The organism is Rothia sp. BD8 (genome assembly GCF_044878465.1).
In the GTDB taxonomy this organism is placed as follows: domain Bacteria; phylum Actinomycetota; class Actinomycetes; order Actinomycetales; family Micrococcaceae; genus Rothia; species Rothia kristinae.
This window is the reverse complement of record NZ_JANJES010000008.1, coordinates 57,171-111,697: the sequence shown is the minus strand read 5'-3', so window position 1 is coordinate 111,697 and position 54,527 is coordinate 57,171. Positions and strand designations below refer to the sequence as shown.

The following is a 54,527-nucleotide window of genomic DNA, read 5'->3' as shown; positions in this document are numbered from 1 at the left end:
CCTGGTGGCGCGCGGGTGTTCCGGCTCGTCCCGCCTGGCTGATCGGTGTGCTTCTGCCGATCGCGGTGATCTTCGGTGGCCACTGGCTGCTGGGCGCGGTGCCCATGGCGTGGCTGGGGCTGGGGATCTTCGGGTCCTCGACGGCGCTGGCCCTGGCGTGGCTGGGCTTCGCCTGCGGCATCGCGGTGATCCTGTGGCAGCTGGTCGCTGGGCAGCTGGGCGACGCCTCAGCGCGGGGTTCCCGGGGTGCCACCGCGCGCTGGATCCTCGGATGCGCGCTGCTCGGTATCGGGGTCCTGCTGCCCGGGATCGGGTGAACCCTGCGGGTCGCGGGCTCAGGTCCGGCGGGTCCACTGCGCGAGCCCGCGCACGAACTCCCCCAGCAGGGCGGCCGCGTGCGGCAGGGCGGCCAGGAAGTCCTCCGGGGCGTCGGCGGTGTCCCGGTGCCAGGTCAGGCAGTACTCGATGGCCTCCGGGTGCGGGGTGTAGCTGATGCCGAAGCCCTCCGGGACGGTGGGCGCGAAGGCGTAGCGCACGATCTGCTCGGCCCCGCCGATCGAGGTCGTGGACAGGAAGTCGGTCGTCGCCGCGGCCACCCCCGGGTCCGCCAGGAACGCCCGCGCCGGGTCGTCGACGTCGGCGGCCCGGGCATCCTCGGACCCGTCCCCTCCGTCGTCGAGGTCGAGATTCTCCGCGGCGATGCGCCGCAGCCCCAGCAGGTGCCGGTCCACGCCCTCCCCGCGCTTGCAGGCCTTGACCCAGGAGCGATGAGCTTCCAGCGCCTCGGAGAACATGTCGAGTGTGGCATCTTCACTGATCAGAGCGCGGGCGAAGGCCACGGCCTCCGGCGTCACCGGCCGCAGGCACTCGGTGCGCCCGGCCCGATACTCTCGCATGTCCACGGCTTCATATACGGCGCGCGTGCGACCGTAGGCCAGCTGCTGGGCAACGGTGAGGATCAACTGGGAGACCGCATCGACGCTGAGCTTCAGCGGCAGTCCCTCCGCCGGCGGTCGCGGGACGCGAACGATGGCTGTCTTCAGCTCCCGCGCCCGTTCGCGCCCGCGGGCGAAGCCGTCCCGGATCGTCGCGCAGGCGGCGTCGGGCCAGTGCCACACCAGCTCCGCCGGCCCCTGGATCGAGCTCCGGCTCGCGGCCTCCTCCGGACGGTTCTCCCCAGCCGCGGCCCGCTCGACGCCCCGCCCCGCCTCGGTCGAGGTCGGGCCGGAGACCACCCGGGAGGACCCGTCGGCGTCCTCCGCGACCTCCTGCATCCGGCGGATCGCGGCGACCAGCGTGGCACCGTCCACGGTGGAATGCTCGGCGTGCAGGCACAGCCAGTCATCGCGCAGGCCGATCTCGTAGCTGATCGGGCGGAGCGCCCAAACCCGGGAGGGCTCGAAGGCCAGGCGCCGCAGGTGCTCCGCATCCTCCAGCACCTCGTCCGTGAGGGACACGGTGAACAGCAGATCCCGCAGGCGCGCGTACATCGCGGCGTTGCGCGGATCCTGCAGGGCGTCTTCCAGCAGCGGGGCCAGCTCGCGGCTGCCCAGGGCCGACGCCGCCGCGAACGGCAGCGCCCCGGGAGCGACGACGGAGGCCCGGCTTCCCGGGGTCCCCTGGTCCTGGTCGGGCCGCCCCGCCTCTCGCAGCACCGCCCGCAGCGACTCCGCGAGGGCGGATACCGGCAGGGGCGCGCCGTCGTCATCCGCGACGGGCACCGCGAACAACCGCCCCGCCCGGAACACCCCGATCTCCCGGTGTGCGGCCCCCGCCCGCGGCGGCTGGATCTCATCCGCTTCCGGGCGTGGGTGCCGCAGCCCGCCGGCCAGACATGCCCACTGGGACATATCCACCGGGGTGCCGCGGGGATCCGTCTCCTGCGGGGTCTGCCCGCGGACCTGCGCCAGGTGCACCGCCGCCGCCCGGTGGATGAACCGCGCCGCCCGCACGATGTCGGGCGCCCCGTCCGTCTGCTCCGGACCGGCATCCCCCGGCTCCGTATCCTCCGCGTCCGCGTGCGTCGAACCCAGGAAGCTCGGGTTGATCTGGAAGGCCACGTTGGTGCTCAGCGGCAGCGGCTCGCGCACCGCAAGATAGTCGCGCAGCCACCACGCGGACAGCCAGCTGCGACCGGCCGCATCCTCCCGGGCCGCGCGCCGCCGCAGCCGCTCCTGCAGGGCGGGGCCGGGACCCGCGAGGAAGGCCCGGGCCGCCGCCTCGGTGACGCGCAGGGCCGGGGCGTCGACGACGGCGCCCACCGCCCGCACCACCGCCTCCACCGTATGCTCCAGGGGCGGGACGGGCAGGGGCTTCGGCGCGGCGGTGCTCATGCCCCCATTTTCTCGCACCCGCGGCAGGACTCACCAGGTTTGGGAGGGGTTTCGACGTTCGGGAGTGTTCTCGGGGCTCCCAAACACCGAAACCCCTCCCACACCGTCCGGCTCCCCCTCAGTCCAGGGTCAGCTGCAGGAACGCCAGGTCCAGCCATCGGTCGAATTTGCGTCCGACCTGCGGCAGCAGACCCACCCGGGTGAACCCCAGCCGCTCGTGCATGCGGATGGAGCCGGTGTTCCCGGCGTCGATCCCTGCAACCATCACGTGCATGCCCCGCGCGCGGGCCGCGTCGATCAGCTCCTCCATCAGGGCCCGGCCGATGCCGCCGCCCCGGGCGTCCCGGTGCACGTACACCGAGTGCTCCACCGTGCGCGCGTACCCGTCGAAATCCCGCCACGGCCCGTAGGTCGCGTAGCCGAGGACGGCGTCGTCCTCATCCACGGCCACCAGCACCGGGTGCCCGGCCTCCCGGTGCCGGGTCAGCCACCTCAGCCGGTCGGCGTCGTCCACCGTCGCGTCGTTCCAGATGGCGGTGGTGTGCTGGACGGCGTCGTTGTAGATCCCGGTGATGGCGGGGACGTCGCGGTCTTCGGCGGCTCGGATGCGCATGGGCTCAGGGTAGCGGGCCGGGGAAGCGCGATCGCGAGACAGGTACTGACAGTCCCTGGCTGAGACTCGGGATCAGGGGTCAGGGTGGGGGCATGACCGAGAAGCTCACCGCAGACAGCACCTTCACCCTGAACAACGGCGTCGAGATGCCCGTGATCGGGCTGGGCGTGTACCAGTCCTCCCCGGAGGACACCGCCGACGCCGTGCGCATCGCCCTGGATACCGGCTACCGTCTGGTGGACACCGCGGCCGCCTACGGCAACGAGAAGCAGGTTGGCCAGGGCCTGCGCGCCTCCGGGATCTCCCGCGAGGAGGTGTTCCTGGAGACGAAGGTCTGGATCTCCGACTACGGCTGCGACCAGACCCGCCACGCCTTCGAGAAGGCCGTCGGCAAGCTCGGGGTGGATCAGCTGGACCTGCTGATCCTGCACCAGGCGCTGCCGTCGGACTTCGAGCGGACCCTGGACGCCTACCGCGCCCTGGAGTCCCTCCTGTCCGAGGGGAGGGTCCGGGCGATCGGCGTCTCCAACTTCATGGTTCCGCACCTGGAGCGCCTGCTGGCCGAGACCGACGTCGTGCCGGCCGTGAACCAGATCGAATCCCACCCGTACTTCCGCCAGGCGGACCTGCAGGCCTTCCACCGCGAGCACGGGATCCTCACCCAGGCGTGGTCGCCCATCGGCGGCATCACCAGCTACCGCGGCATCGACGGCAGGCAGACCTCCACCCTCACGGATCCGGTGATCACCGGCATCGCCGAGGAGCACGGCAAGTCCCCTGCGCAGGTCATGCTGCGCTGGCACCTGCAGCACGGGGTGCAGGTGATCCCCAAGTCCGTGCACGAGCACCGCATCCGGGAGAACCTGGACGTCTTCGACGTCGAGCTGTCCGAGGAGGAGATGGCCCGCATCGACGCCCTCGACGGCGGGGTGCGCGGCGGTCCCGAGCCGGAGGAGATCACCCTGGAGTCCTTCGGCATGGACATCCCGGAGGCGTAGGAAGGGCCTCCGCGGTGGCCGACCGCCCCCCTCCTCGGCCCCTTCCCCCGGTGTGGGAGCGGTTTCGGCGTTCGGGAGCCACGAGAACGCTCCAGAACGTCGAAACCGCTCCCAACACCGCGCTCGAGGGGGAGGGATGGCGGGGTGTTCCATGCGCGCATCGGCAGCACCTGCGCCTACCGACACCGACGGAGCGTGTCCGCCGCGACTGACGATGCCGCCCCCACGCGCCGTTAGCGCTCACACCAGACCATGCTGATAAATGGCATGAGCCACATATCCGGATGTAACACGGATTTCACAGATCTTCTTCCCCGATCGCGAAATAATGGCGGCAGGTCTCCCGTTGTTCCCCCGTGCCTGCCGGGGACGGACGGGCGCCTGCCCGCCGCGCAGCGCCGCACGGTGAGCTGTCTCGAGTCACTGCTGAAGGGAGGGATCATGTCGGAGAATCGACTGTTCACCATGCGTCACGCATCACCAAAAGTCGGGTTGGTCACATTCTGGCTGGCCATGGGGACGTTCGCGTTCGGGGCGGGGGAGTTCGCCTCGATGAGCCTGCTGCCGTCCATCGCCGCGGACCTGGGCACCCAGGAGTCCACCGCCGGCCACATCATCACCGCGTACGCGCTCGGCGTCGTCATCGGCGCGCCGATCATCTCGGTCTTCGGGGCCAAGTGGCCGCGCAAGCCGCTCATGCTGTCCCTCCTCGCCGCGCTGATCCTCGGCAACCTCTTCGCGGCCTCGGCCCCGACGATCGGCACCCTCGTGCTGGCCCGGTTCCTCTCCGGCATCCCGCACGGGGCGTTCATCGGGGTGGCCATGCTCTTCGCCTCCAGCCTGACCCTGCCCACCAAGCAGGCGCGGGCCGTGTCCAACGTGCAGCTGGGCATCACCGTCGCCACGATCGTGGGCGTCCCGGCCTTCACCCTGCTGGGGCACGTGGCCGGGTGGCGGCTGTGCTTCGTGCTGATGAGCGCGATCGCCGCCGCGGTCCTCGTGGCCCTGTGGCGCACCGCCCCCAACACCGCGGGCAACCGGATGACCAGCGCCAAGCTGGAGATGACCGCGCTGAAGAACCCCAAGGTGCTGCTGACCCTGGTCACCGGCGCCGTGGGCTTCGGCGGGATCTTCGCGATCTACTCCTACTTCACCTCCGCCTTCCAGGCCACCGGCGCCGGCCCGGGCTGGGCGCTGTCCCTGATCCTCATGCTCTACGGCGTGGGGTCCACGGCGGGCAGCTTCCTCGCCGGATTCATCAAGCACGAGACGCTGCTGTACTCCGCCCTGGGCTTCCAGGCGGTGCTCGGGCTGTCCTCCGCGCTGTACGCGGTGAGCGTGGGCAACGCGTGGCTGACCGGGGTGGCCATGGTGATGATCGGGGCCAGCGGCGGCCTGGTGGTGCCGCTGCAGACCCGCCTGATGATGGCCGCCGGGGACGCCCAGACCCTGGCTGCGGCCATGAACCACGTGGCCTTCAACCTCGCCAACGGCGTGGGTCCGCTGGTCGCGGGCACCGTGATGGGCATGGGCGGCGGCTGGGCTTCCACCGGCTGGGTCGCGGTCGCCTTCTCCATGGGCGGTCTGGCCCTGCTGGTCGTCAACGTGCTGGTGGACCGGCGCAGCCCGATCGACAGCCACGCCGTGCGCTTCGAGGTGCCGACGGCGACCGCGCCGATCACCGGGTTGGTGCCGATCCTGCACTGACCGCCTGGACGCGCCGGGCTGGGCCGCACCGGATGCGCCGGTGTGGGCCGCCGCTGGCTCGGCCCTTCCTCCGCGGGAGATGCCGCGCAGAACAGGAGAGGAGATCTCCCGGACTGCGCGGCATCTCCCGTTGTGCGTCCAGAGGCGACAGGCGCTGGGGATGCCTGCGGGATGCGGGGGCACCGGAGAAGCGCCGGCGCCCTCGGGTCCGGACAGGGCAGAATGGCCCGTGCCCGGCCATCCCCGGCGACCCGATGAGAAACGGAGCATCCGGCTCGTGAGCATCCGCGACATCCTGCAGGACCCCGCCGTCGACGGCGTCCTGCACCTGGCCATCGCCCTCGGCGTCGTCGTGTACTGCCTGGTGGGCTTCCGCCGGGCCGGGCACCGGCTGCGCTACGGCATCATCCTGCCCATCGGCGTCGTGCTGCTGATCGGAGCCGTCCTGCGTCTGGCTGGGTCGGCGCGGGTGCCGTGGGTGGACGTCGTCGGCGGCGTCATCGCCCTGCTGGTGTTCCTGGGTCTGTGCCTGGGGTACCTGGTGCTCACGGTGTTCCTGCTGGTCAACGGGGTCACCATCATGCGCAAGGAGGGGCGGCGCCCGGCCACCCTGCTCTCCTTCGCCGCCGGGGCGTGGATGGTGCTGCTGCCCGCGCTGCCCGTCGTGCTCGCGGCGACCGGGGCCCTGCGTCAGGACGCGGTGCTGGTGGTCTTCGCCGCGATCTACTCGGTGCTCTTCGCGGCCACCGCGTACGTCGCGTTCTTCTTCCTCGGGTTCCTGACCTCCGCCGTCGGGTACCGGAAGCTCGCCAGGCGCTTCGCCCCGGACGCGATCATCGTGCTCGGCGCCGGGCTGAAGGGGGAGGAGCCGACGCCGCTGCTGGCCGGGCGGCTGGATCGCGGCCTGGAGGTGTATCACCGGGAGACGGCGCGCGGGCGGGCCCCGGTGATGATCCCCAGCGGCGGCCAGGGCCCGGATGAGGTGATCCCCGAGGGGGAGGCGATGCGCCGCTACCTCGCGGACCGCGGCGTGCCCGCGGAGCACCTGCGCCCGGAGACCCGCTCCACCACCACCCTGGAGAACCTCCTGTTCTCCCGGGAGCTGCTGGAAGACCCCGACCGGCCCGTGGTGGTCGCCACGAGCGACTACCACGTGTACCGGGCCGCGATGCTCCTGCGGAAGGCCGGACTGCGGGGGCGCGCGGTGGGCTCGCGCACGGCCGGGTACTACGTCCCCTCGGCGTTCCTGCGGGAGTACGCGGCGGTGCTGGTGACCAACCGGTGGGCGCATCTCCTGGCGTTCGCCCCCATCGTCGCGATGATCCTCGCCTTCTACGGGGTGGTCCTCACGCAGGTCGTCTGAGCCGCCGTTCCCCGACGGCGCCCCTCGACGGCGTTCGCCGGGGGGCCTCCGAGAGGGGCCCTCGCGGTGCCTCCCCTGGGCGGGGACTGCCGCGCGGGGCGTCGTCGGGGTAGAACGGGAGGTGTGCAGACCGCCCGAGACCGGGCGGAGCGAACCGGCCGATGAGGTGATGGCGATGTCGGAGGAGCTGACCCGACGCGGCGATGAGGTCTTCGAGCGGCTCTTCGGGGCGGCCCCGGACCCGCAGGCCGGGGATGACCCGGAGTTCATGGCGATCCTGCGCCGGGTGATCTTCGGGCAGGTGTTCTCCGTGGGGGAGCTGGAGGACCGCACCCGCGAGCTCACCACGGTCACGATCCTCGCCGCGATGCAGTGCCCGGGCCAGCTCACCGCCCACACGCGGGCCGCCCTGCACGTCGGCGCCACCCCGGAGCAGATCCGCGAGGCGATCTACGGGCTGGCCCCGTTCCTCGGCTTCCCGCGCACCCTCAACGCGATCGCCGCGATGAACGAGGGACTGCGCGCCGCCGGCGTCCAGCTGCCCCTCGCCCCGCGCACCGCGACGCCGGAGGAGGAGCGCTTCGAACGCGGCACGGTCCTGCAGCAGCGGCTGTACGGGGATGAGATCCGCGAGGAGTTCGACGACGGCACCGCCGCGGGCGCGGCCCTGCCGCGGCTGCTCACCGAGTTCGCCTTCGGGGACTTCGAGTCCCGGGAGGGCCTGGAGACGGCCGAGCGGGAGCTGCTGATCCTGTGCGCCCTGGTGGCGATGGGGCTGGCCCCGCAGGTCGCCGCGCACGTGAAGGGGTGCCTGCGGGCGGGCCTGTCCCGGGAGACCGTGGCCGCCGCGATCCTGCACTGCGCCCCGTACACCGGGATGCCGGCGGCGCTGAACGCGTACCGGCAGCTGCGCGCCGCCGTCGACGACGCCTGATCCCCCGAGGGGCCTGCCCGCCCCCGCATCCCGGTGGGAGACTGGGGGCATGCGCTCCTCCTTCCTCCAGGATCTCCCCGAGCTCGGCATCGCGTGGCGCGCGCAGTCTGCACCGGCTCCGCGCAGCGTCCTCGTCAACGACGGGCTCGCGGCACAGCTCGGCCTGGACCCGCAGCGCCTGCGCACCCGCACCGGTGCCGCCTTGCTCACCGGCACCGACCTGCCCGCCGGCACCCGGCCCGCCGCCCTGGCCTACGCCGGGCACCAGTTCGGCGGCTGGTCCCCGCGCCTGGGCGACGGTCGGGCCCTGCTGCTCGGCGACCTCCCCGACGCCGCGGCGGGTTTCCCCGAGGCCGCTTCCCCCGAAGCCGTCGCATCCCCCGGCCCCGCCGCGCCGGGGGATCCCGCCGACGCCGACGTCGATGCCCCCGCCCGGGAAACCCCGGATCCGGCGTCCCTGCGGGAGCTGCACCTGAAGGGCATCGGACGCACCCCCTTCGCCCGGGGTGGCGCCGACGGCAACGCGGTGCTGGGGCCGATGCTGCGCGAGCACGTGGTCGGGGAGTTCCTGCACGCCGTCGGCATCCCGACCACCCGCTCCCTGGGTGTGGCCGCCACCGGGGCCCTCGTGCCCCGCCCGGACCGGGCGGACCCGCGGCGCACCGTCGAGCTGCCCGGGGCGGTGCTCGCCCGCGTCGCGCACAGCCACGTCCGGGTGGGCACCTTCCAGTACGCGCTGAGCACCGGGGGGCCGGAGCTGGTGCGCCGGCTCGCGCACTGGTGCATCACCCGCCACCACCCGGAGGCCGCCGACGCCGCGAACCCGCCGCTGGAGCTGTACCGGAGGGTCGTGTTCGCCCAGGCGCGGCTGGTGGCCGCGTGGGAGGCGGTGGGCTTCGTGCACGGGGTGATGAACACGGACAACATGGCCCTCTCCGGGCAGGGGATCGATTACGGCCCCTGCGCGTTCCTGGACGCCCACGATCCCGACGCCGTGTTCAGCTCGATCGACCGCACCGGGCGCTACCGGTACCGGAACCAGGCCGCGGCCGCGCAGTGGAACCTCGCCCGCTGCGCCGAGGCCCTGCTGCCGGTGCTCGACGCCGAGCCGGACCGGGCCGTGGACCTCGCCCAGGAGGCGCTCGCGGGATTCCCGCCCGTCTACGAGGCCGAGCGGCTCCGGCTCTTCGCCGCCAGGATCGGGCTGCGGGTGCAGGGGGAGGCCGCCGCGCCCTCGACCGCCGCTGCGGTGGAGGACCTGCTGGGGCTGATGGCCCAGCACGCCGCGGACCACACGGACACCTTCGGCGCCCTGATCCCTGTGGCCGAGTCGGGGGATCCCGCGCGGGCCGACGGGCATGGCTCCCGCGGCGCCCGGCCGCGGGCCGAACGCGCCGCGGAGGGCACGCGGGATGAGCCGGGAGCGGACCCCTCCCCGGACCCCGGCCTCGCGGCGGACCCGCGCTTCCGGGAGTGGCTCGCCCGCTGGCATCAGCTGGGGCCGGATCCCGCGCTGATGCGCCGAAGCGCCCCGCGGGTCGTGCCGCGCAACCACGCGCTGCAGGAGGCCCTGGACGCGGCGGAGGCGGGGGAGATCGGCCCGGTGCTGGAGATCCTCGACGCCGTCTCCCACCCCTTCGAGCACCGGCCCGGCAACACCCGGCTGGGCGCACCGTCGGGGGCGCAGACCCGCGGGTTCACCACCTACTGCGGCACCTGAGGATCACCCCTCACGCCGCCTCATCCGGACACGCGAGAGCCCGCGCAGCGCCTCCGGGAAAGGGTGCGCGCGCGGGCTCGGCGTCGGGGGAGGGGGCGGGCCTCAGCCCACCCACTGAACGGTGATCTGCGGGTCGAAGGCGGCGGTCTTCAGGATGTGGGAGTCCTTCAGATCCAGCCGACCCTCGTGGGAGGTGACCTCGAAGTGCTCGTGCTGATCCCCGCTGGTCAGATCCACGCTGTAGGTCCCGTCGGGGGCGGGCACCTCGCCGATCCCGTTCGGGGCGGGGGCCTTCAGCCAGTACACGGTGGGCTCGGTGGCCGAGCGCACGAGGGCCAGGTTCGCGAAGGACTCGGGGCTCTGCGAGGCGGCGGCCTGCTGAGCCGTGGTCTGCTGCGTGGAGGTCGCGGTGCCGGTCGGCGTCGACGCGGCGTCCTCGGCCTGCGCGGGACCGGCCACCAGGATGCCGGCGCCCAGGGCGAGGGCGGCTCCGGCGGCGGAGACGGCGGCGATGCGGTGCTGAGGATGGCGGGTCATGATCCGAATGCTCCTTTGCGTGTCGCTGCCCGCGGAAGGGGTCTCCTCCCGGGGGACACCCTCACCGTAGGCCCGCCGCGCCGGGGCTTCACCGGGCCGTGATCCGCGGTCCGAGAAGGTCACGGGACGGTCACCCCGGGTGCGGCGCCCCGTCGCGGCCGGCGACGGCGGGGCGCACCGCTGCCGGGACCGGGTTTCGAGCCTCGCCGTCGGGGCGCTCGGGTGCCGCCGCGTGATCCGAGCGTGACCGGATCCCCAGGAGACTCCCAGCTGCCCGCGCCCGGGCGGGCGGGACGGGTGCGGGTCTAGGGTGTGGAGTCATGGAGACCCCCGCGGCCGAGCCGGCCGAGACCACCCCCGCCGCGTCGCCGGCCGCCCCCGTGCGGGGCCTGTGGCGCGACGCCTACGGGCGGGCCGCGATCCGGTGCCTGCAGACCCTGCTGATCGCGGGCGTCGTCGGCCTGGGGGTGTGGCTGGCGGCGACGCTGAAGCTGGTGACCCTGCCGCTGCTGATCGCCCTGATCATCGCCGCCGCGATGAACCCCATCATCCGGGCCCTGCGCACCCGCGCCCGCTTCTCCCGGGTGGGCGCGGCGGTCACCGCGCTGCTGGCGATCCTGCTGGTGCTGGCCGGCATCATCTCCGGGATCGTGATGACGGTGATCGACGAATGGCCGGACCTCTCCGCCCAGGCGCAGCAGGGAGCCAACCGGCTCGCCGAGATCCTCACCGGCTGGGGGGTGCCCCTGGATGAGACGCACCTGAACGAGTACCTGCTCAAGGCCGGGGAGTACCTGCGCACCAGCGACGCCGGCTCCAGCGCGGTGGAGGGCGTCTCGGTGGTGACCGAGCTGCTGGCCGGATCCCTCCTGATGGTGGTGATGCTGTTCTTCTTCCTCCTGGACGGCCCCCGCATGTGGGCCTTCCTGGTGGGGTGGCTGCCGCAGCGGCTGACCGAGCGGGCCAACGAGGCCGGGCGGGCCAGCGTGCACGTGCTGGGCCGCTACATCCGCGGGACCGTGATCATCGCGGCCTTCGCGGCGATCGTGGATCTCACGGCGATGCTCGTGATGCACGTGCCCCTGGCCTTCCCGCTGGCCGCGCTGATCTTCCTCGGCGCGTTCATCCCGATCGTCGGGGCCCTGGTCACCGGCTTCGCCGCGGCCCTGGTGGCCCTGGTCGCGGCGGGCCCGGCGGCCGCGGTGGTTCTGACGATCGTGGTGATCATCGTGAACCAGGTGGAGCACCACGTGCTGCAGCCCAAGGTCATGGGCTCGGCCCTGAGCCTGCACGGGGTGGTCATCATCTCGGTGCTGGCGATCGGGGCCCACGAGGGCGGGGTGGCCGGGGCGCTGCTGGCGGTCCCGCTCACCGCGGTGGTGTGGGCCAGCGTCCGGGTGTTCCGGGACATGCGCGGGCGCGTCGCGCACCGACTGCCCGCCCCGGACCCGCAGGAGCAGGCCGCTACCGCTCGGTGAGCGGCAGCCCGTCCACCAGGGCCTCCATGGCCAGCACGGAGCGGGGGATGAACTCGGCGATGCTCAGCCCCACGACGTCGGCGGCCTCGTCCAGGTCCGCGATGATGCGGCGCACCTGCGCCCGAGTCAGCCCGCCGGGCACCAGGCCGAGACCGAGCGCGGCCTCGTCGCTGTCCACGACGTCCACATCCAGGTGCACCGCGACCTTGCCCGCCCCGGTCCCGGCCAGCCAGTCCAGCAGCGGGCGGGTGCTCTCACGCAGATCCGCCGGGGAGAAGGAGCTCAGACCCCACTCGTCGAGGTGGGCGAGGGCGTCCTGCTCGCCGTCGTGCAGCCCGGCCAGGGCCACCCGCGCGGGATCCACCGCCGCCGGCAGCCTGTCCAGGATCTCCGGGTCTCCCTGCCCGACGATCGCGGAGACGGCCATCGCGTGGTAGCCGTCGTAGCCGGTCTCCGGGGTGTCGACGTCCGGGTGGGCGTCGATCCACACCACCGCGAGGTCCTCCCCGTGGCGGCGGGCCAGCTCGGTGAAGGGGACGACGCTCACCGAGCACTCCCCGCCGAGGGTGAGGATGCGCGGCGCGTCCCCGTGCCGGGACAGGATCTCCTGGGCGGCGTCGAGGGAGGCGAGGATCTGCTCGCGGGACTCGATGCCGCCCGTGGAGCCCGACTCCTCCTGCGGGACCGGGACCACCTCGGTGGGTCCGTCGTGCTCGGGCAGCATGGCCTCGAGGAAGCGGGCGCCCAGGGCGTAGCCGCGGCGGGCCCGATCCAGGGGCGCTTCGGGCAGCAGCTGGGCGACCATCTCCTGCCCGGCTCCCTGCCACTGCGGCCAGATCAGGCGCAGGGTGCGGCCCTGCTCCCGGGGGGCGTCGGCTGGGGATGCGCTTCCGGTGCTCATGGGTTCTCCTCCGTGTGCTCGGGTGCTTCCCCCGGCACAACCGGGCCGCCGCTGCGGATGTTCCGCGCCGCACCGCCGGCGGGGCAGCGGATCCCCGGAATGCCGGCGGGAATAACCGTCATCCCGGGGCGGTTTGCTTGAACATGAAAGCATTTGGATTCCTGAGCTTCGGTCATTACGGCACCGGCCCCGCGGGCAACGGGGTGGATGCCCGGCAGATGCTGCACGACGCCGTGGAGATCGCCGTCGGCGCGGAGGAGCTGGGGGTGAACGGCGCGTACTTCCGGGTTCACCACTTCGCCCCGCAGGCGGCCGCACCCATGCCGCTGCTGTCCGCGATCGCCGCGCGCACCTCCCGCATCGAGGTGGGCAACGGCGTCATCGACATGCGCTAGAGCATGTCGCGGTTGTGACACTCGTTCCGTAAGCTTGGTTGCATGGTCGAACTGGTAGCGCTGAGGAAGACGAACGAGGTGGCCGCGTACGTCCGCGCCTCCATGGACCGCAAGGGCGACCGCTGGACGGTCGATACGCAGCTGAGGAAGATCAGGGCGCTGGCCGAGGCCAAGGACTGGAACGTCGTCGAGGTCTACGAGGACAACGCCGTGTCGGCGACGAAGAAGCGCCGCGCTGGCACCCGCTGGGCCGAGATGCTGGACGACGCCCGCGCGGGCCGCTTCTCGATGGTGGTCGCCGTGGACATGGACCGGCTGCTGCGCAGCACGAAGGACCTCAACACCTTGATTGACCTGGGGCTGCGGGTCGTCACCGTGGACGGCGAGATCGACCTCTCGACGGCCGACGGTGAGTTCCGAGCGACGATGCTCGCGGCACTGGCCCGGTTCGAGGCCAGGCGTAAGGCGGAGCGTCAGATCAGGTCGAACGAGCGCCGACGCTTCGAGGGCATCCCGACGAGCGCCTGGAAGGCGTTCGGGTGGACGCGAGAGGGCGAGCTGATCCCGGAGGAGGCCGACGCCGTCCGGCGGGCCTTCGCCGCGTTCCTCGGCGAGCCGTCGCTGTCGATCCGGCGAATCCGCGAGGATCTGAACGGTGCCGGTCATCTCACCGCCCGCGGGTCGGAGTTCTCCGTCGATGCCGTGCGCTACCTCCTGGCGAACCCGCTCTACGCTGGCTACATCAAGCACTACGCGTCGGGCGAGCTGTACCCGGTGCAGGGCGACGCGTTCCCGCCCATCGTCGGCGAGCAAACGTGGCGGGCCGCGGTGGCGAAGTTGGAGGACAACGTGCGAAGGTCGGCGAGGCAGGGTAACCAGCCGAAGTACCTTCTGTCCACGATCGGGCTGTGCGGGAAGTGCGGCGCGACGCTCGTCTCCGGGACGAACAGTCGCAAGCAGCCGACGTACCGCTGCGGCGAGCAGTTCCATCTCACCCGCCAGCGCGAGCCCGTCGATGCGATGGTGACCGAGGCGGTGCTCACCCGCTTGTCCTCGGTGGATGTGCACAACCTCGTGATGCCGCAGGAGGACGATGGGCCAGATCACGAGGAGTTGCTGACGGAGCGGAACGCCCTGGTCGAGCGGGTGAAGGAGCTGAGCCCGCTGCTGCGTGACATCCATCAGCCGGTCCTGGAGATCACGGCGGCGATCAACGACGTGAAGGCCCGCATCGATGAGATCGACGCGGAGCTGCTCGACCGTTCGGTGTCGGTGGCGGCGAAGTTGCTCGCGGACGTGGACGAGCCGGTCGGCACCGCGGAGCGCCGCGAGGTGGTCGAGGCGAAGTGGAAGACGTTGGACGTGGACCGCCGCCGGATGCTCGTGGACGAGCTGGTGACGGTGACCATCGAGCCCATCGCGCCCGGTCATGTGAAGTTCGACCCCGACCTCATTCGTATAGAGCCGCGTCGCGACTGACACGCGAGTCGACTCGTCAGTGGACTGGTGAGTCGACTCGTGGGAGTCTGGTTGCAGACAAGAAGATCCCACCGGGGGCCAGACTTTGAAGCTGGCGGTACTACTCCCGGATGAGTAGCCGGTCAAACAGCCCAATTACCGTGGCGGGGAACCGGAAGCACACTCATGTTTGAGGACTTCCGATGTCTGTCGTTATCGACGCTCCCCGCGCATCTGCGCTGGACTGCCCTGGGCTCGACCAGGATTCGACCCCCGATCCGCAGGCTGATGGGCTCGATCCCGTCATCGCTGCCGCCCTCGCCGCCGGTCGCCGAGCTGGTGAGCGCCTGGCCCGCATGCCGCTGACTCCGCGCCAGCGGGCCGCGGTCGCCGCCGTGATGGGTGGTGATCGCTGATGAGCGCCAACTCCGCCGCCTTCGCCCACGTGAACGGCTTCCGCTGGCGTGTGGGCGACCCCACCCTCGCCGACAGCGAAGCGCACCTCTACGACCTCGGCGTGCTCCGCTCCGTGCTGGAGGAGGCCGTCGAGATGGCCGTCGCCGATGCCCGCGCCGACGGGGTGACCTGGGCCAAGATCGGCGACGCCCTCGGCGTCACGCATCAGGCCGTCATCAAGCGTTACCACAAGGGTAGTGCCCGATGAACGCCGCCGAACGCACCAGCGCCACCGCTCCCGCTGACCTGACCAGCCCGACCGATGGGCCTGGCCTGGCATCCGCCGGAGGCGGGCTGCCCGTCGTCGTGATGCCCGTCCTCATCCGTGCTCCGCACTCCAAGAGTTCTGGAAGCCTCATCCGTTCCTACGGGCGCGGCAAGGGCTTGTCGATTGCCGCGCCATGCAACAACATGCCTGGTCAGCTGCCGGTTTCGCCTTCGCTCCACCGCGTGACCCCGCAGGATCATTTGGAGGTCAATAGGGGGTCATTTAAGGCGCCGTACGCTCCTTCCGACGTCCTGGGCGGTGGTCGCCGTGGCTAAGCAGGAGAACAACCCGACGAGCATCGGGCTCACGCAGTACCTCGATCCGTCGTACTGGACCTGGGCCGCCGAGGACGCGAACGGGGCCGCGCTGCTCCAGCAGGGAGCCGGGGCGATCCTCGCCTACGTGGTGCAGCGGCTCGAGGCGATCGGCTGTGAGGTCGTCGAGGCCTACGGCATCGTGCACGACAAGGACGAGCGCGAGGTCTGGAGCGACACCGAGAAGACCCTCGTGGTCGAGCCGAAGCCGGATCACCTGCACGCGGTGATCAAGTTCGCCAGCCGCGCGAAGAGCGCGCCTCTGGATCGGCTCGCGTTTGGCATCGGCGTCGAACCGCAGTACGTCGAGAAGCCCGGTCGCGGGCGGTACGCCTTCGACAACATGCTCTCGTACCTGACGCACGTGAAGTACGCGGACAAGCACCAGTACGCGCCTTCGGAGGTCGCCACGGTGCGCGGGCCGGACTACCTCGGCATCGACGCCCAGCGCCGGGAGACGTGGCTCAAGGGTCGCGCCCACGTGAAGAAGAAGGTCGTCGCCGAGAACTTCGAGGACATGCGCGAGCGCGTGCTCCAGGGCGAGATCACGCGCGATCAGATCATGCTTACCGATGAACTGTTCGACATCTACTCGCGGCATCAGCGGGAGATCGACGATGCCCTGTCCGCCTACGGTCAACGCCGCGCGTACCGGGCGGCGGCGAAGCTCCGCGCCGGTGAGTTCTCGACGCACGTGGTATTCGTGCACGGGGATGCCGGTATCGGCAAGACCCGGTTCGCCACGGACTTCATCACCGAGGCGATCAACGCGGCGAACGCCCACGGCGAGCGGTGGCAGGTCTACCGGGCCGCCACGGGGAACCCCCTCGATGACTGGCGCGGGGAGGAATTGCTGCTGCTCGACGATCTGCGCGCCTCGGCGATGGACGCGAACGACTGGCTGCTGCTGCTCGATCCGTACAACGCCTCCCCGGCGAAGGCGCGCTATAAGAACAAGGGCGAGGTGGCCCCGCGTCTCATCGTCATCACGGCGACGATCGAGCCCGTCGAGTTCTTCTACTACGCCCGTCAGAAGGGCAACGTGGACGAGGCGCTGGACCAGTTCATCCGCCGCCTGGCCTCGGTCGTGAAGGTCTACCGTGCCGACGAGATCAACCGCTACCTCGTGCAGCACATCGGAAGGATCGAGCCCTACGAGTGGCATCAGTGCAGCGTTCCGGCCGCCGCGCACACGCCCGGCATGTACGGGAACGCGTACCACCGGAACGCCGGGTCGCGGGAACTGACCTACGGTCCGGAGACCTCGGCCGACCACGACGCGGACGGCGCGGTCGCGGAGCTGCTGAGCGGGCTCGCCGTGCGGAGTCCGGACGTGCCGCTGGCACTGATCGGAGGTGCCGCATGAGCACCGAACTGGACGCGCTCTTCCAGGGGGTCGAGGGGGCCGGAGGCCCCTCGCAAGCAGACATGGAGGACACGAGCGTCAGCGATGTGTCCGACATGCCTACTGCTTGCCACTCTGGCGTACAGGTGGAGCAGCAGACCGACTCCCAGGTGAACACGGCTCGGGCTGGCTCCGAGCACGTGGGTGCGGGCCGTCGTGCGCGATGCCCTCCACGCCTCTCGGAGCGAGGAGCTGGACGCCGCCGTGGCCGCGCACCTGCTCGGCGTCGAGGCGCGCGCGCAGGTGTCGGCGGACGCGCGCGAGCTGGCCGCGCAGATCCGCCCGCTGGCGATCAACGTCAACGACCTGGACCACCGAGCACGTGCCGGTGAGGCGGTGGCGCTGTCGTCGGAGGTGCCCGAGCTGATCGAGCTGCTGCGCGAGGTCCGCGCCCTGCTCGGTGATCGGACGGCGTCATGAGCACGACGCACTACAGCCCGAGCGCCAGCGCCGCCGACACGGAGCGCTATATCCGGGGCAAGGAGGACGAGCGGGGCGTCGCGATCACGTGCGATGTGCCGGGAGGCCCCGGCGCGTTCTCGGCGCGCGCTCGGGCGCTCACGCAGAACACGACGCGCGAGGTCGAGACGCTGCACTACCGCCAGTCGTTCAGCGACGAGGAGTTCGACCCGAAGAACCCCGAACACGTGCAGCGGGTGAACGACCTGGGCTACCAGCTCGCCAAGAAGATGCACCCGGATTCCGACTGCCTCGTCGTCAGTCATGTGGATGGGCGGGGAAAGAAGCCGCACAACCATATTTTGGTTCTCAATCACAACAACCGCACGGGAAAGGCGCTCTCGGACTATCGCACGTTCCACGACCGCAAGGCCGGGAATCAGAAGGGCGTGCAGTCGGCGAACGACGAGCTGATGCGCGAGCACGGGCTCTCGGTCGTGAAGCGGCTGGAGCACGCGCCGAAGGACTGGGAGCTGCGCCGCGAAGACTTCGCCGAGGGGTCGCTCGACCGCGAGATGGGCGACCGGATGAGTGCGGCGCTGGCCGATCCCCGCGCGGTGGACAAGGCCGGTCTGGTCTCGGTGATCGAGGAGCAGAACCAGCAGCTCGGTGATGACGGGGATCGGGTGCCACGGATGCGGCTGCACAGCCCCGTCAGCAAGAAGGGCAAACGCGCCGGGCAGGAGACCTGGACGCTCTACATCGAGGACCGCCGCGGCGAGTCCGGGCGTGCCGAGCGCCGCAAGCGCACGAGCGCACTCTCGGCGGACTTCACCCCGGAGGGCGCGCAGGCGTTCTTCGACTACCACCAGCAGCAGAAGGAGCAGGAACATGAGCGCAGCACTCGACAGGCTGAAGCAGCAGAACGGGCCCGTGCAGTCGCCGCAACCGCTCGGCAGTCCGGAGACGATGGAGCTGTTGACCTCGATCCTCGCCGCCGTCGAGGCGCAGAATACGAGGATCGCCACGCTGACCGAGCAGCAGAAGAAGCTCGCGGGGTTCGTGAAGGTGGACAGCGAGGAGCAGGAGAAGCAGCTCTCCGCGATCTCGCATCAGCTGACCTCAACGTCGCCGCCGCCGGAGTCGAACGAGAACAGCGAACTGCTCGCCGGAATCGCGTCCACTCTCGCGGGTATGAGCGTGAACCTCAACGGGGAGAGTCTGAAGGGCTCAGCCTCTAAGTCCGAGGCTGCCGCCAAGCATCTCGATGAGAGCCGGGCTAAGTTCGAGCGGGCCGCGAACGGTGCGCAGAAGGCCTGGCGGGAGTCGATCACCCAAGCCAGCGCCGAGGCGACGAGTGCGATCAGCACGGCCCGGGATCAGGCTGTGCAGTCGATCGAGAGGGCCGCTGCCGTCGCCGGGGCCGTGGCAACAGCCAAGATTGACGCCGCGAACGAGCGGGCCGAAAAGATCATCGCCACAACGGCGAAGCTGGAGGCCCGTCAGCTTTGGTCTGTCGCCGCGTCGATGTGCCTCGCGCTGCTGCCGGTCGCAGTGATCGTCGCGGGTGTTTGGATGGCCGTCGCCGGGCTTATCACGGGCGCTCAGTGGGCCCTCGACGTGGACGGGAGCGTGTGGCTCGGGATCGGTCGCTGGCTCGTGGTCTCCATGGGCCTCGCCGGGGCTGGCTACGGACTCTTCGCGTCCGTCCGCTGGGTCGCCGGTCTCGTGGAGACCTGGAAGGGCCGCGGGATGCCGAGGTGGCCCCGTTGGCGGTGATGGCTGGATCCGATCGAGCTACCGGTTCCGATCAGCAGTCGAAGGATTTTCGCAGCAGCCAGTCCTGCGGCCTCGGTGCCGCCGCCGTAGCCTGACGAGCATCCCGGCCGTGACGGCCATCGCGACGGCGATCCCGGCACCGATGATCCAGGGATTGCCGAGGAGCCCTCCGACGCCTGCGAGTGCTCCGCCCGCCGCGATGAGCGGCAGGCCGCAGGAGAGCAGCAACGGAAGCGCGCAGCATGCCAGTAGGAGCAGCCCGGTCCCTGCGGCGACGATGGGACCGGCGCGCCGTTCGTCGCGGTCGTGATCGGCGCTCATCGTCTGCACCTCTTCCGGATGAGATCTCCCCGATTGCATGCGTTGCCGTTCATGCGCAGCACGAGAGCAGTGACGGGTCGGTGGTGAAGGACTTCGCGGCGATCCGGATGCCTTCGGTCATGGTCAGGTAGGGGGCCCAGGCGTCGGCGACTTCGGCGATGGTCTTGCCGAGCACGTGGACGCCTGCGGCGGCGAGTTCCCCGGCGTCCTTGGCGACGGCGGTGAGGCCGAGGATCTCGCTCGTATCGGCGTTCACGACGATCTTGATGAACCCGCGGGTGTCGTGGTTGATCACCGTCCGGGGCACATACTCCAGGGGCAGCACGCGGCAGTCGCAGCGGATACCCGCGGCGACGACCTCCTTCTCGGTCATCCCGACCGCGCCGATCGCCGGTCCGGTGAACGTCACCCGCGGCAGATGGGAGTAGTCGACGGACCGGTCGGCGTCGGCGAACGCGTTCTCGGCAACGAGGGTGCCGTGGTGGGCCGCGACGTAGACGAACTCCGGGTGCCCGGTCACGTCGCCCGCGGCCCAGATCCGCGGGTTCGACGACTGCAGATGGTCGGAGACGACCACCTCGCCGGAGTCCCCGGTCTTCACCCCGACCGCATCGAGGTTCAAGCCGTCGGTGACGGGACGGCGTCCGAGGGCGACGAGCACCTGGTCGGCGCGGAACTCCTGCGAGCCGCCGGACACGTCCGCGGTAACCACGACCTGCCCGGTCGCCGCGTCCCGGGACACCCGGGTCGGCACCGCGCGGCGGACCACCCGGATGCCCTCGTCGGCGAACACCTCCTGCAGTGTCCGGGACACCTCCGGCTCCTCCTTCGACGCGAGCCGGGACCGCACCAGCACGGTGACCTGGGAGCCGAGGCGGGCGAACAGCTGCGCCTGCTCCAGGGCAACGTAGCCGCCGCCGAGCACCAGCATCGACTCGGGGACCTCGGTCAGGTCCATCGCCGTGGTCGAGGTCAGGTACCCGGCCTCGTCCAGGCCGTCGATCGGCGGAGCCCACGGCCGCGCACCGGTGGCGACCAGGTAGTGCTCGGCCTCGATCGTCTCGACCGCTCCGTCTGCGGCGGTGACCTCCAACACCGGCGCGTCCGGGGTGCCCGCGAACCCGGCGTCTCCCCGCCGGACGTGCCACCCGTATGAATCGGCGACGTCGGCGTACTTCTCGCCCCGCATCGTCTCGACCAACGCCTGCTTCCCGGCGATCAGCGCGGGCATGTCCACTGGGCCTGCCGTCGTCGCGATCCCCGGGAACCGGTCGGCGGCGTCGGCGGCGACGTGCCGTGCATCGGCGGCGGCGATGAGGGCCTTCGACGGCACGCAGCCCGTGTTCACGCAGGTGCCGCCGAGCGTGCCACGCTCGATCATCACCACCGACTTCCCGAGCATGGTCGCGCGAATCGCGGCGGCGAACGCTCCGCCGCCCGATCCGATGATGGCGAGATCGTACTTCGTAGGCATCGCTGCTCCCGTCAAGGCTTGGACTTCTGTTCCGTTTCAGCCATACTGGACCTTCCAGTGCAGGGGAAGGCCAAGCGTGGCCCCTGCCGAATGATCGGAGGCCGCAATGCGCATCGGAGAACTCGCCGAACGCGCGGGCACCACCTCGAAGACGCTCCGGTTCTACGAAGAGCAGGGACTGCTGCCCCCGGCCGACCGGACGCCATCCGGGTACCGCGACTACGCGCCCGACGCCGTCGCCCGGATCGACTTCGTTCACCGTGGCCAGGCCGCAGGCCTCACCCTCGCCCAGATCCACCAAATCCTCGACATCCGCGACAGCGGCCACGCGCCCTGCGAGCACGTGCGAGACCTCCTCGACGCGCGCCTGGCCGAGATCGAGCAGCAGATCGCCCAGCTCACCGCCCTGCACGGCACCATCGCCGACCTCCGGCACGACGCCGCGCACCCGGACCCCGACACATGCAGCCCAGACCAGGTCTGCCGGTACCTGTAGAGGGACGCGGACCGAGAAAACGAGAGCCATAAAACGAACATGCGCTACGAGCACTTAGCTTCATGACGCTCGTGTCGTCGAAGTGGCACAGCAGCCGCTGACACGCCACGCCAGGCGTGGCCGGGAGACCTCCCGAGGAGTAGGTGATCAGCCTGCTCACGGACGAGGAGGACCCCATGACGACCAGCGCCCGCATCATCCGCCACACCGAGCCCCGCGCGTGGCTTGGCTGTCTCACGTGTTATTCAGAAGCCGATCTCGTCGGCAGGTGGTACGACGCCGAGGACTGCGACGAGGTCACCCCTGCCCAGCTGCACGGTCACGCGACCGACCACGAAGAACTCTGGGTGATGGACCACGAGGGCATCCCTGTCACCGGCGAGATGGACCCCATGACCGCGGCCCAGTGGGGTCGCGTCCTCACCTCGGTGCCGGAGCACCAGCAGGAAGCCCTCTTCGCCTGGGTCCGGTCCGGCAGCTATGTCGCCGAGGGTGAGGGCGACTTCCCGTCGCTCGAGGCGTTCGAGGACGTGTACAAGGGCGAGTGGTGCTCATGACGCGAGTACGCCGACCACATGCTCGAGGAGGGCGGCCTCCTTGAGGGTGTCTCCGATGAGGCCCGCCGCTACATCGACTACGACCAGTGGGCACGTGACCTGCTCATGGACTACACGGTCGAGGACGCCGAGGACGGCGGCGTCATCGTCTTCCGCAACCTCTGATCTATAGGCGCGTTTACTGCACTGTCACGTAAACGCGCCTATAGCATGTCTGACAGATCCCTGCCTCCCATAGGAGCCCCACCATGCGACGCCACCTGATCACCGCCACCACGCTCGCCATCGCCGCCACCGCCCTGCTCGCCGGCTGCAGCGGCAACAACCTCGAGGGCACCTACCTCGACGCCAAGGAGGGGCGCTACATGCTGATCCTCGGCGAGGACGGCACCTGCGGCCACCAGGAGCAGACCAACCCGCATGCCGAGATCGACGACGACTGCTCCTGGAGCCGCAACGGCGACGAGCTGACCTTCGTCGGCCTGATGAGCTACAACGTCTACGGCACGGTCAACGACGACGGCTCGATCACCATCCCGCACCAGAACCACGTCGCCTCGAAGCTGCTGCAGAAGCAGGAGAGCTGAGCGCGATCACGAGACCCCCGGGGAGCATCCGCTCCTCGGGGGTCTTTTTCTTGATCTCCGTGAATGCAGGGGTCAAGGGATAATGAAGCATGCGCATTAGTGATTTCTTCCAGGAGCCAGCAGGGACTGGCAACCCCTGGGATTCATCGAAGCCGGTTCTCAACGCCGACCTGATCACCCAGCTCGCACAGGGCACCGCCCACGACCCGAACCCACTGGAGACAGCGCTCGAGCTCACCAGGCTCGTCCGAGCAGAGTACGAGTCCTACGGCACCGAGAAGTCGCACCTGCGGACCGACGAGGACGAGGCGAGGGCCGCGCTCAGGGCGCTCCGCATGCTCCTCAAGCGAAGAGGCATCGTCTTCGACCCTCCGTGGCGCGACTTCTCGTCCTTCCACAGTCACTGGATCGCTGAAGGTGCCTATGGGGATTGGCAAGCTCGGCGCGACATCATCGAGAAGGTGTTCCGGCCGATCCAAGATCAGCTCGAGGAGGCAGAGGAACAGCAGTTCATGGGCGAACTGACCGAAGGCACCTCGCCGCACGGCGATCTCGGCTGGACTGACGTCTACGATCACATCTCACAGCTGCGGCATCGCTTCAGGTCAGCCTCCACGCCTGTCGACTACAAGGACGTGGGCAACCGCTGCGTCGGCGTCCTCGAGGCGCTCAGCGCCCATGTCTACGACCCTGAGGTGCACTGCCCACCGGGACTCTCAGAGCCTCCGGTGGACAAGACCGACATCCGCATCGGCGCGTACATCGACCACCGTTTGCCCGGCAAGTCCAATGAGGAGCTGCGGGGGCTGACCAAGAAGGCATCGGCTCTCGCCCACAAGATGAAGCACTCACCGAAGGCCGACCGGACCACGACCGGCATCACCGCGGATGCCGTGATTCTGTTGGCGAACATCTTGCGTCGACTCGAGGACGGCTGAGGCCCCGCACGCAGAACAGGGCGCCCGTCGATCCTCCTTCGTCGGATCACCGGGCATCGGGAGGTGTGGTTGTGGCTTCGTTCGCTTGGTGGCGGGGTTTTTGCAGCGCTCTGTGGCGGTCTTGTTGCCGCGATCACGCAGGACTGGCTGCAGGTAGGTGTCGCGGTCTGGACCGAGAGGGGTGCGCCCGGTCGGGGCCGTTTGGATCGCTGCCGCTACGTCAGAGTCCGAAGGCTCCGCCGCTGACAAGGATCACGATGCCGAGGCCGATGAGAACGATGGGGAAGAGGATGTGCTCCCAGCGTTCGAGAACTTCGGCGATCGGGCGGCGGGTGGCGACGAACTTTGCCAGGGCCACCAGGACCGCGACGAGCGCGAGGAAGACGATGCAGTAGGCGACTACTGCGAGAGGTTCCACGCTGAGGAAGACAGGGGTGTAGACGCCGATGTTGTCGCCGCCGTTGGCAAGGGTGACGCCTGCGACTGTCCACACGCCGACCTTCTTGCCGGCAACCTTGGCCTCGTCGTCATCGTCGTCATCGTCTCCGCGCCAGGCCTGCCATGCGGCCCAGAGGCCGAGGCCCAGAGGGATGAGACCGAAGTACGGGATGACTGCCGAGGGCAGGAATGCTCCGGCGCCGGTGGTCACCAGGACCGCGGCACCGAGGATGCCGGCGAATCCGAGGTACTGGCCGGCCAGAATGCGGGCGGTAGTGCCGCGCTGGCTTGCCCCTCGTGCGAAGAAGAGGGAGAGCACGATGATGTCGTCGATGTTGGTCGCTGCGAACAGGCCCATCGCCTGCAAGACCGAGGTGAGGATCATGCGCCCTCCCCAGCTGCGTCGCATCCGGGAAGCGAGCAGGCGGGATCGATGCACGGGGCGTCTTCGTCCACTGCCAGGGTGGCATCGACCAGTGCCGTCAGCGCCTGCGCCAGGTGCGAATCGGCGATCTCATATCGTGTCCGACGACCCTCGGGCTCGGAGACGACGATCCCGCAATCGCGCAGGCATGCCAGGTGGTTGGACACGTTCGGGCGTGTCAGGTCCAGATCTCGGGCCAGTTCCGCCGGGTAAGCGGGATGGTCGAGCAGGGTCAAGATGATCCGGGATCGAGTGGGGTCGGCCAGTGCACGACCCAGGCGGTTCATCACGTCGAGACGCGAAGCAATAGTCAGCATGCAGTGAACTATACAGCGCGAACTGAACACTCGGTCACAGGCGTCAAGGGCAAACTCAAAGGCAAGAAGCCCAAGCTCTCGCCCTCTCAGCGCAAGCACCTGCTGACGTTGCACACGGCCGGCGAACACACCCAAGCCGAGCTCGCCGAGCTGTTCAGCGTCTCCCGCACCACCATCTACCGCGAGCTGCGCCGCACCACGGCCGACACCTGACCGCGCCTGCACCGCCACTGAGCAATCACAGAAACCCGCCACCAAGCCATCACATCCACAGTGTGGTCACCTACCAGCTGAGCACCTGTCCAGCGAGGTGTACCCGTTGAACACGGGGCGAGTCCCTGACTACGATCTGTTCACCAGGGTCGCATTTTGATAGGATGGACACATCTGCACAGGGGGTCTAGACGATATGAACACCACAGGTAAGCTCGTCGGCTACGCGCGGGTCAGCTCGGCCGACCAGCACCTCGACCGGCAGCTCGAGGTGCTCAGCCGGGCCGACAAGATCTTCACGGAGAAGATCTCCGGCAGCAGTCGGGAGCGCCCCGAGCTGACCCGGATGATCGAGTACGTCCGCGAGGGCGACACCGTGCTCGTCAAGAGCCCCGACCGCCTCGCCCGGTCGACCACCGACCTGCTCGCCCTCGTCGAGCAGCTGCGCGCCAAGGACGTCCAGATCGAGTTCATCGACAATCCTGCGCTGAACACCGATACGCCGCAGGGAGAGTTCATGCTCACCGTGCTGGCAGCGATGGCACAGCTCGAGCGGGCGACCATCCGGGAGCGCCAGGCCGAGGGCATCGCCATCGCCAAGAAGAAGGGCGTGTACGCCCGCACCAAGCGCCTGACCCCCGAGCAGATCACCGAGGCCCGTGAGCGGGTCGAGACGGGCGTCGCCCATGCTCGGGTGGCCAGGGAGCTGGGCGTGTCCCGCACGACCCTCTACGCCGCCCTGAGCGGCTCCGGGGCCTACGCGACCACCTGAGCCCCCACGACACACAGAAGCGCCCCGGACATCTCGTCCGGGGCGCTTACCGTGTGGGAGGTAACGGGGTGCGGGTCTCACGCAGACTGCCTCCAGTCGTTGTCGTCCTCAGGGACCTCAGGGATGAACCCGGCCTCGTCGGCCGGCGAGGGCTTCACGCCCTCGCCCCGGCGCACATGCTCGACATCGCGGTCGCTCTTGTCCTTCGTGACCTTCACGCCCGTCTTGGAGCCGACCCCCTTGATGAGGTTGCTGATGAGCGTCGGGGCGACGATCACCGAGGCGACGAGCGCCGAGATGCCGCCTGCGATCCAGACGTTCTGGAAGATCCCCATCGCCTGCGTCAGCAGCAGCCGCACGACCATGAAGCCGACCGTGTACAGCACGGCCATGAGCGCGAGCCGCCAGATGGGCGAGCGGGCCTGGAACGCCTGGAACTCCCGCCATGCCGTGCGCAGGGCACCCTTCGTCTCGCGGAAATCGGGGCCGTCGTCCTCCGGCAGCACCAGCAGCCCCGCCTTGAGCATGAGCCCGACGAACTGGAACCCTCGCGGGAGCATCGTGGCACCGCTACGCCGCCCTGCGCCGCTGAACCCCGAATCTCCTCAGCAGGAGCACGCGGGAGTGTTAGTGCTCAGTGTCTGCGGGTCGAGCGCGGCCGAGAGCATCCCCAGGATCTCGGGAACGACCGCGTAGTAGGCCCACTTGCCGCGCTGCTCACGCGTGACCAGGCCGGCGTCGACGAGCTGCTTCATGTGATGCGAGACCGTGGGCTGGGAGAGGCCGACAGGCTCGGTCAGATCGCACACGCACGCCTCCCCTCCGGACTGCGCAGCGATCATCGACAACAGCCGCACACGGGTCGGATCACCGAGCGCCTTGAACATCCGCGCCAACTGCTGCGCATCCTCGACCGCGAGCACCCCGCCGGTCACCGGGGCGCAGCACCCTCCGGCATCGGTCGCAATCAGCGGCAGTGAGGTTGTCATGCTCCCGATCCTACGCCACGCATTGACAACTGTCGATGCATCGAAGAGTATCAATGCGTAGAGGTTTACGATCCCGAGGAGCAGATGATGAGCGAGAACACCGAGCTGCGCGAACAGGTCCGCGCCCGCTACGCCCAGGCCGCGACCGCGGTCAGCACCGGCACCCGCAACGCCGACCTCCTGGTCGAAGAGACGCCTGCCTCCTCGTGTTGTTCCAGCACCCCTGCTACAGAGGGATCGAATGAGGCGGCGGACGAGTCGTGCTGCGCTCCTACCGAGCGTAGCTTCGGCGCGGGTCTCTACGACGACGCCACCGCCGCCGGGCTCCCACTCGATGCTGTTGAGGCGAGCCTGGGCTGCGGTAACCCCACGGCGGTCGCCGAGCTCCACGAGGGTGAGCGCGTGCTCGATCTCGGTTCCGGCGGCGGTATTGACGTGCTGCTGTCCGCCCGTCGGGTCGGGCCGACCGGGTTCGCGTACGGGGTGGACATGACCGACGAGATGCTCGCCCTGGCCGAGAAGAACAAGGCCGAAGCCGGTGCGGAGAACGTCGAGTTCCTCAAGGGCACGATCGAGGACGTGCCGTTGCCGGACGGGGCGGTGGATGTGGTGATCTCCAACTGCGTCATCAACCTCTCCACCCACAAGCCCGCCGTGCTCGCCGAAATGTTCCGCGTCCTCACCCCCGGCGGGCGGATCGGGGTCTCCGATGTCGTCGCCGAAGACCGCCTCACCCCCGAACAGCGGGCCGAGCGCGGCTCCTACGTCGGCTGTATCGCCGGAGCCCTCTCGAAGACCGAGTACCTCGACGGCCTCGCCAAGGCGGGGTTCACGGGTGCGAGCGTGGAGTTCACGCACGAGGCCGCGGACGGGATGCACGCCGCGATCATCCGCGCCACTAAGCCTACGAACTAACCGCATACCCCGAGCTGACGAGGAGGCTGAGCAGCACGATGCCCGCACCCCCGAACACCACGAGCACGAACACCCCAGCGCCTGCGGCTGCGGCGAGGCGGCAGTTGTCGACGCTGGATAAGTGGCTGCCGGTCTGGATCGGGCTGGCGATGATCGCCGGCCTCCTCCTCGGCCGCTTCATCCCCGCCCTGGCCGACGTGCTCACGAAGATGGAGATTGCGGGCATCTCGGTGCCGATCGGCCTGGGCCTGCTGGTGATGATGTATCCGGTGCTGGCGAAAGTCCGCTACGACAAGATCGCCGCCGTCACCGGAGACAAGAAACTCCTCGTCTCGTCGCTGGTGCTGAACTGGCTGGTCGGCCCCGCGGTCATGTTCGCCCTCGCGTGGCTGTTCCTGCCCGATCTGCCCGAGTACCGCACCGGCCTCATCATCGTCGGCCTGGCCCGCTGCATCGCGATGGTCGTGATCTGGAACGACCTCGCCTGCGGTGACCGCGAAGCCACCGCCGTGCTGGTGGCGATCAACTCGATCTTCCAGGTCATCGCGTTCTCGTTCCTCGGCTGGTTCTACCTCACGACTCTCCCCGGCTGGCTCGGCCTCGACACCCAGGGTCTGCACGTCTCGGTCGGGCAGATCGCCCTCAACGTGCTCGTCTTCCTCGGCGTACCGCTGTTCGCGGGGTTCGCGACCCGCTGGATCGGTGAGAAACGCAAGGGCCGCGCCTGGTACGAGGAGAAGTTCATCCCGCGCGTCGGGCCGTGGGCGCTCTACGGGCTGCTGTTCACGATCGTGCTGCTCTTCGCCCTCCAAGGCGAAGCCATCACGCAGAATCCCCTCGATGTCGCCCGGATCGCGTTGCCGCTGCTGGTCTACTTCGCGCTCATGTGGTCCGCGGGCCTCTTACTCGGCAAGGGCATCGGCCTCGGTTACGCCCGATCGACCACGCTGGCGTTCACCGCGGCGGGCAACAACTTCGAGCTCGCCATCGCCGTCGCCATCGGCACCTTCGGCGCAACCAGTGGGCAGGCGCTGGCCGGGGTGGTCGGCCCGTTGATCGAGGTGCCTGTCCTCGTCGCTCTCGTCTACGTCTCCCTGTGGGCTGCACGCCGCTGGTTCCGCACCGACCCCTACCAGAACGAAACGAGCCCCCGATGACCACCGATACCACTCCGACGGTGTTGTTCGTCTGCGTCCACAACGCCGGGCGCTCCCAGATGGCCGCCGCCTTCCTAACCCACCACGCCGCGGGCCGCATCGCGGTCCGCTCCGCTGGGTCGGAGCCCGCCCACCAGCTCAACCCGGCCGTGGTCGAGGCCATGCGCGAGGTCGGCATCGACATCACGGCCGAGCGTCCGAAGCTGCTGACCCCCGACGCGGTGCAGACCGCTCATGTGGTCATCACGATGGGGTGCGGCGATACCTGCCCGTTTCTCCCCGGCAAGCGCTACGAGGACTGGCAGCTCGACGACCCCGCAGGGCTTGGGCTCGAGGCCGTGCGCACTATCCGGAACGAGATCGAGACCCGCGTCCGCATCCTCATCGCCGAACTGCTCGGTCCTCAGGAGACCGATGAGTGAGCATGCCGACGTCGTTGTGATCGGCGGTGGCCAAGCGGGCCTGGCCGCCGGCTACTATCTGCGCCGGGCGGGGCTGAACTTCGTGATCCTCGACCGGCAGGACCGTGCAGGCGGGGCCTGGCGTCACGGCTGGGACTCGCTGCGACTGTTCTCCCCGGCCGAGTACAGCCCGCTGCCGGGCTGGCCGATGCCGCGCCAGCGGGGCGAGAGGTTCCCCACCGCCGGTCACGTCGTCGAGTACCTGCACGACTACGAACAGCGCTACGAGCTGCCGGTGCACCGGCCCGTCCAGGTCAGCGACGTCCGCGCCCACAGCCGCGGGCTCAGCGTTGAGACCGACCGGGACACCTGGCACGCCGCGTTTGTCATCAGTGCTACCGGCACCTGGGAAACCCCCTTCATGCCCGCCTATCCGGGCATGGCCGAGTTCGCGGGCGAGCAGCTACACACGGTCGACTACTCCGTCCCGGAGCGATTCCGCGGCCAGCGGGTGCTGGTCGTCGGTGCCGGCAATACCGCCGCGCAGATCGTCGCCGAGGTCTCCACCATCGCGGAGACGACCTGGGCGACCCGACACCCGCCCCGATTCATGCCCGATGATGTCGATGGCCGCGTGCTCTTCGACACCGCCACCCGAGAAGAAGCCGCCCGGAAGGCGGGAACACATGCCGATGGCGTCTCCGGTCTGGGCGACATTGTCATGGTCCCCAGTGTCCGTGCTGCCCGCGACCGCGGCGTGCTGCGTCCCCGCCCCCTGTTCGACCGGCTCACCGCCGAGGGAGCGGCCTGGAGCGACGGCACCATGGATCCCTACGACGCGATCATCTGGTGCACGGGTTTCCGTCCCGCCCTGAACCATCTCGCCTCCCTGGGCCTGAGGCGCGAGAACGGCGTGCCCAAGACCATCGGCACACGCTCCGCCGACGAGCCCCGCCTGCACCTGCTCGGGTACGGGGACTGGACCGGCTTCGCCTCAGCCACCCTGATCGGGACGGGCAGGACGGCCAAGGACGCAGTCCATGACATCACCAGCCATCTCCCCGCGGCGTCACCCCCACAATAGATAAGCCGTCGCTTGTGTCATAAGCAGTCGCTTGTTGGCGTGGGGGCATGTCTTCACCGATACAAATTCCGGCCGTGGCCTCGGACCTCTCGGCCAAAGAACGCGCCGCCTACCTGGCCCCCACCCTCTCGGCTCTGGCCGACGAGAACCGTCTGACAATCGTGCTGTGCCTCGCCGATGGCGCCAAGACGAACAAGCAGCTGCAGGAGGCCACCGGCCTCAGCCAGGCACTGGTCAGCCACCACGTCTCCGCCCTGCTCAAAGCGGAACTGATCGAAGTGGCCCCGCAGGGCCGGTCGAACCTCATCTCGATCTGCTGCGAACAGTTGGCCGCCCCAGTCCAACGGCTGGCCCACCTTGCAACCCTGACTCCCGCCGGACAGCGAGCCTGCTGCACCGAGGCCGAGATCCCGGCACGCAGTGTGGTGACCGATGCTGACTGACACGCTCGGCACCTTCGCACTGCTGCTGGGCGAGCTGCTGGCCCTCTTCCTCGTCGTCTCGACCGTCGTCGCGCTGATCAACCGGCGATTCGGCCCGGAGAAGATGCGCGACTGGATGAGCAGCGGGAAAGTCCCCGGACCCATCAAGGGACTACTTTTGGGGGCGGTGACTCCATTCTGCTCCTGCTCGACACTGCCGATGCTGGTCGGAATGCTCAACGCCGGGGTCGCCTTCCAGACAGCGATGACCTACCTCATCGCCTCACCGCTGCTCAACCCGATCATCGTCGGCGGCATCGGAATCATCTTCGGGTGGACGACCGCCATCGTCTACACGCTCTTCACCCTGGCCGTCTCACTGCTCGCCCCGTGGGTATGGCGCGGCCTGGGCCTGGAGAAGGCGCTCAAGCGCGTGCGCGTACAGGGCGAGAAGACGCCCGAGCCGTGGAAAGGAATGCGCGACGAGATGCCCGGAGCGCTCCGCCAAGCCTGGACCGATCTGCGCCCCCTGCTTGTGCCCATGCTCATCGGCGTGGCGATCGGAGCCGCGATCTACGAGTTCGTCCCCGAGGATCAGCTGACCGCCTTCGCCGGAGCCAACATCTGGTGGGCGGTGCCCCTCGCGGCGATCATCGGCATCCCACTTTACATCCGCTTGGAGACCATGCTCCCGATCGGGCTGGCCCTCCAGTCCGCCGGTGTGGCCCTCGGCCCGATCTTCGCCCTGATGATCGGCGGGGCCGGGGCCTCCCCGCCAGAGGTCTCGATGCTCACGGCGGTCTTCAAGCCACGGCTTCTCGTGACATTCGTCGTTACCATCCTGGCCGTCGCGATCGCCGGCGGCTACATCCTCACGATCACAGCCTGATCCCGACAACTGTCCCCGTAAACCCACCACAGGAAAAGAACCACCATGGGACTGAAGGACCTGTTCACCGGACGCTCGAAGAACGAGCAGTCGGACTGCTGCAACGTCGAGATCGTCCCGGCCGACGAAGACGATAAGCAGCAGAACACCAACACTGAAGCACCTCGGCAGGCAGACATGAGCTGCTGCCAGGACGCCAAGACAGAAGGCTGATCCTTCCCACGGAACTTCGATGCTGTGTCATAGGAACAGCCACGAGGGCCTCGCCACTGGCGAGGCCCTCGCCGTGTGCGCAATCCAACCCTTCGACCATGCCACGCTGCTCGCCACCGATACCGCACAGACCTCGGCTGCAGTGAGCACGACGAGATGTGGCGACACCTGCCCGATCTTCCCCGGCAAACGCTACGAGGACTGGCAGTTGAACAACCCCGCAGGACTTGAGCTCGACGCGGTGCACCCCATCCATAACGAGATCGGATCCCGCATCCGCGACCTCATCACCGAACTCACCTGACCCAAGATCACGACCGGCCCAGCGCACCTGCCGAGCATGGACCTCTCCCTCTTCACCGATAGCCCCGGCCGGCCCTGGCCGGGGCTATTCCGTCATCTCCATCATCGGACCCTGCCGGTGATCCTGCGCGCCTCGTCCTCATGACGAAGCGCCTCGTTCTCGAGCTGCTTGCCCAGCGCCCGCAGCATGTCGACCCGCTCCATCCGCTCGTCGTACGAGAACCCGCTGCACCTGGCGGAGGAGGCCGCGGCCCTGGACCTGCTCTCCGACGGCCGGGTGGCCCTGGGGGTGTCCCGGGGATCCCCCGAGCCGGCCCTGCGCGGCTGGGAGACCTTCGGATACACGGGGTCGAAGGATCCCCGCGGGGCGGACCTGGCCCGGGCGAAGTTCGACCTCTTCCTGCGCGCGGTGCGCGGGGAGGCCCTGGCCACGGCGGACCCGGAGCAGTACGGGCCCGGTCGGAAGCTGGCGGTGGAGCCGCATTCCCCGGGGCTGGATCGGCGCATCTGGTGGGGCGCAGGCTCCCGGGACACCGCCGAGCAGGCCGGGCGCATGGGGGTCAACCTGATGAGCTCGACCCTGCTCACCGAGGCCACCGGCGACGCCTTCGGGGACCTGCAGGCCGAGCAGATCCAGCGCTACCGGGCCGCCTGGAAGGAGGCCGGACACGAGGGCAGCCCCCGGGTGTCCGTCTCCCGGTCGGTGTTCCCGGTGGTGGATCAGCGGGACCGGATGCTGTTCGGCGCCGGGGGCACGGACGGGGACCAGATCGGCATCATCGACGGGTACCGCGCAACCTTCGGCCGCACCTACGCGGGCGCGCCGGATGAGCTGGTCGCGCAGCTGAAGAACGACGCCGCCGTGCAGGCCGCGGACACCCTGATGCTCACGATCCCCTCGCAGATCGGGGTGGACCTGAACGTGCACATCCTGCGGAACTTCGCCGAGCACGTGGCCCCCGCCCTGGGCTGGCAGCCCAACACCGAGGGCCCGGTGCAGGGGGAGCCGCTGGCGTAGGGGCTCCTCTCAGGGGCTCTTCCGTTTCGGGAGCCGTCCGGTGTTTCGGGAGCACTCGCAGTGCTCCCGAGACACCGCACGGCTCCCATATCGCCGGAGCGTCGCCGGAGGGTCGCCCAGCGATCGCCGGAGGGCTCGGCGGGCGGGGCGTGAAAGGATCGGAGCCATGCGCTTGATCCTCGTCCGCCACGGGCAGACCCCCTCCAACATCCACGGTCTTCTGGACACCGACGCCCCCGGTCCCGGTCTCACCGAGCTGGGTCTCGCGCAGGCCGAGGCCGTCCCCGACGCGCTCGCACAGCAGCCGGTGGACCGGATCTTCGTCTCCACCCTGGTGCGCACCCACCTCACGGCCGCTCCGCTGGTGCGCGTGCGCGGCATCGACCCCGTGGAGCTGGACGGCTTCCGGGAGGTGCAGGCCGGGGACCTGGAGGGGACGAACACCCCGCAGAACCAGCGCACCTACATCGGCACCGCCTTCGCCTGGGCCCGCGGGGACCGAGAGCTGGCGATACCGGGCGGGCCCACGGGCGCGCAGTTCTTCGCCCGGTACGACGACGCCGCGGCCCGCGCCGCGCACGCCGTCGGCCCCGAGGGCACGGCAGCGGTGTTCTCCCACGGCGCGGCGATCCGCTGCTGGTCCTCCGCCCGGATCCGCGGTCTGGACGTGGCGCAGATGGAGGACACCCCGCTGGCCAACACCGGGTACGTGATCGCCGAGGGGGACCCGCGGGGCGGCTGGGATCTCGTGGAATTCCACAACGCCCCGGCCGGCGGTGAGGCCCTGGCGGTTGCCACCCCCGCGGGGGACCCCACCGGCGCCCAGGGCTGACCCCGCCCACCCGCAGCCCCGCCCGCGCACCCTAGCCCGGCTTCGGGAGGGGTTTCGGTGTCTGGGAGCGTCCTCGAGGCTCCCAGACGTCGAAACCCCTCCCACACCAGGCAGGACGGGGTCAGGGGGGGGCGGCCGGGCGGCGGGAGTCAGGACAGCGGGAGGGTCTCCAGGCGCACACAGACCACCGCGGTGTCGTCGTCGACGGCGGGGGCCTGCCGGCCGCGGGCGGTGAAGGGACCGGTGAACTCGGGCGAGGTCCAGAATCGCTCGTGGGCGGTGCGCCAGTCGGCGAGATCCCGGAAGCCCTCTCCCTCCCCGAGCGCGTGCTCCAGCGGCACCCGCGCCAGGGGAAGCACCCGGACCCCGGTGATCCGGGTCAGGCACACCGGGGCGCCGGAGGAGTCCACCACCCGCTCCAGGTCTCCGATGCGGGGCAGCGGCTCATCCTCCAGCTCGTACTCCGCGAGCAGCGAGGTGGTCGTCGTCTTCTCCCCGGAGAGGATCGCGGCCACCAGCCGATCCCTCAGGGGGCCGGGGAAGCCGTAGTCGGCGTCGGGGATCGCTGGAGTGTCCATGCGGTGAGCCTACCCACCGTCCGTCACCCGGCTTCGGGAGGGGTTCGGTGTCTGGGAGCGTCCTCGAGGCTCCCAGACGTCGAAACCCCTCCCCAACGCGCTTGGCCGCCGGCGGTAGGGGGCGGCGCACAGGAGCGCCACAGGTGCGGCCGGTGCGGCGCACACGCCCGGGCGCCACCGTGGAGGAAGTTCCCGCTTCCGAAACCCCGTGCAAGGAGACCCTCGTGGCCACCCAGTCCTTCCCGGAGCGTCCCGCCCGATCCTCCCGGATCGCGCGCTCGCGCCGCCTCCGATACGACGCCGCGCCGGGCGGTGCCCGCTCCACCGGGCCGCACCCCACCACCGATCGCCCCGACCAGGCCCACCCCGTCCAGACCCGCTTCGCCGGTTCCACCTCCTCCGGTCGGTTCCGCTCCGGGTCCCGTCGTCGGCGCCACGACGACGTCGTCGAACCTCCCACCGCCACCACCGCGCGGGTCCGCTGGTCCTGGCCCGCCTGGCTGCTGCTGGCGCTCACGGCCGCCGCCTACCTGTGGAACCTGGGCGCCAACGGGTGGGGCAACGGCTTCTACGCCGCGGCCGCGCAGGCGGGGGCGGACAACTGGGAGGCCTTCCTGTTCGGATCCTCGGACATCGGCAACTCCATCACCGTGGACAAGCCGCCGGCCTCCCTGTGGCCGATGGCGCTGTCGGTGAAGCTGTTCGGTCTGTCCACCTGGTCCCTGATGGTCCCCGAGGTGCTCATGGGGGTCGCCTCGGTGGCGCTGGTGTACGCCTCGGTGGCGCGCGCCGTCGGGCGCGGACCGGGGCTGCTGGCCGGATACGCGCTGGCGGCCACCCCGGTGGCGGCCCTGATGTTCCGCTACGACAACCCGGAGGCCCTGCTCCTGCTGCTGATGTCGCTGGCGGCCTACGCGACCGTCCGGGCCATCGACTCGGGGCGGATCCGCTGGATGGCGCTGTGCGGCGCGGCCCTGGGCTTCGCGTTCCTCACCAAGCAGCTGCAGGGTCTGCTGGTGGTCCCGGGCTTCGGCCTGGCGTACCTGGTGCTGGCCCGCGGCACGGTGCGACGCCGGCTGGCAGGGCTCGGGGCGGCGCTCGCGGCCCTGGTGGTCGCGGCGGGCTGGTGGGTCGCGCTGGTGATGCTCACCCCGGCGTCGGACCGGCCGTACATCGGTGGGTCGCAGACCAACAGCTTCTGGGACCTGACCTTCGGGTACAACGGCCTGGGGCGGATCTCCGGGGAGGAGACCGGGTCGGTCGGCGGGGGCGCTACCGCCAGCCCCACGATGTTCCGGATGTTCGACTCCTCCTTCGGCGGGCAGATCTCCTGGCTGATGCCGGCCGCGATCATCCTCACCGCGGCGGCCCTGTGGATCACCCGGCGGGCCGCCCGCACCGACCGACGCCGCGCGACGCTGGTGGTGTGGGGCTCGTGGTTCCTCACCACCTGGGTGGTGTTCTCGATCATGCAGGGCGTCCAGCACGCCTACTACTCGGTGGCCCTGGCCCCGGCGATCGCCGCGATGATCGGCACGGGTGCCGCGATCGTGTGGGATGCCGCGCGGGCCGAGCGGTGGTTCGCCCGCGACGTCGCCGACACCTCGGCAGGGATGAGCGTGACGGGTGTCCCGGAGGAGGAGATCGCGGTGGATCCGCAGACGGCCCCGCTGCACCGGGCCGACGTCGGGCAGGCCCCGCGGCGGGAGGCGCCCGAGCGGGTCGGCAGCTGGCGGGAGGCCCTGGCCGGGGGCACGTGGCAGTTCGCGGTGCTGGGGTTCTGCACGGCGATCACGGGGGTCTGGGCCTTCGTGCTGCTGGGCCGGGACGGGTACCTGCCGCTGCTGCGCTGGATGATCCTGTTCCTCGCCCTGATCAGCGGGGCGGCCCTGGCCTTCGGGGCGCAGCTGCACCGGCAGCTGCTGGGTCTGGCGGTGGCCGGGGCGGTGCTGGCCTCCCTGGCCGGGCCCACGGCGTATACGGCCGCCACGCTGAGCACCGGACACACCGGGTCCATCATCACTGCCGGGCCTGGTGGCGGCGGGATGGGCGCCCCCGGCGGTGGCGGCGGTGGCGGTGCCGCGGCGGGCGGTGGCCCCGGGGGATCCGGCGGCGGCAGCGGCGCCGGGGGAACCGGTGGAGCCGGTGGCAATGGCGGCGGCAGCGCCGGTGCGGCGGGATCCGGGCAGACGAGCGCGGGCGCGTCGGGTGCGGGCCAGGGCGCAGCCTCCACCGCGGAGGACGCGACCCAACCGGGCGCCGCGGGCGGTGCCGGCGGCGGGATGGGCGGCGTCGGGCTGATGCTGAACACCTCCGAGCCCAGCGACGAGCTGATCAGCTACCTCTCCCAGGACGCGGACCGCTACCAGTGGATGCTGGCGGTGGTCGGCTCCAACAACGCCGCCGGGTACCAGCTGGCCTCGGGGGAGTCCGTGATGCCGGTCGGCGGGTACAACGGGACGGACCCCGCCCCCACCCTGGAGGAGTTCCAGAAGCTCGTGGCCCAGGGGAAGATCCACTACTACATCGCCGGGACCATCAGCTCCGGGATGGGCGGATCCTCCAGCGGGTCGGACGCGGCCGAGCAGATCGACGAGTGGGTGCAGGCCCATTTCACCTCGACGACGGTGGACGGCACCACGGTCTACGACCTCACCGACGCCACGCAGGCCGGGTCATGACCCCCTGACCCCGTCCGCGACGCGGGTTGGGGAGCGGTTTCGGTGTCTGGGAGCGCTGAGAACACTCCCAGACACCGAAACCGCTCCCATAGAGGCACTGGGCAACGGTTTGGGGGCCGGATCAGCTTCTGACGGCTCGGGTGTTGTGAGTGGTCAGGTCGTACTCCAGGGACCAGCCCTTGGAGAAGTCCTGCCGCATGGTGTTGCCGCTGCGGTATTCGTCGCTCACGGGCCAGCCGTACTTCCCGGTCTCACGGCCGCCGGCGGCCCAGGAGGCCCCGATGGCGCCGTACTGCTTGATGGCGTGCGCCCCGCGCTGCGGGGTCCACATGACCAGGGTGGACTTCCACTGGCCGTCGAGGGATCGGTAGAACTGGTAGGCCCCGGTATCTCCGATCCGCTTCTCCTGTGAGACGGGCATTCCCAGGCCGCTCTGGGCGCCGTGGGAGGTCCAGTACTTCCCGATGTTGTAACGGCGCTCCACCGTGAAGGTCCCCGTGCCGGACTTCCAGAAGGCGATGGGCTTCTTCCCGTCATCGAACCACTTGTCGAAGGACTGGTACCGCGCTCCGGCACCGGCGCTTGCTTCCTCGGAGTCGGGATACCCCCACCCGTTCTCCCATCCCGCCGCGGCGAAGGCATTGGGGATGGCGCTGCCCCATCTGAGGCTGTGCGCTCCGGTGCGCTGCGTCCAGTAGATGCCATACCCGTTGGCGTAGTTCTGGGTGCGGCCCCCGTTGGTGACGCTGAGCTCGTTCATGGTCGGAGCCCCGAAGCGGGCGGCTCCTCCGTTCGCGTCGTAGAAGCGCTTGATGTTGCCCTCAAGGCGATACTGCGGGGTGACGGCGGCGACGGCCGCCCGGGCATCCACCGTGCGGTACCCGGCGTTGTAGGTGCCCGTGGAGTACAGGATGCTGCGGATCTGCTCGACGCTCAGGCTCGGATTGCGCTCCTTCATCAGGGCGATCACCCCGGTGATGTGGGGCGCGGCCATCGAGGTCCCGTTCATGTAGCGGTAGGAGGCGGCGCCGGGCTGAGACCACCCGTTGTTCCAGGTGGAGAAGACCTGTCCTGCTCCCACGGCCCCGCCGGGAGCCATGATGTCCAGCATGGAACCCCAGTTCGAGTAGCCGGTGATGATGTCGTTCGTGGTCGTCGCGCCGACGACGATCGCGCCGAGGCAGTTGGACGGGGTGGCGTAGTCGGCGTTGGTCCCGGTGTTGCCGGCCGCGACGACCACGGGCACATTGCGCGCGTGGGCGGAGTCGATCGCGTTCTTCATGATCTGCGGGCAGGTGCCTGAGGGCCAGGAGATGGAGGCGTTGATGACGCCCGACGGGTTGGGGTTCCGGGGCACCCCGGGGACGGTGCCTCCGGAGAGCCAGACGATGGAGTCGGCGATGTCCGACTGGTAGCCGCTGGCCCCGGTCCCGAGAGAACGTGCCATGGAGATCCTGGCGTCGGGGGCGACCCCGGCGATCCCCAGGCCGTTGTTGGTCTTGGCCGCAGCGATGCCGGCGACGTGGGTGCCGTGCCAGTTCTCGCTGCTGTTGAGAACACCGGGATCGGTGGGGTCCCCATCCCGCCCGCCGGTGCCGTCCCGGTCGTAGTCTCCGCTGACGAAGTCGTAGCCGGTGCCCGTCTTGCCGCTGAATTCCGGGTGGGAGGTGATGCCGGTGTCCGTGATCCCGATGGTCACGTTCTTCCCTGTCGCCAGCTTCCAGGCCGCGGGGACATCGATATCCCGGAGGTTCCACTGGGAGGAGAAGTAGGAGTCCGACGGGTTGTCCTGCCAGGCGGCGGTGGCGCGGTGCACGATGGTGTCCGGTTCGGCGGAGACGACGGCGGGATCAGCCTGCAGGTCTCGCACCACGCTCTTCTGCTCGGTGGGGGTCAGCTTCTCCGCCGAGGCGACGACGGTCTGTCCGGTGGCGGTCTCCTTGATCTCCTTGGCGTCCCGCAGCGGCTGGGATTCGGCGTCGGTCTCGGCGATGACGCGCTGCTTCGTCGCATCATCCACCCCATCGGCGAAGTCCACGAGGATCCGGTCCGTATCCGGTTCAGTGCTGGCCTGCTCGGCTTTGCCCGTACCTTCGGCGGTGCGGGCCAGTGTGGGCCCCGACGTGTCGGACTGGGCGGTCTGCGCCGAGGGGATCGGCCCGCTCGGCGGGGCCGCATCGGCTGCTGGCGCGCCCGCACCGAGCAGCAGGGCGGCGCTGATGGTCAGGGCGAGCCAGGGACGTGATGGGGTGCAAGATCTCAAGGTGCGGTTCCTCGGCGGGGTGATCGACGATTCTGTGGGAGTGGTTTCGGTGTTTGGGAGCGTTCTCGAGGCTCCCAAACGCCGAAACCCCTCCCCAACGCGGCGGGAGCGGCCGCGGGGAAGGGGAGGGGCCAGTCAGCTGACGCGGAAGGGGTCCAGGTAGGACGGAGCGGCCTCGCGCGGGGATCCCGACGAGCGGCGGGACTCGGCGTCCGGCCCCGGCTCTGCGGCAGAAGGGCCCGACCCGCGATCGGCGTCACCGGCCGGCGTCGTCGGTGCGGCGGGGGCGGGCAGGTCGAAGGGGGAGCCGGTCTGATCCGCGGGGCGCCGGGTGCGGCCGGTGGCCTGCGGCGGCAGGAAGCCGACCGGGATCTGCAGGTACTCCTCGTCGTCGTGGAAGGGGAGGTAGGTGTCCGGGCCGGTCTGGATGACCCGCGGGGTGATCTTCTGGATGCACGCGACCGAGCCGCCCGCCAGGATCCAGTCACCCACCTGCAGCTGCTCGCCGCGCACCGACTGGGCCCCGGCCTCGCGCAGGGCATGGCGGAGGTCCTGGACAGGAGTGGGATTCATGCGCCCATCCTTTCACACCCGCCCGACGTCGAACACCGGATTCGGCCCCGCCGCTCAGTCCAGCGGGCCCCGCCCGTCGGGCCGGTGCGGATCCCCGGAGCGGACCCCGCGCGTGCCCCCGGCCGGACCCGGGCGCAGACCCTCCCGGTCGGTAACCGCCCGACGACGATCGGCCGGATCCGAGCCCTCCTCGGGGGAGGCGTCCCCGGCGTCGTCCCCGGCCTGCTGGACCACCACCCGCGGGATCGCCCCGGTGGGGATGTAGGTGGCCGCCCCAGCGGCCGCCGTGGCCACGGTCGTCTCGCCCTCCGGGACCACCTCGGCCGAGGCGGAGCGGGGCATGTGGGTGTTGGCCCACATCCCGAACAGCAGCACGGCCACCGCACACGCCATCGAGATCCACAGCCACGGGGTGAACTGGCCGCGGTAGTACAGGGAGAAGAACGCCCCGCCCATGAACCCGCCGGACAGGCAGGCGAACACGGGCACCCAGGCGTAGTACCAGCGGGAGGAGCCCTTCCCGTGGATGGGCAGGATCGCGTGCATGATCCGCGGGCCGAGATCGCGCGCCGGGTTCAGCGCGTACCCGGTCTGCCCGCCCAGCCCGACGACCAGCACCGCGACCATGAACCCGTAGGCCAGGGGCTTGAGGACGTCGTTGAGGTTCAGGGTCAGCGCGGAGCCCTCCAGACCCGGGGTGAAGTTTACGCCGGTGTACAGAGCGGAGAACACCAGCATGAAGGTGCCAATCATCTCCGACAGGGAGTTGGTGAAGTAGTTGTGGATCGCCGGGACCGTGGCGAACACGCCGAGCTTGATCTTGGGGTCCGCGGTGGCCTTCCAGTGCGGCAGGTAGTTCAGGAAGACGAAGCCGGCCCCGACCATGGCCCCGCCGAGCTGGGCGAGCATGTACCCGGGCACGCGGGCCCACGGGAACTCGCCGTAGGCGGCCAGGCCCAGGGTCACGGCGGGGTTCAGGTGCCCGCCGGAGTAGTGGTGGGAGGCGTACACGCCGAAGGCGACGGCGAAGCCCCAGCCGAAGGCGATGGTGAAGAAGTTGTCCCCGTGCCCCTTGGAGCGGCGCAGCTCCACGGTGGCGATGGCGCCGCAGCCGATGATGCACATGATCATCGTGCCGAGGAACTCGGCGGCGTAGGGATTGATCTCGTACATCGCGGACCTCCGGAACCCCCACGTGTGGGGTCATGTGGCTTCGAGTGGGAATGATTGCCTATATCCAATCACCGCCGCCCAGGCCGCTCAACACGCCACGCGATTGTGACCCCGGATCTCGCTCACTTCCGCCGGGCGCGCTCCAGCACGGCCAGCAGGTAGTCCTGGCAGGCCTCGATCTGCTCCAAGGCCACCCACTCGTTCGCGGTGTGCGCCTGGGTGATCGAGCCTGGCCCGCACACGATCGCGGGGATCCCGGCCTCGAAGTACTGCCCGGCCTCCGTGCCGTAGGAGACGTACGGGACCTCCCCGCCGCCGTCGAGCACCGCGCCCAGCTCCCGGGCCAGCTCCACCACGGGCGCCTCGGGGGACTCGTTCAGGGCGGGCACGTTCGCCAGCACCTCGTGCTCGGTGCCCACCCGGGCCAGGGCCTGCTCATCGGCCCCGCCCAGCTCCCGCACCCGGTGCGCCTCCTCGGCCAGGGCCGGCTCGATCTGCTCGTCCAGGAAGGTCTGGATGCGGGCGCGCAGATCCTCCGGATCGGTAGCGGGCACGATGCGCAGGTCGTACTCCAGCGTCACCTCCTCGGCGACGATGTTGTGGGCTGCGCCGCCGCGGATCACGTTGACCCCGCCGGTGGTCCAGGGGATGTTGAAGCCCTCGGCCTGGGGGCCGTCGGTGCGCTCGCGCTCCACGAGGTCGTCGAAGAACGCGATGAACCGGGCGGCGGCGGAGACCGCGTTGATGCCGTACGGGGCCAGGGAGGAGTGCTTGGGCACCCCGTGGAAGGTCACCTTCCCGCGGAAGGGCGCCTTGTGGGCGACGACGATGTTCATCAGCGTCGGCTCCCCGACCAGGGCGAAGTCCGGGCGGATGCCGCGCTCGGCCAGGTCCGCGATCAGCCGCGGGGCCCCGAGGCAGCCGGGCTCCTCGTCGTAGGTGAAGGCGAAGTGCAGCGGCTCGGCCAGCTCGGCCTCGGCCGCCTGACCGAGCAGCCACAGCATCACCCCGACGTAGCTCTTCATGTCCGCGGCACCCCGGGCGTACAGCCGCCCGTCGCGGATCACCGGCTCGAAGGGATCGGTGTCCCACGGCTGACCCTGCACCGGCACGACGTCGGTGTGCCCGGACAGCAGCACGCCCCCGGAGGTGGCGCCGTCCGCGGCGGACACGGTGATGAGCAGGTTGGCGCGGTTGTGCTCGTCGGCCCAGGTCAGGTGCGCGGTGAGCCCGAGGCGCTCGGCTTCGGCGCGGATGAGTTCCAGCAGGGCCTCGTCGGACTCGTAGGAGACGGTGGGGATGCGCAGCAGGCGCTCGATCCAGGGCCAGGCGGCCGGCAGTCCGGTCTTCTCGGTGCCGGCGGTCTCGGGGGCGGAGTTCTCAGGAGTGGGGTTCTCGGGGGTGGGTGTGGTGGCGGAGGTGTCCTGGGTCATGCGCCCACTCTAAGGTCCCGCACCGCCGGGCGCCCAGGATCGGACCGCTCGGGCGAGACGCGGGGTCATCCGACGGGAACGGGCTGCCGCGTCCTTCCGCGTTCCTCTTGGGGGGGGTGGAACGGTCCCGGGGAGCGGCACGATGCTCGACGCCGTCGACATTGGGGGGACACGACGGCGGAGCGCACGCGTCCTGGGGGAAGGACACGGCAACCCTGTGTATGAAGACTACCTCATATACACAGGTCAACACCGGATGTGACACACAGATGTCGCGGTGTTGAGCGGAGATCGGGGGGATCGCCCCGGAATCCCCGGTGGGCACCGCCGCCGCAGCGGACCCCCCCAACCGGCGCACCGGCGAGACGGGGTGCGCGCCCGGCCCGCGAGAGTTAGACAATCGAAGGCGATGAACACCACCATAGAACAGCCCCTGTACATCGTCGTGATGGGCGTGTCCGGCACCGGGAAGACCTCCGTGGCCCAGCAGCTGGCCGAGCGCCTGGGGGTCGGCTTCGTCGAAGGCGACGACCTGCACCCCGAGGCCAACCGGGCCAAGATGGCCGCCGGCCACCCGCTGACCGACGAGGACCGCTGGCCCTGGCTGGCCCGGATCGTGGAGCGGATGCAGGAATCCGCCGCCACCGGCCGCGGCCTGGTCATCACCTGCTCCGCGCTGAAGCGCGCCTACCGGGACATCCTCGCGGACAACGGCGCAGTGACGGTCTTCGCGCACCTGCAGGGCCCGCACGACGTCGTGGCCCAGCGCCTGGCCGAGCGCTCCGGGCACTTCTTCCCCACCTCCCTGCTGGACTCGCAGTTCCAGACCCTGCAGCCGCTGCAGGAGGATGAGCCCGGGTTCACCGTGGACATCCGGGAGACCGTGGAGCAGGAGGTCCAGGACATCCTGGACACCCTCCCCGATTTCCTGCTGCGCCTGGCCGAGCGCCGCGCCTAGCCCGCACCCTGGGGCGCCGCGCCGCGCCCGCCCCTGAAGCTGCCGACGTCGATCCCTGGGGCCCGACGCCGGGACCGCGCGCCAAGCGCACCCTCCCCATCCCCTCTCACCGAAGCAGGTACCCCATGGAGATCGAAGGCTGGAGCCAGACGCTCACCGCCGGCCCCCTCCTGGCCATCGCCGCGGGCGCCATCGTGGTGCTCCTCGTGCTGATCGTCAGATTCAAGATGCACGCCTTCCCGGCCCTGATCCTGGTGAGCCTGCTGACCGCCGTCGCCACGGGGATCCCGCTGGGGCAGGTCGTGAAGGTCATGACCAACGGCTTCGGCACCACCCTGGGCAGCGTGGCCCTGCTGGTGGGCCTGGGTGCGATGCTCGGGGCCCTGCTGGAGGTCTCCGGCGGCGCCCAGGTGCTGGCGCACAAGATGATCAGCGTATTCGGGGAGGACCGGGCGCCCCTGGCCCTGGGCGTGGCCTCCCTGCTGTTCGGCTTCCCCATCTTCTTCGACGCCGGCCTGGTGGTCGTGCTGCCGGTGGTCTTCTCCGTGGCCCGCTGGGTGGGCGGATCGATGCTGTTCTACGGCCTGCCCGCCGTCGGCGCGTTCTCGGTGATGCACGTGTTCGTGCCGCCGCACCCGGGCCCGGTCACCGCGGCCACCCTGTTCAGCGCGAACGTGGGCACGGTGCTGCTGGTGGGTCTGGTCGTCGCGATCCCCACCTGGTACCTGGCCGTGTACCTGTTCTCCAAGGTCATCGGGCGGCGGATCGACCTGCCGGTGCCCAGCGTCTTCGGGGACCAGGAGGTCCACGACCCCCAGAATCCGCCGAAGTGGCAGACCGTGGTGGCGCTGCTGCTGCTGCCGATGCTGCTGATCTTCCTCAACACCGGACTGACCACCCTGGCCAAGTCCGGGGTGATCGATGAGGCCACGAGCGGCACCGAGCGGTTCCAGGGCCTGGTGCTGCTGGGGGAGACGCCGGTGGCGCTGCTGATCACGCTGATCGTCGCGGCCTTCGTGCTGGGGCGGCGCCTGGGCACCGAGCACGGCGGGGTGCAGTCCATCATGGAGGGCGCCCTGCCCCCGGTGTGCTCGGTCATCCTCATCACCGGGGCCGGCGGGATGTTCGGCGGGGTGCTGCGCACCTCCGGGATCGGCGCCTCCCTGACCGAGGTGCTGGGCGGGTGGGGCATCCCGCTGATCTTCGCCGGGTTCCTCATCTCCGCGATCCTGCGGGTGGCCCAGGGTTCGGCCACCGTGGCCCTGACCACCACGGCCGGGCTGATCTCCGACGGCGTGGCCTCCGCCGGGTACAACGACGTGCAGCTGGCGACCCTGGTGGTCGCGGTGGCCGCCGGGTCCGTGGTGCTCTCCCACTTCAACGACTCCGGGTTCTGGCTGGTGGGCCGGTTCTTCCAGATGGACGTGAAGACCACCTTCAAGACGTGGACGGTGCTGGAGACGCTGATCGGCGTCATCGGCTTCGCGGTGGCCGCGGTGATCTTCTACGCCGGGGCGCTGCTGTAGCCCCTTCCCCGGCGCACAACGGGAGATGCGTGACATTCCTGGGCATGACACGTCCCGGAATGCAGCGCATCTCCCGTTCTGCGATGGGGCCGGTCTGGGAGGATGGAGCCCATGGGTGACGAGCAGGTGGACGGTCTCAGCGAGGCCGCGCAGAACTCCCTGAAGACCATCTGGTCCCTGGGTGAGTGGAGCGAGGAGCCGGTGACCGCCGCGGCCCTGGCCGAGGCCCTCGGGTTGCGCCGCTCCACCGTCTCCGACGGGCTCAAGAGGCTGCGCGGGCAGGGCCTGGTGGAGCACGCCCCCTACGGGACGGTGCGCCTGACCGAGACCGGGCGGGCCACCGCGCTGGTGATGGTGCGCCGGCACCGGCTCATCGAGACCTTCCTGGTGCGCACCCTGGGCTACCGCTGGGACCAGGTCCACGACGAGGCCGAGGCGCTGGAGCACGCCGTCTCGGACTTCATGGTGGAGCGGATGGCGGCCGTGCTGGGCCACCCGGAGCGGGACCCGCACGGGGACCCCATCCCCGCCGCCGACGGCACCGTCACCCGCCCCGACGCCCGGCCCCTGCCCGAGCTGCTGGCCGATCCCTCGGCGCGGCGTCGCCGGGAGGCCGCGGACGGGCTGAGCGTGACCGTCGCGCGCATCTCCGACGCCGACCCGGCCGTGCTGCGGGACCTGGCCGCAGCGGGCATCGGGGTGGGCACCCGGATGCGCGTGCCGAGCGCACCGGAGGCGGGCGGCGTCGATGATGCCGACGCCGCGGGCCGGCACGCGGATGACCGCCCGGGCGCCGTCGCCGTCCGGTTGGCGGCCGACGCCGGGCGGCACCGCACGCTCGCGCGGGAGGCCGCGGCCGCCCTCTACGTCTCGCTGAGCTGATCCGACACGCGCCCGACGCCCCAGCGCCGGTGTCTCACCCCCGCCGGGGGCGGTTCGGGAGTCTTCCGGTGTTCCGGGAGCACGCGGAGCGCTCCCGAACCCCCGCGAGGCTCCAGAAACGGACCGTGACGCCGGGGCCCACCCCGGCAGCGGTCACTGCGCCGACGCCGGGCGGGAGTGCCGCAGGGTGCGCACCCGGGTGAGCGCGTAGACCACCGCGAACCAGATGCCCTGGCACAGCACCACGCACCCGCCGGAGGAGGCGTCCAGGGCCACCGAGAGGTACAGGCCGGTCACCGTGCACACCAGGGAGGAGGCCACGGCGATCCCCAGCATCCGGGGGAAGCGGCGGGTCCGCAGCTGCGCGGTGGCCCCGGGGATCACCAGCATCGCCACCACCAGCACCACCCCGACGGTCTGCATCGCCACCACGCAGGTCAGCGCCAGGCAGCCCAGCAGGATCCCGGCCAGCACCCGCGGATTCAGCCCCACCACCCGGGCGTGCCGGGGGTCGAAGGCCCACAGGGTGAGGTCCCGGCGGCGGATCAGCAGCACCGTCAGACACGCCGCCGCCAGCACCAGCACCTGCGCCAGGTCCGTGCGGGAGACCCCCAGCAGGTTCGCGAAGACGATGTGGTGCAGGTCCACCTGCGACGGGGTCACGGAGACCAGCACCAGCCCCAGGGCGAACAGCGTGGTGAACACGATGCCGATGCTCGCGTCCTCCTTGACCCGGCTGATCCGCCGCAGCCCGCCGATCAGCCACACCGCGAGCAGCCCGAAGACCGTGGCGCCGAGCGCGAAGGGCAGCCCGAGGATGTAGGAGAGCACCACCCCGGGCAGCACCGCGTGGGAGACGGCATCGCCCAGCAGGGACCACCCGGTGAGCACCAGCCAGCAGGAGAGCACCGCGCACACCACGGCGGCGGCCAGGGCGGCCGCGAAGGCCCGGCGCAGGAAGGGGTAGGTCAGCGTGTCGGCGAGCAGCTGGCCGACGGCGTTCAGCGCGTCCACGGAGCGGCCTCGTCGTCGGGGGAGCCGAAGGCCAGGGCGAGGTGCTCCGGGCGCAGCACCTCGGCGGTGGGCCCGGTGAGCAGGATGCGCCGGCGCAGCAGCACCGCGTCATCGGCCACGGCCTCCAGGCCCTCGATGCTGTGCACGGAGAACAGCACGGCGGCCCCGGCGTCGGCTGCTTCGCGCAGGATCCGCCCGATCGCGGCGCCGGAGACCCGATCCACCCCGGCCAGCGGCTCGTCCAGCAGCAGCAGGTCAGCACCCTGGGCCAGGGCGCGGGCGAGGAAGGCGCGGCGCCGCTGCCCGCCGGAGAGCTGCCCGATCTGCCGGTGCGCCAGCGCCGTCAGCCCCACCCGCGCCAGGGCCTCGGCCGCGGCCTGCCGATCCTGCGGGCGGGGTCGGCGGGTGAGCCCCTGGAAGCCGACCCGCCCCTGCATGGTCAGATCCGCCACGCTCAGCGGAAAGTCCCAGTCCACGCCCTCGCTCTGCGGCATGTAGGCCAGCAGGCTGCGGCGCCGGGCGGTCTCGGCCGGCATCCCGCGGATGCGCACGACGCCGCGTCGGGCCGGAGCGAAGCCGGCGACGGCGTCCATCAGGGTGGACTTGCCGGAGCCGTTGACCCCGAGCAGCGCGGTCACGGTCCCGGGTCGGAGGGTGAGGGTGGCGTCCTCCACCGCGAGCACGCTCTCGCGGGTGACGGTCAGGTCCCGGATCTCCAGGGCCGGGGGCTGATCCCGCGGCGCGGCGTCGGGGTTCCGGTCGGCGGTGAGCTCGGCGGTGAGCCCGGCGTCGGGAAGCTCGGCGCCGGGGCCGTGGTCGGCGGGCGGCCGGGGTGTCGCCGCGTGGGCCGCCTCGATGCGACGGGTGCGGCGTGAGGCGCGGGCGTGCGGGAAGGGCATCAGGAGCCCTCCCCGCCCTGATCGCCGCTCAGCCCGGCTGTGATGGTGCGGGCGTCGTGACGCAGCAGGTCCAGGAAGGTGGGCGCGGGGCCGCCCTCCTCGGAGAGGGAGTCCACGTAGAGGGTGCCGCCGTAGCGGGCCTCGGTGGCGTCCACCACCTGGCGCATGGTGGCGTCGGAGACGGTGGATTCGCAGAACACCGCCGGGACGCCGCGCTGACGCACCGTGTCGATGGCGGAGCGGATCTGCTGGGCGGTGCCCTGGTCATCGGAGTTCACCGGCCACAGGTAGTGCTCGGTCAGGCCGGTGTCCCGGGCGAGGTAGCTGAAGGCGCCTTCGCAGGTGAGCAGGACCCGGTGATCCGCGGGCAGGGCTGCCACGATGTCCCGGACCTCGGTCTGCACCTGCTCCAGCTGCTCCTGGTATCTCCGGGCGTTCTCGCGGAACTCCTCGGCGTGCTCGGGGGTCAGCTCGGCCAGGGCCTCGGCGATGCTGTCCGTGTACCGCTGGGCGGCGCGCGGGCTCATCCAGGCGTGCGGGTTGGGCTTGCCCTCGGAGGCTCCGGCGGCGCAGCCGGTGAGCAGCAGGAGGGCGACGCCGAGCAGGGCGGGCAGCCGCAGGACATGGCGGCGGGGGCGGCGGGCAGCGCGCATGGCGGACGCCTTTCGGGGACGACGATGTCGGGGGCGCCGGGCGGGGTGGGGCTCAGCGGCTTCTGCTGGATCGGATCCGCACCACCGCCGCCCGACCCTCCCACCATAAGTTCGAGGGGTCGAACTCTGCAAGAATCGTTCGCATCAGAAACCGCCCCACCCACACCACCCCCACGCAGAACGGGAGATGCCGCCCATCTCGGGACGTGTGGCGTCCCGTTTCAGGCGGCATCTCCCGTTCTGCGGAGGGCCAGAGGATGTTCAGCGGGGGAGGTCTGCCGCCGCGGATTCTCCGGCGATGCGTCCCGAGTTGAAGGCGAACAGCAGCGTCAGCCCATCGATCTGCGGGTAGCGTCCGCCCCAGAACCCCGAGGCCTCGTTGCCCACCGCATACAGTCCCGGCACCGGCTTCCCGGCGGCGTCCAGCACCCGGGCGGACTCGTCGATGCGCACCCCACCCAGGGTCCCGCGCACGGTGCTCACCACCTGCACCGCGTACAGCGGACCCTGCTGGACCGGGTGGCGCAGGATCGCTGCCGGGCTGCCGGCCTGCTCGTCCCGGCCGGCCTGCACCGCGGCGTTGTAGCGCTCCAGGGTCTCGGCGAACCGCTCCGGGTGGAACCCGGCCGCCCCCGCCAGATCATCCGGGGCCGCACCAAGGACGGCGGCACCCTGCTCCACCGCCTCCTCGAGGGCCTCCACCAGCTGCGGCTGGGCCGGGGTGCCCTCCGTGCCCGGGGGCAGCGGCGCGCCGTGGTCCTCAGCCGGAGGCAGTTCCAGCCCCTGGTCGGTCAGGCGCTGCACGGTCGCGGAGTCCAGGATCATCCAGAATCGGCCTCCGCGCTCCAGGCCGGCCCGGCCCCGGTCCCCGAAGCGGTAGGTCGAGGCCTCGTCCGCGAAGCGCCGGCCGTCGTCGTCCACCCACAGCAGCGGCAGGTTCGCCAGCAGCGCCAGCGCCTTGGAGGAATAGCGCCCGGGCACGCTGAAGGCCGGGGCGTCCAGGGCCGCCGGCTCCGCGCCCGCACCGCCCAGGGCCTGGACCACGCTGCGGCCCGTGCCCACGGACTTGCGCTCCCCGGTGAAGCGCAGCCGGGAGGTCTCCAGCTCCGGGGCGGCCCGCCCCACGAGCTCCTGGTTCCCGACGAACCCGCCGGTGGCCACCACCACGGCCGGGGCGGCGACGTCGATGGTCTCCGGGACGCCGTCAGCCCGCAGCTGCTCGCGGCGCTCCGGGGACAGCGGCTTGCCCGCCTCGGTCCGCTCGGCGCGCACCCCCAGGATGCGCCCCTGCTCGTCGGTGACGGCCTCGGTCGCGGCGGCCTCGGGGATCACCAGCCCGCCGGCCTCCTCGATGGCCTTGAGCAGCTTCTTGAAGCCGCCGAACTTGGAGGCGTAGCGGTGGTAGGTGCGGGCCCGCCGGTGCCGAGCCAGCAGCCCGGAGTCCTCGCCCGGATCCGCGGGATCGTGCGGGGCCTCGGCCAGGGTGGCCTTCAGCCCGTGGGCGCTCAGCCAGTCCGCGGTCTCCCCCGAACGGGCGACGACGGCGCGCACCAGGGCCTCGTCGGCCCGGCCTTCCGTGTGCTCGAGGATCGCCTGCACGGCCTCCTCGGCGGAGAAGGTCTCCCCGGCCTCGCGCTGGGCGGAGGAGCCGTAGGCGGCGTAGCCGGTGCCGCCGAACATCGCAGCACCCCCGGGCTTGTTGCCCTTCTCCAGGACCACCACCCGCGCCCCGGCCTCGGCGGCGGCCAGCGCGGCGGCGATGCCGGCACCACCCCCGCCGAGGACGACGACGTCGGCCTCGTGCCTCTCGGCGCGCTCGCGGAAGGGGAAGGGGTTCTGGTCTGCGGGGGTGCTGTGCGCGGGGGTCACGGATCCTCCGTGGGCTCGGGGACGGCGGTGGATCCAGCCTAACCGGGGGCGGACCGGGCCAGCGGGGCCGGGGTGTGCGGATGTCATGCGGAGCCATCGGGGGTCATCCGGTCGGCGCGGCGGACACGGTTGGGAATACCCTTGCGCCGTAAACAGTTGATGCGTAAAGTAATCGACGAACGCACGATCGACATCGAAGGAGCACATCATGACCGCATTCGAAGGACTCACCGCCGGCACCTGGACCCTGGACCCCGCACACTCCGAGGTGGCCTTCACCGTCCGCCACGCCGGGATCTCCAAGGTCCGCGGCATCTTCGAGCAGACCGAGGCCGAGCTGCACGCCGGGGAGACCGCGCAGGACTCCTCCGTGCGCGCCACCGTGCAGATCGCCTCCATCAACACCAAGAACGAGGGCCGCGACGGGCACGTCAAGGGTCCCGAGTTCTTCGACGCCGAGAACCACCCGCAGATGGTCTTCGAGTCCACCGAGATCACCGCCGACGGCGAGGACCTGACCCTGGTCGGCAACCTCACCATCAAGGGCGAGACCCGCCCCGTGACCTTCACCGGCGAGTTCGGCGGCGTGGCCGTGGATCCCTTCGGGACCACCCGCGCGGGCTTCTCCGCCTCCACCACGATCTCCCGCAAGGACTTCGGGATCACCTGGAACGCCGCCCTGGAGGCCGGCGGGGTCATGGTCTCGGACAAGGTGAAGATCGAGATCGACGCGGAGTTCACCGCCCCGCAGAACTGATCGACGCCGTCGCCCGGCGTCACACGCTCGACGCCGTCGCCCCGGCCGTTTCGGGAGCCGCGCGGTGTTTCGGGAGCACTCCCAGTGCTACCGAAACACCGCACGGCTCCCGAGTCGCATCTGCGTCGTTCGGGCCACCACGCCCGACGGCGGCGCGGGTTATCCACAGCCGCCCCGCCGGCGGGTGCGCTCGACCCGATGAGCGGGGAGGGTGTCCTCATGGACCCCTCTCGCATCGTCACCGCCGAGGACATCCGCACCGCCGCCCAGGCGCGAGCCCTCGGGACCCCCGCCTCCGCACTGCGCGCCGCCGTGGCCGCCGGGCGGCTGACGCGCCTGTGGCCCGCCTGCTACATCCCCACGCAGCTGTGGGAGGAGCTCATCCCGCAGCAGAGGGCCCTCGCGATCCACTACGCCTTCCACGCCAAGACCGGCGCCCGCATCATCTACTCCCACACCTCGGCGGCGCTGGCGCACGGCATCTCCCTGCTGCGCGTGCCCCAAGAGCTGCACCTGGCCGGGGACCCCAAGCCCGGATACCGGCATCGGAGCCTGCGCACCCACCGGCTTCCCGACGTCGCGAGGCACCGGGTGCGCACCGACCTGGATCTGCCGGCCACCTCCCTGGAGCAGACGGCCCTGGCCTGCGCCCGCACCCTGCCGATGCTCGACGCCCTGGTGGTACTGGATCACCTGGCTGCGCGCCGCGTAGACCTGGCGCGGCTGGCGCATCTGCTGCGCACGAGTCCCGGCACCCACGGCAACCAGCAGGCTCTGCTCGCGGTGAGCGCGGCGGATGCGCGGGCCGGTTCCCCGGCGGAGACCCTGACGCGCTGGCGCCTCCGGGAGGCGGGCTTGCCGGAGCCCGAGCTGCAGATCGAGGTGCGCACCTCCCAGGGGCGCAGCTTCCTGGATCTGGGATGGCCGCAGCTGAGGGTGGCCGTGGAGGTGGACGGGCGGATCAAGTACACAGACTACGGTCCCACCCAGGAGGTGCTGATCGCCGAGAGGGAGCGGGAGAAGCGCATCCAGAACGTCGGGTGGCTGATCCGGCGCACGGGCTGGGACGAGCAGTCCCGCGGGCCGCGGGACTTCCTCGTGGAGCTGGCGCACTGCCTGCTGGCCCAGCAGCTGCGCCTGGGGCTGCCACCCCTGGACCTGGACCGGGTCCGACGCCGGGTGGCCCGGATGCAGCCGATCTTCCCACCGCGCTGAACCACGCCGCGCACCCATCCGCCCGCATCGTCGCCCACGCCCGACACCGCTCCCCGCATGCCGCCCCGCCGCACCCCCTGTTTCGGGAGCCGCGGGGTGTTTCGGGAGCGCTGGGAGTGCTCCCGAAACACCGGAGGGCTCCCAAGTCGCCTCCCCGCGTCGAAGGGTGCGGCGGTCGGGACGGTGCGGGACATAGGGGCGGGTGCGGTAGGGTGCCGGCGTGAGCACGCTGAAGGACTGGACGGCACGGCATCGGGAGTGGACGGATGAGTTCGTCCTGACCCTGCGCGATTCCCGGGTGGCGCCCCAGCGCATCGCCGCGGAGCTGTCGACGGCGCGGGATCGGGCCGCCGGAGGGGACCCGGCCCGGGTGCTGGGCCCGGCCGCCGGCTACGCCTGGAACCTGGGGATCTCCCCGGGTCAGCGCCGACGCGCCGAGCTGCTGCGCGGCCTGCTGCCCGTGGTGCTGCAGGCCATGGTCCTGTTCGTCGGGGTCTACGCCATGCGCGGGTGGATCCTCGGCGCCCCGCTGCGGCTGAACCTCGCCGTCCTGATCTGCTGGGGCCTGCTCGGCCTCGTCCTGCTGGGGCTGATCGCGCTGCCCCTGCGCGCGGCCGCGGCCCGACGTCGAGAGGCCGCCTCGCAGCGCCCCGAGCGGTCCCATCTTGAGCAGTCACACCCCGACCAGGCGGACCCGGCGGTCCGGGACCGGCGGGAGACCGCCCCGCAGACCCCGCCCGATCCGCGGGCGCAGACCCTCGCGCGGCGCACCCTGGGTCTGGGCATCATCGGGGTGGTGTGCGGCATCGGCGCGGTGCTGCTGGCCAAGCTGCCCCTGCCCGTGCTGGTACTGCTGGATCCGCGACCGGTCGCCGTGGTGTGCGCCGGTGTCACGGTGCTCGTCGCCGTCGGGGCGAGCCTGCTGGGATGGCGCCGCCGATACCCGGTGGCGCAGATCCTCGTGGCCTGGCTGGTGCCGCTGTACCTGGCCGCCGACGCCGGGATCACCCGCTTCATCGGCGCCTGAGCCGGGAGCCGGCGGCCGGCCGTCGCCTCAGGTCAGCTTCTGCACCAGGAACCACACCGCCGGCACCGCGATCAGCAGCGCCAGGGCCCACCGGCGCACCCGCGTCTCCAGCTTCGCCGCGCGGATGTCCGGACGGTCCTCGGGCACCCGCTGATGCGCCCCGGTGCTCGCGCGGGCCGCGGACTCCCCGCCGGGGGTGGGATCGGACAGCTCGCCCACCGGGCCGTCGGCCCGCTTCCGGGCCCGTCGGGAGCCGTCGCGACCCTTCCAGCCCGGGCTCGGGCGCTCCCCGCTCTCCGGCCCAGCGGGCTCCTCCTCGGGTTCCGAGGCCGATGCCCGCTCAGGGTGCTCGGCGGGCACTCAGCGCCACCTGGTGGTCATGATCAGCCCGATCATCATCAGCCCCACCCCGATGCCGATGTTCCAGTACCCGATGCCGGGCACCGGGTACACGGTCTCGGTGATGTAGAAGGTGATCAGCCACAGCAGCCCGATGACCATGAACCCGAACATCAGGGCCAGGTACCAGGTGGGGGTGCGCGAGACCTCCCCGACGTTCGCGGTCATCTCCTCCGCGATCCGCCGCAGGCGCTCCTCCTCGAGCTCCTCGGCCACGGTCATCGTCTTCTTCCCGCTCTTCCCCCCGGCGGCGGGCTCGTCGACGCTGGGCTCGGCCTCGGCCGCGGACGACGATCCCGCGGTCTCCTCCTCCGGGATCAGCTCGGGGACGTGCTTCTTCTTGCGTCGGGCCACGGATCCTCCTGGGCATCACGCGCCGGGCCGATGGCGACGGCGCGGCGCACGGTAATCTGGTGGGGCGTAGGGGCGCGACCGTGCGTGCGGAGCGTCCCGCCCGTCTCTGCCCCGAGTCTAGCCGAGCGGGCACCCGCACCGGGCTCGCCCGCGGGCCCCGCCCCGGGCGCACGACCGGGGCGGACGACCGGGGCGGACGACCGGGGCGGACCCACCGCATCGTCCGATGCCGCCGGGGGCGCCGATGCGTACCGCGCCCCAGGAAAGGAGCCGCATGACCTCCCGACGCCGTCCCGCCGCCCCGCGGGCCCCGCGCGGCGTCGTCGGCTGGACCGTGCAGATCCTCGGGGAGCTGCTGATCACCCTGGGCCTGGTGCTGCTGCTGTTCGTCGGCTGGCAGCTGTGGTGGACCAACATCGACGCCGACCGCGCCCAGGCGCAGGCCGTGCAGCGGC

Annotated in this window: 58 protein-coding genes and 2 pseudogenes (2 of these 60 cut by a window edge); 39 read left to right on the top strand and 21 right to left on the bottom strand. The window is 70.8% G+C overall.

What is annotated here, in order from left to right; genetic code table 11:
* Positions 1-317, top strand: the end of a protein-coding gene (locus NQ707_RS08040; protein WP_404435372.1) for a hypothetical protein. It extends 427 nt beyond the left edge of the window; only the last 317 of its 744 coding nucleotides appear in the window; the start codon falls outside the window, past its left edge; the stop codon is at positions 315-317.
* Between the two features lie 18 nt (positions 318-335).
* Here NQ707_RS08040 and NQ707_RS08035 read toward each other — a convergent pair whose 3' ends face one another.
* Both NQ707_RS08035 and NQ707_RS08030 read right to left on the bottom strand, forming a co-directional pair.
* A complete protein-coding gene (locus NQ707_RS08035; RefSeq protein WP_404435370.1) occupies positions 336-2,333 on the bottom strand; it encodes a choline/carnitine O-acyltransferase in 1,998 nt (665 codons plus the stop codon).
* Positions 2,334-2,451: 118 nt separating this feature from the next.
* A complete protein-coding gene (locus tag NQ707_RS08030) occupies positions 2,452-2,946 on the bottom strand; it encodes a GNAT family N-acetyltransferase (RefSeq protein ID WP_144937750.1) in 495 nt (164 codons plus the stop codon).
* Between the two features lie 92 nt (positions 2,947-3,038).
* Between NQ707_RS08030 and NQ707_RS08025 the strand changes: the two genes are divergently transcribed.
* The 5 genes from NQ707_RS08025 to NQ707_RS08005 all read left to right on the top strand — a co-directional run bounded on the left by NQ707_RS08025 (position 3,039) and on the right by NQ707_RS08005 (position 9,668).
* On the top strand, positions 3,039-3,944 hold the full coding sequence (locus tag NQ707_RS08025; RefSeq protein WP_328798715.1) for an aldo/keto reductase: 906 nt from the start codon (positions 3,039-3,041) through the stop codon (positions 3,942-3,944).
* 513 nt (positions 3,945-4,457) lie between these two features.
* Positions 4,458-5,651 carry an MFS transporter gene (locus NQ707_RS08020; RefSeq protein ID WP_058730236.1) on the top strand — a complete coding sequence of 398 codons (1,194 nt, stop codon included), beginning with the start codon at positions 4,458-4,460 and terminating at the stop codon, positions 5,649-5,651.
* A gap of 277 nt (positions 5,652-5,928) precedes the next feature.
* Entirely contained in the window at positions 5,929-7,014 is a 1,086-nt protein-coding gene (locus NQ707_RS08015; protein ID WP_196825860.1) for a YdcF family protein, read from the top strand.
* Between the two features lie 169 nt (positions 7,015-7,183).
* Positions 7,184-7,948 (top strand): carboxymuconolactone decarboxylase family protein, encoded by a 765-nt coding sequence (locus NQ707_RS08010; RefSeq protein ID WP_404435367.1) that lies wholly within the window; start codon positions 7,184-7,186, stop codon positions 7,946-7,948.
* Positions 7,949-7,997: 49 nt separating this feature from the next.
* Positions 7,998-9,668: a YdiU family protein gene (locus tag NQ707_RS08005; protein WP_404435365.1), complete on the top strand. Its 1,671-nt coding sequence runs from the start codon at positions 7,998-8,000 to the stop codon at positions 9,666-9,668.
* Positions 9,669-9,770: 102 nt separating this feature from the next.
* On the opposite strand, the gene NQ707_RS08000 is transcribed toward NQ707_RS08005, so the two are convergent.
* Positions 9,771-10,205, bottom strand: a complete 435-nt coding sequence (locus NQ707_RS08000; protein ID WP_058730791.1) for a hypothetical protein — start codon at positions 10,203-10,205, stop codon at positions 9,771-9,773.
* Between the two features lie 320 nt (positions 10,206-10,525).
* Here NQ707_RS08000 and NQ707_RS07995 point away from each other — a divergent pair, with 320 nt between their 5' ends.
* Positions 10,526-11,683 (top strand): AI-2E family transporter, encoded by a 1,158-nt coding sequence (locus NQ707_RS07995; RefSeq protein WP_404435363.1) that lies wholly within the window; start codon positions 10,526-10,528, stop codon positions 11,681-11,683.
* Here the strand turns inward: NQ707_RS07995 and NQ707_RS07990 are convergent.
* On the bottom strand, positions 11,670-12,584 hold the full coding sequence (locus NQ707_RS07990) for an arginase family protein (protein WP_061225159.1): 915 nt from the start codon (positions 12,582-12,584) through the stop codon (positions 11,670-11,672). The two genes, NQ707_RS07995 and NQ707_RS07990, sit on opposite strands and share 14 nt — an antisense overlap.
* 143 nt (positions 12,585-12,727) lie before the next feature.
* Between NQ707_RS07990 and NQ707_RS07985 the strand changes: the two genes are divergently transcribed.
* The 8 genes and pseudogenes from NQ707_RS07985 (at position 12,728) to NQ707_RS07950 (ending at position 19,058) form a co-directional block, all read left to right on the top strand.
* Complete coding sequence (locus NQ707_RS07985; protein ID WP_081101463.1) at positions 12,728-12,979, top strand: LLM class flavin-dependent oxidoreductase; 252 nt, start codon at positions 12,728-12,730, stop codon at positions 12,977-12,979.
* A 42-nt stretch (positions 12,980-13,021) separates the two neighbouring features.
* Positions 13,022-14,458, top strand: a complete 1,437-nt coding sequence (locus tag NQ707_RS07980) for a recombinase family protein (RefSeq protein WP_061225161.1) — start codon at positions 13,022-13,024, stop codon at positions 14,456-14,458.
* Between the two features lie 182 nt (positions 14,459-14,640).
* On the top strand, positions 14,641-14,853 hold the full coding sequence (locus NQ707_RS07975; protein WP_061225162.1) for a hypothetical protein: 213 nt from the start codon (positions 14,641-14,643) through the stop codon (positions 14,851-14,853).
* A complete protein-coding gene (locus NQ707_RS07970) occupies positions 14,853-15,101 on the top strand; it encodes a hypothetical protein (RefSeq protein WP_196825858.1) in 249 nt (82 codons plus the stop codon). Before NQ707_RS07975 ends, NQ707_RS07970 begins: the two co-directional genes overlap by 1 nt.
* A gap of 318 nt (positions 15,102-15,419) precedes the next feature.
* Positions 15,420-16,841 (top strand): Rep family protein, encoded by a 1,422-nt coding sequence (locus NQ707_RS07965; RefSeq protein ID WP_058730785.1) that lies wholly within the window; start codon positions 15,420-15,422, stop codon positions 16,839-16,841.
* Positions 16,838-17,300, top strand: a pseudogene (locus NQ707_RS07960) (hypothetical protein). The gene NQ707_RS07965 and the pseudogene NQ707_RS07960 overlap by 4 nt, the downstream one beginning before the upstream one ends.
* Positions 17,297-17,758 (top strand): annotated as a pseudogene (locus tag NQ707_RS07955) (relaxase/mobilization nuclease domain-containing protein); the annotation flags it as partial. The pseudogenes NQ707_RS07960 and NQ707_RS07955, both read left to right, overlap by 4 nt.
* A gap of 412 nt (positions 17,759-18,170) precedes the next feature.
* Positions 18,171-19,058 carry a hypothetical protein gene (locus NQ707_RS07950; RefSeq protein ID WP_064725087.1) on the top strand — a complete coding sequence of 296 codons (888 nt, stop codon included), beginning with the start codon at positions 18,171-18,173 and terminating at the stop codon, positions 19,056-19,058.
* 370 nt (positions 19,059-19,428) lie between these two features.
* Here the strand turns inward: NQ707_RS07950 and merA are convergent, their stop codons facing one another.
* The gene (gene merA, locus NQ707_RS07945; RefSeq protein ID WP_404435389.1) at positions 19,429-20,853 is read right to left on the bottom strand and encodes a mercury(II) reductase; all 1,425 of its coding nucleotides are present in this window, start codon (positions 20,851-20,853) and stop codon (positions 19,429-19,431) included.
* Positions 20,854-20,959: 106 nt separating this feature from the next.
* On the opposite strand from merA, the gene NQ707_RS07940 reads away from it, so the two are divergent.
* Positions 20,960-21,349, top strand: coding sequence for a heavy metal-responsive transcriptional regulator (locus NQ707_RS07940; RefSeq protein WP_058730782.1), 390 nt, complete (start codon positions 20,960-20,962; stop codon positions 21,347-21,349).
* A gap of 241 nt (positions 21,350-21,590) precedes the next feature.
* On the opposite strand, the gene NQ707_RS07935 is transcribed toward NQ707_RS07940, so the two are convergent.
* Complete coding sequence (locus NQ707_RS07935) at positions 21,591-21,650, bottom strand: hypothetical protein (protein WP_224799675.1); 60 nt, start codon at positions 21,648-21,650, stop codon at positions 21,591-21,593.
* A gap of 274 nt (positions 21,651-21,924) precedes the next feature.
* Here NQ707_RS07935 and NQ707_RS07930 point away from each other — a divergent pair, with 274 nt between their 5' ends.
* The 3 genes from NQ707_RS07930 to NQ707_RS07920 all read left to right on the top strand — a co-directional run bounded on the left by NQ707_RS07930 (position 21,925) and on the right by NQ707_RS07920 (position 23,431).
* Positions 21,925-22,071 carry an antirestriction protein ArdA gene (locus tag NQ707_RS07930; protein WP_224799545.1) on the top strand — a complete coding sequence of 49 codons (147 nt, stop codon included), beginning with the start codon at positions 21,925-21,927 and terminating at the stop codon, positions 22,069-22,071.
* A gap of 83 nt (positions 22,072-22,154) precedes the next feature.
* Positions 22,155-22,493, top strand: coding sequence for a hypothetical protein (locus NQ707_RS07925; RefSeq protein ID WP_404435359.1), 339 nt, complete (start codon positions 22,155-22,157; stop codon positions 22,491-22,493).
* An 89-nt stretch (positions 22,494-22,582) separates the two neighbouring features.
* Entirely contained in the window at positions 22,583-23,431 is an 849-nt protein-coding gene (locus NQ707_RS07920) for a hypothetical protein (protein ID WP_404435357.1), read from the top strand.
* A 220-nt stretch (positions 23,432-23,651) separates the two neighbouring features.
* Here NQ707_RS07920 and NQ707_RS07915 read toward each other — a convergent pair whose 3' ends face one another.
* The gene (locus NQ707_RS07915) at positions 23,652-24,254 is read right to left on the bottom strand and encodes a cadmium resistance transporter (protein ID WP_100463413.1); all 603 of its coding nucleotides are present in this window, start codon (positions 24,252-24,254) and stop codon (positions 23,652-23,654) included.
* The gene (locus NQ707_RS07910; RefSeq protein WP_006590980.1) at positions 24,251-24,610 is read right to left on the bottom strand and encodes a helix-turn-helix transcriptional regulator; all 360 of its coding nucleotides are present in this window, start codon (positions 24,608-24,610) and stop codon (positions 24,251-24,253) included. The genes NQ707_RS07915 and NQ707_RS07910 overlap by 4 nt, the downstream gene beginning before the upstream one ends.
* 3 nt (positions 24,611-24,613) lie before the next feature.
* Between NQ707_RS07910 and NQ707_RS07905 the strand changes: the two genes are divergently transcribed.
* Together NQ707_RS07905 and NQ707_RS07900 are read left to right on the top strand one after the other, a co-directional pair.
* Positions 24,614-24,823 carry a helix-turn-helix domain-containing protein gene (locus NQ707_RS07905; protein ID WP_375542912.1) on the top strand — a complete coding sequence of 70 codons (210 nt, stop codon included), beginning with the start codon at positions 24,614-24,616 and terminating at the stop codon, positions 24,821-24,823.
* 196 nt (positions 24,824-25,019) lie between these two features.
* On the top strand, positions 25,020-25,595 hold the full coding sequence (locus tag NQ707_RS07900) for a recombinase family protein (RefSeq protein WP_075514602.1): 576 nt from the start codon (positions 25,020-25,022) through the stop codon (positions 25,593-25,595).
* A gap of 77 nt (positions 25,596-25,672) precedes the next feature.
* Here NQ707_RS07900 and NQ707_RS07895 read toward each other — a convergent pair whose 3' ends face one another.
* Both NQ707_RS07895 and NQ707_RS07890 read right to left on the bottom strand, forming a co-directional pair.
* Positions 25,673-26,155, bottom strand: a complete 483-nt coding sequence (locus NQ707_RS07895) for a hypothetical protein (protein WP_260049599.1) — start codon at positions 26,153-26,155, stop codon at positions 25,673-25,675.
* Positions 26,156-26,200: 45 nt separating this feature from the next.
* Positions 26,201-26,584, bottom strand: coding sequence for a metalloregulator ArsR/SmtB family transcription factor (locus tag NQ707_RS07890; protein WP_075514600.1), 384 nt, complete (start codon positions 26,582-26,584; stop codon positions 26,201-26,203).
* A gap of 87 nt (positions 26,585-26,671) precedes the next feature.
* Here NQ707_RS07890 and arsM point away from each other — a divergent pair, with 87 nt between their 5' ends.
* The 10 genes from arsM to NQ707_RS07840 all read left to right on the top strand — a co-directional run bounded on the left by arsM (position 26,672) and on the right by NQ707_RS07840 (position 33,818).
* Positions 26,672-27,499, top strand: a complete 828-nt coding sequence (gene arsM / locus NQ707_RS07885) for an arsenite methyltransferase (protein ID WP_260006974.1) — start codon at positions 26,672-26,674, stop codon at positions 27,497-27,499.
* 38 nt (positions 27,500-27,537) lie between these two features.
* Positions 27,538-28,656, top strand: coding sequence for an ACR3 family arsenite efflux transporter (arsB, locus tag NQ707_RS07880; RefSeq protein ID WP_404435354.1), 1,119 nt, complete (start codon positions 27,538-27,540; stop codon positions 28,654-28,656).
* Complete coding sequence (locus tag NQ707_RS07875) at positions 28,653-29,078, top strand: arsenate reductase ArsC (RefSeq protein ID WP_075514598.1); 426 nt, start codon at positions 28,653-28,655, stop codon at positions 29,076-29,078. The genes arsB and NQ707_RS07875 overlap by 4 nt, the downstream gene beginning before the upstream one ends.
* Complete coding sequence (locus NQ707_RS07870; protein WP_404435352.1) at positions 29,071-30,141, top strand: ArsO family NAD(P)H-dependent flavin-containing monooxygenase; 1,071 nt, start codon at positions 29,071-29,073, stop codon at positions 30,139-30,141. The genes NQ707_RS07875 and NQ707_RS07870 overlap by 8 nt, the downstream gene beginning before the upstream one ends.
* A 47-nt stretch (positions 30,142-30,188) precedes the next feature.
* Positions 30,189-30,584: a helix-turn-helix transcriptional regulator gene (locus NQ707_RS07865; protein WP_075514596.1), complete on the top strand. Its 396-nt coding sequence runs from the start codon at positions 30,189-30,191 to the stop codon at positions 30,582-30,584.
* Positions 30,574-31,452, top strand: a complete 879-nt coding sequence (locus NQ707_RS07860) for a permease (RefSeq protein ID WP_061225174.1) — start codon at positions 30,574-30,576, stop codon at positions 31,450-31,452. Before NQ707_RS07865 ends, NQ707_RS07860 begins: the two co-directional genes overlap by 11 nt.
* A gap of 45 nt (positions 31,453-31,497) precedes the next feature.
* Positions 31,498-31,665 (top strand): hypothetical protein, encoded by a 168-nt coding sequence (locus tag NQ707_RS07855; protein ID WP_165590097.1) that lies wholly within the window; start codon positions 31,498-31,500, stop codon positions 31,663-31,665.
* 73 nt (positions 31,666-31,738) lie between these two features.
* Complete coding sequence (locus NQ707_RS07850; RefSeq protein ID WP_174520361.1) at positions 31,739-31,969, top strand: hypothetical protein; 231 nt, start codon at positions 31,739-31,741, stop codon at positions 31,967-31,969.
* Positions 31,970-32,155: 186 nt separating this feature from the next.
* Positions 32,156-32,986 carry an LLM class flavin-dependent oxidoreductase gene (locus tag NQ707_RS07845; protein ID WP_270240975.1) on the top strand — a complete coding sequence of 277 codons (831 nt, stop codon included), beginning with the start codon at positions 32,156-32,158 and terminating at the stop codon, positions 32,984-32,986.
* A 166-nt stretch (positions 32,987-33,152) separates the two neighbouring features.
* Complete coding sequence (locus NQ707_RS07840; RefSeq protein ID WP_404435348.1) at positions 33,153-33,818, top strand: histidine phosphatase family protein; 666 nt, start codon at positions 33,153-33,155, stop codon at positions 33,816-33,818.
* A 149-nt stretch (positions 33,819-33,967) separates the two neighbouring features.
* Here the strand turns inward: NQ707_RS07840 and NQ707_RS07835 are convergent, their stop codons facing one another.
* Positions 33,968-34,396 (bottom strand): ASCH domain-containing protein, encoded by a 429-nt coding sequence (locus NQ707_RS07835; protein ID WP_144937807.1) that lies wholly within the window; start codon positions 34,394-34,396, stop codon positions 33,968-33,970.
* Positions 34,397-34,620: 224 nt separating this feature from the next.
* Between NQ707_RS07835 and NQ707_RS07830 the strand changes: the two genes are divergently transcribed.
* Complete coding sequence (locus NQ707_RS07830) at positions 34,621-37,077, top strand: ArnT family glycosyltransferase (RefSeq protein WP_404435346.1); 2,457 nt, start codon at positions 34,621-34,623, stop codon at positions 37,075-37,077.
* 121 nt (positions 37,078-37,198) lie between these two features.
* Here NQ707_RS07830 and NQ707_RS07825 read toward each other — a convergent pair whose 3' ends face one another.
* The 4 genes from NQ707_RS07825 to NQ707_RS07810 form a co-directional block, all read right to left on the bottom strand.
* Positions 37,199-39,340 carry a S8 family serine peptidase gene (locus NQ707_RS07825; RefSeq protein ID WP_131797936.1) on the bottom strand — a complete coding sequence of 714 codons (2,142 nt, stop codon included), beginning with the start codon at positions 39,338-39,340 and terminating at the stop codon, positions 37,199-37,201.
* A 135-nt stretch (positions 39,341-39,475) separates the two neighbouring features.
* Positions 39,476-39,913 carry a hypothetical protein gene (locus NQ707_RS07820; protein ID WP_058730558.1) on the bottom strand — a complete coding sequence of 146 codons (438 nt, stop codon included), beginning with the start codon at positions 39,911-39,913 and terminating at the stop codon, positions 39,476-39,478.
* Between the two features lie 54 nt (positions 39,914-39,967).
* Positions 39,968-41,086 carry an MIP/aquaporin family protein gene (locus NQ707_RS07815; RefSeq protein ID WP_081046213.1) on the bottom strand — a complete coding sequence of 373 codons (1,119 nt, stop codon included), beginning with the start codon at positions 41,084-41,086 and terminating at the stop codon, positions 39,968-39,970.
* 122 nt (positions 41,087-41,208) lie between these two features.
* The gene (locus tag NQ707_RS07810) at positions 41,209-42,519 is read right to left on the bottom strand and encodes a M20/M25/M40 family metallo-hydrolase (RefSeq protein ID WP_404435344.1); all 1,311 of its coding nucleotides are present in this window, start codon (positions 42,517-42,519) and stop codon (positions 41,209-41,211) included.
* Between the two features lie 409 nt (positions 42,520-42,928).
* On the opposite strand from NQ707_RS07810, the gene NQ707_RS07805 reads away from it, so the two are divergent.
* The 3 genes from NQ707_RS07805 to NQ707_RS07795 all read left to right on the top strand — a co-directional run bounded on the left by NQ707_RS07805 (position 42,929) and on the right by NQ707_RS07795 (position 45,885).
* Positions 42,929-43,477, top strand: coding sequence for a gluconokinase (locus tag NQ707_RS07805; RefSeq protein ID WP_404435342.1), 549 nt, complete (start codon positions 42,929-42,931; stop codon positions 43,475-43,477).
* A 125-nt stretch (positions 43,478-43,602) separates the two neighbouring features.
* A complete protein-coding gene (locus tag NQ707_RS07800; protein WP_404435340.1) occupies positions 43,603-45,003 on the top strand; it encodes a GntP family permease in 1,401 nt (466 codons plus the stop codon).
* A gap of 111 nt (positions 45,004-45,114) precedes the next feature.
* Entirely contained in the window at positions 45,115-45,885 is a 771-nt protein-coding gene (locus NQ707_RS07795) for a metal-dependent transcriptional regulator (RefSeq protein ID WP_058730563.1), read from the top strand.
* A gap of 153 nt (positions 45,886-46,038) precedes the next feature.
* Here the strand turns inward: NQ707_RS07795 and NQ707_RS07790 are convergent, their stop codons facing one another.
* From NQ707_RS07790 to NQ707_RS07775, 4 genes are all read right to left on the bottom strand, one after another.
* A complete protein-coding gene (locus NQ707_RS07790; protein ID WP_404435338.1) occupies positions 46,039-46,899 on the bottom strand; it encodes a metal ABC transporter permease in 861 nt (286 codons plus the stop codon).
* Entirely contained in the window at positions 46,887-47,798 is a 912-nt protein-coding gene (locus NQ707_RS07785; protein ID WP_404435336.1) for a metal ABC transporter ATP-binding protein, read from the bottom strand. Before NQ707_RS07785 ends, NQ707_RS07790 begins: the two co-directional genes overlap by 13 nt.
* Positions 47,798-48,451, bottom strand: coding sequence for a metal ABC transporter solute-binding protein, Zn/Mn family (locus tag NQ707_RS07780; RefSeq protein WP_404435335.1), 654 nt, complete (start codon positions 48,449-48,451; stop codon positions 47,798-47,800). Before NQ707_RS07780 ends, NQ707_RS07785 begins: the two co-directional genes overlap by 1 nt.
* Positions 48,452-48,712: 261 nt before the next feature.
* Positions 48,713-50,320, bottom strand: a complete 1,608-nt coding sequence (locus NQ707_RS07775) for an FAD-dependent oxidoreductase (RefSeq protein ID WP_404435333.1) — start codon at positions 50,318-50,320, stop codon at positions 48,713-48,715.
* Between the two features lie 208 nt (positions 50,321-50,528).
* Between NQ707_RS07775 and NQ707_RS07770 the strand changes: the two genes are divergently transcribed.
* The 3 genes from NQ707_RS07770 to NQ707_RS07760 all read left to right on the top strand — a co-directional run bounded on the left by NQ707_RS07770 (position 50,529) and on the right by NQ707_RS07760 (position 53,319).
* Positions 50,529-51,077 (top strand): YceI family protein, encoded by a 549-nt coding sequence (locus tag NQ707_RS07770; RefSeq protein ID WP_064725093.1) that lies wholly within the window; start codon positions 50,529-50,531, stop codon positions 51,075-51,077.
* A gap of 219 nt (positions 51,078-51,296) precedes the next feature.
* A complete protein-coding gene (locus NQ707_RS07765) occupies positions 51,297-52,292 on the top strand; it encodes a hypothetical protein (RefSeq protein ID WP_404435332.1) in 996 nt (331 codons plus the stop codon).
* Between the two features lie 220 nt (positions 52,293-52,512).
* Positions 52,513-53,319, top strand: a complete 807-nt coding sequence (locus NQ707_RS07760; RefSeq protein WP_404435330.1) for a hypothetical protein — start codon at positions 52,513-52,515, stop codon at positions 53,317-53,319.
* A gap of 27 nt (positions 53,320-53,346) precedes the next feature.
* On the opposite strand, the gene NQ707_RS07755 is transcribed toward NQ707_RS07760, so the two are convergent.
* Both NQ707_RS07755 and NQ707_RS07750 read right to left on the bottom strand, forming a co-directional pair.
* A complete protein-coding gene (locus NQ707_RS07755) occupies positions 53,347-53,679 on the bottom strand; it encodes a hypothetical protein (RefSeq protein ID WP_058731757.1) in 333 nt (110 codons plus the stop codon).
* Positions 53,680-54,072: a cell division protein CrgA gene (locus NQ707_RS07750; protein WP_058731758.1), complete on the bottom strand. Its 393-nt coding sequence runs from the start codon at positions 54,070-54,072 to the stop codon at positions 53,680-53,682.
* Positions 54,073-54,346: 274 nt separating this feature from the next.
* On the opposite strand from NQ707_RS07750, the gene NQ707_RS07745 reads away from it, so the two are divergent.
* Positions 54,347-54,527: the 5' portion of a class E sortase gene (locus NQ707_RS07745; RefSeq protein WP_058731759.1), read on the top strand. 572 nt of this gene lie beyond the right edge of the window; the window shows 181 of its 753 coding nt (coding positions 1-181); the start codon lies at positions 54,347-54,349; the stop codon falls past the right edge of the window.

What these genes read in the sequence shown, in the direction of transcription:
- NQ707_RS08035 (WP_404435370.1), bottom strand. Translation starts at nt 2,333, where the DNA reads ATGAGCACCGCCGCGCCGAAGCCCCTGCCCGTCCCGCCCCTGGAGCAT.
- NQ707_RS08030 (WP_144937750.1), bottom strand. Translation starts at nt 2,946, where the DNA reads ATGCGCATCCGAGCCGCCGAAGACCGCGACGTCCCCGCCATCACCGGG.
- NQ707_RS08025 (WP_328798715.1), top strand. Translation starts at nt 3,039, where the DNA reads ATGACCGAGAAGCTCACCGCAGACAGCACCTTCACCCTGAACAACGGC.
- NQ707_RS08020 (WP_058730236.1), top strand. Translation starts at nt 4,458, where the DNA reads ATGGGGACGTTCGCGTTCGGGGCGGGGGAGTTCGCCTCGATGAGCCTG.
- NQ707_RS08010 (WP_404435367.1), top strand. Translation starts at nt 7,184, where the DNA reads ATGGCGATGTCGGAGGAGCTGACCCGACGCGGCGATGAGGTCTTCGAG.
- NQ707_RS08005 (WP_404435365.1), top strand. Translation starts at nt 7,998, where the DNA reads ATGCGCTCCTCCTTCCTCCAGGATCTCCCCGAGCTCGGCATCGCGTGG.
- NQ707_RS08000 (WP_058730791.1), bottom strand. Translation starts at nt 10,205, where the DNA reads ATGACCCGCCATCCTCAGCACCGCATCGCCGCCGTCTCCGCCGCCGGA.
- NQ707_RS07995 (WP_404435363.1), top strand. Translation starts at nt 10,526, where the DNA reads ATGGAGACCCCCGCGGCCGAGCCGGCCGAGACCACCCCCGCCGCGTCG.
- NQ707_RS07990 (WP_061225159.1), bottom strand. Translation starts at nt 12,584, where the DNA reads ATGAGCACCGGAAGCGCATCCCCAGCCGACGCCCCCCGGGAGCAGGGC.
- NQ707_RS07985 (WP_081101463.1), top strand. Translation starts at nt 12,728, where the DNA reads ATGAAAGCATTTGGATTCCTGAGCTTCGGTCATTACGGCACCGGCCCC.
- NQ707_RS07980 (WP_061225161.1), top strand. Translation starts at nt 13,022, where the DNA reads ATGGTCGAACTGGTAGCGCTGAGGAAGACGAACGAGGTGGCCGCGTAC.
- NQ707_RS07975 (WP_061225162.1), top strand. Translation starts at nt 14,641, where the DNA reads ATGTCTGTCGTTATCGACGCTCCCCGCGCATCTGCGCTGGACTGCCCT.
- NQ707_RS07970 (WP_196825858.1), top strand. Translation starts at nt 14,853, where the DNA reads ATGAGCGCCAACTCCGCCGCCTTCGCCCACGTGAACGGCTTCCGCTGG.
- NQ707_RS07950 (WP_064725087.1), top strand. Translation starts at nt 18,171, where the DNA reads ATGAGCGCAGCACTCGACAGGCTGAAGCAGCAGAACGGGCCCGTGCAG.
- merA (WP_404435389.1), bottom strand. Translation starts at nt 20,853, where the DNA reads ATGCCTACGAAGTACGATCTCGCCATCATCGGATCGGGCGGCGGAGCG.
- NQ707_RS07940 (WP_058730782.1), top strand. Translation starts at nt 20,960, where the DNA reads ATGCGCATCGGAGAACTCGCCGAACGCGCGGGCACCACCTCGAAGACG.
- NQ707_RS07930 (WP_224799545.1), top strand. Translation starts at nt 21,925, where the DNA reads ATGCTCGAGGAGGGCGGCCTCCTTGAGGGTGTCTCCGATGAGGCCCGC.
- NQ707_RS07925 (WP_404435359.1), top strand. Translation starts at nt 22,155, where the DNA reads ATGCGACGCCACCTGATCACCGCCACCACGCTCGCCATCGCCGCCACC.
- NQ707_RS07920 (WP_404435357.1), top strand. Translation starts at nt 22,583, where the DNA reads ATGCGCATTAGTGATTTCTTCCAGGAGCCAGCAGGGACTGGCAACCCC.
- NQ707_RS07915 (WP_100463413.1), bottom strand. Translation starts at nt 24,254, where the DNA reads ATGATCCTCACCTCGGTCTTGCAGGCGATGGGCCTGTTCGCAGCGACC.
- NQ707_RS07910 (WP_006590980.1), bottom strand. Translation starts at nt 24,610, where the DNA reads ATGCTGACTATTGCTTCGCGTCTCGACGTGATGAACCGCCTGGGTCGT.
- NQ707_RS07900 (WP_075514602.1), top strand. Translation starts at nt 25,020, where the DNA reads ATGAACACCACAGGTAAGCTCGTCGGCTACGCGCGGGTCAGCTCGGCC.
- NQ707_RS07895 (WP_260049599.1), bottom strand. Translation starts at nt 26,155, where the DNA reads ATGCTCCCGCGAGGGTTCCAGTTCGTCGGGCTCATGCTCAAGGCGGGG.
- NQ707_RS07890 (WP_075514600.1), bottom strand. Translation starts at nt 26,584, where the DNA reads ATGACAACCTCACTGCCGCTGATTGCGACCGATGCCGGAGGGTGCTGC.
- arsM (WP_260006974.1), top strand. Translation starts at nt 26,672, where the DNA reads ATGAGCGAGAACACCGAGCTGCGCGAACAGGTCCGCGCCCGCTACGCC.
- arsB (WP_404435354.1), top strand. Translation starts at nt 27,538, where the DNA reads ATGCCCGCACCCCCGAACACCACGAGCACGAACACCCCAGCGCCTGCG.
- NQ707_RS07875 (WP_075514598.1), top strand. Translation starts at nt 28,653, where the DNA reads ATGACCACCGATACCACTCCGACGGTGTTGTTCGTCTGCGTCCACAAC.
- NQ707_RS07870 (WP_404435352.1), top strand. Translation starts at nt 29,071, where the DNA reads ATGAGTGAGCATGCCGACGTCGTTGTGATCGGCGGTGGCCAAGCGGGC.
- NQ707_RS07865 (WP_075514596.1), top strand. Translation starts at nt 30,189, where the DNA reads ATGTCTTCACCGATACAAATTCCGGCCGTGGCCTCGGACCTCTCGGCC.
- NQ707_RS07860 (WP_061225174.1), top strand. Translation starts at nt 30,574, where the DNA reads ATGCTGACTGACACGCTCGGCACCTTCGCACTGCTGCTGGGCGAGCTG.
- NQ707_RS07855 (WP_165590097.1), top strand. Translation starts at nt 31,498, where the DNA reads ATGGGACTGAAGGACCTGTTCACCGGACGCTCGAAGAACGAGCAGTCG.
- NQ707_RS07845 (WP_270240975.1), top strand. Translation starts at nt 32,156, where the DNA reads ATGTCGACCCGCTCCATCCGCTCGTCGTACGAGAACCCGCTGCACCTG.
- NQ707_RS07840 (WP_404435348.1), top strand. Translation starts at nt 33,153, where the DNA reads ATGCGCTTGATCCTCGTCCGCCACGGGCAGACCCCCTCCAACATCCAC.
- NQ707_RS07835 (WP_144937807.1), bottom strand. Translation starts at nt 34,396, where the DNA reads ATGGACACTCCAGCGATCCCCGACGCCGACTACGGCTTCCCCGGCCCC.
- NQ707_RS07820 (WP_058730558.1), bottom strand. Translation starts at nt 39,913, where the DNA reads ATGAATCCCACTCCTGTCCAGGACCTCCGCCATGCCCTGCGCGAGGCC.
- NQ707_RS07815 (WP_081046213.1), bottom strand. Translation starts at nt 41,086, where the DNA reads ATGTACGAGATCAATCCCTACGCCGCCGAGTTCCTCGGCACGATGATC.
- NQ707_RS07810 (WP_404435344.1), bottom strand. Translation starts at nt 42,519, where the DNA reads ATGACCCAGGACACCTCCGCCACCACACCCACCCCCGAGAACCCCACT.
- NQ707_RS07805 (WP_404435342.1), top strand. Translation starts at nt 42,929, where the DNA reads ATGAACACCACCATAGAACAGCCCCTGTACATCGTCGTGATGGGCGTG.
- NQ707_RS07800 (WP_404435340.1), top strand. Translation starts at nt 43,603, where the DNA reads ATGGAGATCGAAGGCTGGAGCCAGACGCTCACCGCCGGCCCCCTCCTG.
- NQ707_RS07795 (WP_058730563.1), top strand. Translation starts at nt 45,115, where the DNA reads ATGGGTGACGAGCAGGTGGACGGTCTCAGCGAGGCCGCGCAGAACTCC.
- NQ707_RS07785 (WP_404435336.1), bottom strand. Translation starts at nt 47,798, where the DNA reads ATGCCCTTCCCGCACGCCCGCGCCTCACGCCGCACCCGTCGCATCGAG.
- NQ707_RS07780 (WP_404435335.1), bottom strand. Translation starts at nt 48,451, where the DNA reads ATGCGCGCTGCCCGCCGCCCCCGCCGCCATGTCCTGCGGCTGCCCGCC.
- NQ707_RS07770 (WP_064725093.1), top strand. Translation starts at nt 50,529, where the DNA reads ATGACCGCATTCGAAGGACTCACCGCCGGCACCTGGACCCTGGACCCC.
- NQ707_RS07765 (WP_404435332.1), top strand. Translation starts at nt 51,297, where the DNA reads ATGGACCCCTCTCGCATCGTCACCGCCGAGGACATCCGCACCGCCGCC.